Raw genomic sequence first — 55,708 nt, 5'->3', positions numbered from 1 at the left:
TGACCGGGCGGGGGCGTTGCTGGCGGGCGTGGAGGCGGCCGCGGCGTACGCGGGGATCGTCCACCCGTCGGTGGTCCACGACGTGGCGCTGGCCGGGTTGCTCGAGGCGATGGCGCACTGGTTCGCCGAGGACGGGTTGGACGAGGCCGCCGCCGCGACGGCGGGAGACGCCGTGGCCGTCTACTTCGGACTGGACGAGGCGGAGCCGGGCCGGCACGGGCCGGCGTTGGCGCGGGCGTTGTCCTTCCATTCGTCGGCGTTGTGGCGGGTCGGGGAGAAGGAGGACGCCCTTGACGCCGCGATGGAGTCGGTGGACGTGCTCTGCGACACCGACGCATCGGGCCACGCCGTCGCCAAGGCCCTGCGCGACCATGCCCGACTGGCCCGCGAGCTCGGTCGGGAGTCGGACGGCGAGACGTTTCGACGCGGAGTCCTCGACCGGCTCATCGGCGATCCCGACCGGCGCGAGGCCGTGGAACGTGCCTGGCGAGACGCCTGACCGACCATGATGTGACTCCGTTGACGGCGTGGTCGGGCATGGTCGGTGATTGGTCAGATGGACCTGCCGCGCGACGGAGCGAGCAGTCTGCCAAGCCGGCCGTCTTCCTGCGGAGGGAGCGCCTCGATCTTGACTCCGCCGCGTGCTTCGGTGTGGCCGTCGCCGCGGAGTGCGTCGTACTGGCGGAGTCGGGCGGCTAGCAAGCAACCGAAAACCTCGGTCGTGGCCGGCCGTTGGTCTCGACCTCGATCTGCCCGAGCAGATGGTTAGTGATCAGTTCAAATGAGCTGGCGTGTCGGCTTTGCCTGCACTGCGGGACGTTCCAAGATCGTGTCGTGCGTGAGGAGGTCCTGACCGACGAGCTGTGGGGACGTCTGGAGCCGCTGATCCCGGTGCATCCGAGACGCTTTCGCTATCCCGGTCGCAAGCGTGCCGATGACCGGGCCGCGTCGGAAGGCATCCTGGACGTGGTGCGCACCGGCATTGGCTGGAACCGGCTGCCCACCTCCGTGTTCGGCGCTTCGGGCGCGACCTGCTGGCGGCGGTTGACTGAGTGACAGGACGCCGGTGTCTGGCAGAAACTGCACGAGCGACTGCTCGCCGACCTGCGCAGGGCCGGGCTGCTCGACCTGTCCGCGGCCCTGGTCGACTCCACCCACCTCCGCGCCCTCAAAGGGGGGACCACACCGGCCCCAGCCCGGTCGACCGGCGCAAACTAGCCTCCAAGCACCACCTGATCACCGACGCCACCGGCATCCCCCTGGCCGTGACACTCACTGGCGGCCACCGCAACGACGTCACCCAGTTGATCCCGTTACTCGACGCCATCCCGCCGGTCCGCGGCATGGTCGGCAAGCCACTGCGCCGGCCGCGCCGGCTCTACGCTGACCGCGGCTACGACCACGACAAGTACCGACGCCTGGTCCGCGCCCAGGGCATCACACCCGTGATCGCCCGCCGCGGCGTCCAGCACGGCTCCGGCCTGGGCACCGTCCGCTGTCCAGCCGAACGCACCTTCGCCTGGCTCAAAGGCGTCGAACGACGAGCCGACGTCCACCAAGCCATCCTCAGCCTGGCCTGCTCACTCATCTGCCTACGCAAACTCATTCTGAACTGATCACTAAACAACGCCGACCAAGACTGATCTCCGCGGTCACCCCGTCGCAGCGCTTGTCAGAGTCGAATCGGACAACTGGTGCTGGCTAACCTCCTGACCGAGCCGGGGATCCTGGCCACGATTCCGGCGAGGATCGGCCAGTCCTATGAGGACCGAGGTTGATCCTCGTGTGGCACCTCCGTTGATTGCGAGCACCGGGTTTCTGACGACGTGGGGAAGGCTTCCGCGATCCGCGGTCAGGCGGCATGGAGTGTCGACCGGCTGCGGTCGGCCGCCTGCTCGTAGGCTTCGCGGAGGAGGCCGCACACCTCGTCCGGAGCGTCACGAAGGCGCGTCGGCGGCGTCTGGATCACGATGACCCCGGCCGCGGACAACCGGCTCGCGCGCAGGAGCGCGTCGTCCAGCGCCGCGGTTGCCAGCTCGAAGGCGTACGGGGTGACCTCCCATGCCAGGTTCACCTCCTCCCACCACGCGTCGGGGGTCGCGAGGTGCGCACCGGTGGGACCGGACACCGGGGATCCCCACCGTGGTGGGGGCAGCCCGGCCTTGTCCACCAGACGTCTCGCCCAGCCGGTAGCCAGCGCCGAGGCGTTGTCCTCGATCTCGGTGAGGATCCGGCCGGGTAAGGCGGTACCCCTCGAGCACGCCTGGCTCAGTTCGGCACGCAGTGCGGCAGGGGAGAGGCGACCGGTGCGGATGGCCGTGGTGAGCAGGGCGCGGACGTGGTCGGACGCCTTGGCCCGCCGGCAGGTGTCGATCACGGCTCGGGGCAGGGGGGCCACCGGGAAGCCACCTCGCAGCTCGGGGACGGGCAGCGACTGGCTGCGGTCGAAGAACACGCCGTCGACCAGGCGGGAGTGGCGGCGAGGCGGCATCAGGACGTGAACCGGACCGTCGAGCCTCGCCGTTCGCAAGCCGTGGCAGCTCAACGCGTCGATGCCGCTGATCACGGCGTCCTCGCCGGCGATGGTCAGCGCCGCCTGGATGCGGTGGGCGCGGCCCGGTGGTTCGTCACGGAGCAGCACCAGGCCCGGCTGGAGCCGGCGCCACGGTCCGTCGTCGCGACATCGTTCCTCGATGGCGGTACCGGACAGGCCGAGGGCGACCAGCTCGGTCACCGCGGCCACCTGGTGGCGGAACAGCTGGGGCAGGGCGTCGAGGTCGAGGAGTGCTCGGTTGGTCATGCCTCGAGCAAACCGGGTCGGGGCGGGGTGTGGGGGCGAGCAAGATCCAACTGTGGACAGCCGGACGAGTTGTGGACAACTCCGTCTTCGGGGCTGGTGAGGCGGGGGCGACGTCGGGGGTGGTGGGTACGATGCCGTGTTCGCCGTCCCCAGGTGCCCACCGTGGGTCGTCGAATCTGGAAGGATCGATCTCGTGACTGCCGCAACCCCGAGGCCGCGACCGTTACTGCGGTTCGTGCGCCGCCTGCTGGTCGGTGTGCTGCTCGTCGGCGCCCTGGTCGTCGGCGGAACCGGCTTCCGGGTGTGGCAGGTGGCCAGGGTGGACGACCGCGACCGCGCGGACGTCGTGCTGGTCCTCGGCGCCGCCCAGTACGGCGGGCGGCCGTCCAAGGTGCTCGAGGCGCGGCTGAGCAAGGCCAGGAACCTCTACGAGGCCGGCGTCGCCGAGCACATCGTCACGACCGGCGGTCGTCAGCCGGGCGACGAGTACACCGAGGCCCAGGCCAGTGCGATCTGGCTGACCGATCAGGGCGTTCCGGAGGACGCGGTCATCGATGTCGGTGAGGGCAACGACACGCTCGGCAGCCTGCGCGCGGCCGCCCAGGAGATCACCGAACGCGGCTGGCGCTCCGCCGTGATCGTCAGCGACCCCTGGCACTCGCTCCGTGCCCGCACCATGGCCGCCGACCTCGGACTCGACGCCTGGACCTCCCCGACCCACACCGGTCCGATCGTCCAGACCAGGCAGACCCAGATCCGCTACATCCTGCGCGAGACAGCCGCGCTGCTCTACTACCGCGCAACCAGGGCCTCCGCGGACGGCATCGGCATCTCCGAAGATGTCGCCGTCGACAAGTAACCTCCGCCCATGACCCCCGGTTACGCCGAGCACGACGCCGCGCGGCTGTACCCGGAGCCGGGCAAGAGCGCGGTCCTGCCCGGCTCGTGGCCTCCGCGGCGCAGCCCGTTCTCCCGCGACCGCGCGCGGGTGCTGCACTCCGCGGCGCTGCGCCGCCTCGCTGGCAAGACCCAGGTCGTCGGGCCCGGCGAGGGCTCCGAGGTCAGCGGCGTTCCGCGGACGCGCCTGACGCACTCGCTCGAGGTCGCCCAGATCGGCCGCGGCATCGCCGAGGAGCTCGGCTGCGACCCCGACGTGGTCGACACCGCGGGGCTTGCCCACGACATCGGTCACCCGCCGTTCGGCCACAACGGCGAGCGGGCGCTGGACTCCGTCGCCCGGTCCTGCGGGGGCTTCGAGGGCAACGCCCAGACGCTGCGCATCCTCACCCGCCTCGAACCCAAGGTGCTCGGCGAGCGCGAGCACGGCCTCAACCTGACCCGGGCCTCGCTCGACGCCGCGACCAAGTACCCGTGGCCCCGCACGGCCGGCACCAGCAAGTTCGGCGTCTACGAGGACGACCGCGCGGTGTTCGACTGGATCCGCGAGGGCGCTCCCGACCGCCGGCGGTGCCTGGAGGCCCAGGTGATGGACTGGGCCGACGACGTCGCCTACTCCGTGCACGACGTGGAGGACGGTGTCCGGTCCGGCCGGATCTCGATTCCCGCGCTCACCGACCGGAACGAGCGCACAGTGGTCGCCGAGCTCGCCGCGAAGCACTTCAGTGCCGAACCCGTCTCCGGCCTCGAGGAGGTCGCCGCCGAGCTGGTCCGGCTGCCCGTGGTCGCCGACCTCGCCGGCGCCGAGTACGACGGCTCGCTCGGCGCCCAGGTCGCGCTGAAACGCCTGACCAGCGAGCTGGTCGGCCGGTTCGCGGCGGCGGCGGTGACCGCGACCCGCGGCAGGTACGGCGGCGGCACGCTCACCCGGTACTCCGCCGAGCTCATGGTGCCGGCCCGGGTGGCCGCCGAGGTCGCGTTGCTCAAGGCGGTGGCGCTGCGCTACGTGCTGAGCGACCCGGGCCGCCTGGCGCTGCAGGCGACCCAGCGGGAGTGGCTGACGGCCCTGGTGGCGGCGCTGCTCGACCGGGGACACCACGCGCTGGAGCCGGCCTTCGTCCCGGCCTGGCAGGCCGCCCCGGACGACGGCGCCCGGCTGCGGGTCGTCGTCGACCAGGTCGCCGCGCTGACCGACGCGCAGGCCGTCCGCTGGCACGGCGTGTACGTCGGCGCCGCCGCCTCGTCGGTGTGAGGTGGCACACTCGAACCATGACCTCGAAACGTCCCCGTACCGGCCGTCGCTTCGCCTTCCCGCGGCTTGAGCGCGTGCCGGTGGGCACCCGTGACTTCGACCCCGGCGGCACGGACATCGGCGGCGACGACGGCGGCGCGGGCGTGCGCGAGCCTCGGCGCCCCATGCCGTCCGGTCCCCTCACCGATGCCGCGGAGCTGCCCGTCCCACCGCCGCCGACGACGATCGTCCTACCCGACCCGCGCCAGTAGAGGAGAGCTGTGACGGATCGCGCGCACCTCGCGTTCGCCCTTGCCCTGCACCGAGTCACCGCGCCCGATCCCGGTGCGACAGTGTGCTGGTCACCGTTCTCGGTGGCGAGCGCGCTCGGTCTGCTCACCCAGGGGGCCGCTGGCTCCACCCGCGAGGAGCTGGCGACGCTGTTGCTGGGCAGCGCCTCGGGGGATGTCGGCGCCCTCGGCAAGCTACTGGCGCAGGCGGGGGAGCTGGAGCCGGCGCGCGGCGAGGAGGACGAGCCGGTCATCGCCGTCGCCAACACCCTGTGGGCGGACGAGTCGATCGCTGTCCTGGTGTCGTTCGTCGAGGAGCTGGGCCGGTGGTCGAGCGGCAAGGTGCGCGAGGCGCCGTTCCGCACGGAGCCCGACCGTGCCCGGGGCATGATCAACCTCGACGTCGCCAAGACCACCCGTGACCTGATCCCCGAGCTGATCCCGCCCGGGGCCGTCACCGACGAGACGGTGTCGGCGCTGGTGAACGCGCTCTACCTGAAGTGTGCGTGGCGAGCGCGGTTCACCAGGGAGGCGACGCGGCTCCGCCCGTTCCACACTCCTGAGGGCGTCCGCGAGGTGCCGACGATGGAGCTGTCCGAACGGATCGGCTACGCGGCACAGGACGGCTGGCGGGTGGCCACCCTGCGCGCGGTCGGCGGCGTGGAGGCGGTGGTACTGCTGCCGGACGGCGACCTCGCCGAGGCGGAGGCGGCGCTGGACGCGGACTCCCTGGCCGAGCTGCTCGACGCACCCCGCCTGACCCAGATCGACCTCGCGTTGCCCAGGCTCCGGGTGAGCACGAAGACCAGGCTCGCGGACCGGCTGCGGCAGCTCGGCGTGCGCACGGTCTTCACCAGGCACGCCGACCTGCACGAGATCAGCCCCGCCCCGCTGGCCGTGGACGAGGTGCTGCACGAGGCGGTGCTGACGATCGACGAGGAGGGACTGGAGGGTGCGGCCGCGACAGCCGTGATGATGCGGATGGTCTCGCTGGTGACCAGCAGCGAGCAGCTGGTGGTCGACCGGCCGTTCCTGCTCCTGGTGCGCCATGCCGCCACCGGTGTCGTCTACTTCCTGGCTCGCGTCACCGACCCCAGGTAGCCGGCACGACGAGAACTGTCGGTCCCCCCGCCTACGGTTGCTTCAGTCGGGTTCTCGACCACGAACCTTGTCAACTCAACAGAGATCGGAAGTGGGCGGAGGATGGTCGTCGGCTACGGCCCTGGGGAGTTCCTGCGGTGGCTCCACCGGAGACGGGGGCCGGTGGTGTCGCTGGGGTTCGGCTCGAGCAGGTACGTCTACCTGCTCGGCGCCGAGGCGAACCGGTTCGTCTTCGCCAACGACGAGCTGTTCCGCATGCGGGAGGCGTTCGCCGCCCTGGTGCCCGTCGACGGGGAGACGTCCCTGATCGTGTCCGACGGCCCGGACCACCGGCGGCGGCGCCGGCTCGTCCAGCCGGCCATGCACCACCGGCAGGTCGACCAGTACGTGCGGGTCATGGTGGACACGGCCGACGAGACGATCGACCGGTGGCGGCCCGGCCAGGTCGTCGATGCCTACCAGGAGTTCCGCGGGGCGATCCGCCGCAGCACCATGCGTGCGCTGTTCGGAGACCGGCTGGCGAGGGACGCCGACTTCCTCGGCCGGCACCTGCAGGCGCTGCTCGACCTGGTGGACCGGTCACCTCAGCTGATCGGGGCACACCGCGCACTGCGCAGCCCGCTCTGGCGCCGCGCGATGCGTGCGCGTCAGGTCGTGGACGGGTGGGTCCACGAGGAGATCGCGCGAGTTCGCACGCTGGGGGCGGACAGCGACGACCAGGTGCTCGCGCTGCTGGTGCGCGGTCGGGACGGGGACGGGGGAGGCCTGACCGACGAGGAGGTTCGCGACCAGGCGATCACGCTCATCGCCGCCGGGTACGAGACCACGAGCGGGGCCATGGCGTGGGCGGTCCACGCCCTGCTCACCCACCCCGAGGTCGAGCGGCGGGCGGTGGCGGAGCTGCGCTCGGTGCTGGACGGAGCCCCGCCCGGTGCGGAGGACCTGGCGAGGCTGCCGTACCTGCGAGCCGTGGTCTCGGAGTCACTGCGGCTCTACCCGCCGGCGGTGGTCTCCGTGCGGTACGTGGCGCAGGACTTCGAGTTCGCCGGCGTCCGGGTCGGCGCGGGCTCGATGCTGCTCTACAGCCCTTACGTCACCCACCGCAGCGCGGCGGTCTACGAGCGGCCGCTGGAGTTCCGGCCGCAGCGGTGGCTTCCCGGCTCGCCGGAGTACCGGAAGGTGGGGCCGCACGAGTTCGCGCCGTTCGGCGGCGGCCCGCACCGCTGTGTCGGTTCGACCATGGCCACGACCGAGCTGACCGTGATGCTGGCGCGGCTGCTTGGTCGCGTCCAGCTGGACCTGGTGTCGCGCTCGGTGCGGCCGACCGGGCTCGCCGCGATGCGCCCTCGGCGAGGCCTGCGCGTGCGGGTGCGGTCGATGACCTGATCGGACTGTCACGTTCCGGCGGTCCGTCCCGTCCTCGTGGTGACCGACACGAGGAGGAGAAATGCCGAGAGTCCCCGGAGTACCCACCAAGCAGGCCGGCCCGTTGCTGCGTGTCCTGTACCGGATCGTGACCCGACGATTCGGTGCGGTGCCCGAGCCGCTCACGGTGCTCGCCCACCACCGCAAGCTGATGATGGCGAGCGGCCGCCACGAGCTCGCCGTGGAGAAGGCCAGCACCGTGCTGCCCGCCAACATCCGGGAGATCGCGGTCTACCGGGTGGCCCAGCAGATCGGCTGTTCCTGGTGTGTGGACTTCGGCACCATGTTGCAGAAGCACGAAGGGTTGGACATCGAACGGCTCCGGCAGATCGACGACTACCGCGACTCGAGCGCCTACACCCACCAGGAACGGCTCGCGATCGCCTACGCCGACGCGATGACCGCCAACCCGGTGGGCGTGACCGACGAGCAGGTCGCCGAGCTCCGTGCGGAGTTCGGCGATCGGGGTGTGCTCGAGCTGACCTACCAGATCGGCCTGGAGAACATGCGCGCACGCTCCTACAGTGCGCTGGGGATCCGGGACCAGGGCTTCACCTCGGGCGACGCCTGCCGGGTCCCGGTGCCGGCCGACGCGCCGGTCAGAAGTCCAGGTGCCTGAGCTTGTCCGGGTTGGCGATGTCGTAGATCGCCGTGATCCGGCCGTCGTGAACGGTGAAGGCCGCGATCCGCCGCGCGATCTCGGGGTAGGGGGCCTCGGCGGGGACCTCGGGCACCGCCATCCCCAGATCGCCGTTCACCAGCACCAGCTCGCCGTTGACGAGCCGGTGCTGGCCATACCGGCCAACCAGGGCGGACAGGAAGCGGATGATCTTGTCCGCGCCGTGCATGGGGCGGCGGGCGGTGCTGGTCTTGCCGTCGCTGTCGCCGATGAGCACCGCGTCCGGGTGCAGCAACCGGACCACGGAGTCGATGTCGCCGGCCACGATCGCGGTCAGCAACCGCTCGACGAGCGCGCGTTGCTCCTCGAGCGTCGCACGCGGCGGTGGGGCGGCGTCGGTGGCGGCCCGGCGTCCTCTCGAGGCGTGCTGGCGGGCTGTGGCCTCCGCGCAGCCGAGGACCCGAGCGATCTCGGCGAACGGCATGTCGAACGCGTCGTGCAGGACGAACGCGACGCGTTGCTCCGGTGTCAGCAGGTCGAGCACCACCATGGCGGCCAGACGCACCTCGTCCGACCGCACGACCGTCTCGAGTGGATCATCACTCACCGGGGTGCCGAACGGGGTGACGATCGGCTCGGGCAGCCATGGCCCCACGTACCGCTCGCGTCGGGCGGCCGCGGAACGCAGCCGGTCCAGGCACACGTGACCGACGACGGTGGTCAGCCACGCGCGCAGGTCGCGGATGTCGGCGCGCCGCTCATCGTCCAACCCGGACAGTCGGAGCCAGGCCTCCTGCACGGCGTCCTCGGCATCGGACAGCCGACCGGTCAACCGGTACGCCACCCCGACGAGGTGCCGTCGGTGCTCGGTGAACTGCTCGGCGAGAACCTCGTCGCTGACCGTCACGACGGCATCGTATGACCTCTCCGCCGGCGGGCGGGCGACCCGCCTAGACTCGGGTCCATGGCGGGGCGGATCCGGGAGAGCGACATCGCGCAGGTGCGCGAACGAAACCGGATCGACGACATCGTGGGGGAGTACGTCTCGCTGCGGCGCGCCGGCGGGGGTGCGTTGAAGGGCCTGTGTCCCTTCCACGACGAGAAGACGCCCTCGTTCAACGTGCGTTCCTCGCACGGGACGTTCCACTGCTTCGGCTGCGGCGAGGGCGGCGACGTCATCGCGTTCCTGATGAAGATCGACCACCTCAGCTTCGTCGAAGCGGTCGAGCGGCTCGCCGAGCGCACCGGTATCACGCTCACCTACGAGGGGGGCGCCCCCAGCCGACAGCGCGACCGGGGCACGCGGTTGCGGCTGGTGGAGGCCCATCGCGCGGCCGCCGAGTTCTATGCCGAGCAGCTCCGCTCGCCGGAGGCCGCCAAGGCCCGTGACTACCTCGACCAGCGGGGCTTCGACGAGGCCGCACGGACGACGTTCGGCTGCGGGTTCGCGCCCGCCGGGTGGGACCGGTTGACCAAGTACCTGCTGGGCCGGGGTTTCGAGCTCGAGGAGCTGTACCGGGCACAGCTGTCGAAGGAGGGCCGGCAGGGGCCGATCGACCGGTTCCACCGTCGGCTGCTGTGGCCGATCAAGGACCTGGGCGGTGACGTCGTCGGCTTCGGGGCGCGCCGGATCTTCGACGACGACCCCATCCAGGCCAAGTACCTCAACACCAGCGAGAGCCCCATCTACAAGAAGTCCCAGGTGCTGTTCGGACTCGATCTGGCCAAGCGGGAGATCGCCCGCCGGCACCAGGTGGTCGTGGTGGAGGGCTACACCGACGTCATGGCCATGCACCTGTCCGGTGTGCCGACGGCCGTGGCCACCTGCGGCACCGCCTTCGGCGACGACCACCTGAGCGTGCTGCGCCGGCTGCTGATGGACGACGACGCGTTCCGGGGCGAGGTGGTCTTCACCTTCGACGGTGACGAGGCCGGCCAGAAGGCCGCGATGAAGGCGTTCGAGGGTGACCAGCAGTTCGCCGGGCAGACCTACATCGCCGTGGCGCCCGACGGCATGGACCCGTGCGAGCTGCGGCAGGCGAAGAACGAGACCGCCGTGCGTGACCTGGTGGCCCGCCGGCAGCCGCTGCTCGAGTTCGCGCTGCGGACCAAGCTGCGCGACTTCGACCTCGACTCGGTGGACGGCCAGGTCAGCGCGTTGAAGGAGCTGGTCCCGCTGGTCGCCCAGATCAAGGACGAGGCCAAGCGGGACGGCTACGCGACCAAGCTCGCGTTCTGGACGGGTTGGCAGGACGAGGCGATGGTGGTGCGCCGGGTCCGGGAGAGCGCCGGTGTCGCCCCCGTCCAGCCCAAGCGCCGCGGCCGTCCCCAGCCCGCCGTCCCCGGTCAGGGCGCGCTCGCCGTGGACGTCGACGGGCCGCCGCGCCCACCCCGCAACGACCCCCGGCTCTGGGTGCAGCGCGAGGCGCTCAAGGCCGCACTGCAGGCCCCCGAGCTGGCCGGGCCCTACTACGACAGCTCCGTGCCCAAGGAGGCCTTCACCCACCCCGCGTACCGAGAGCTGCACGAGGCCCTGCTCGCGGTGGGCGGCACGTCCTCGGGCCTTTCCGGGCCGGCGCTGGTCGACGCGGCCACTCAGGCCTGCCCGCACCAGACCGTGCGGTCGCTGGTCACCGAGCTGGCCGTGGAGGCCATGCACCACAAGGCGGAGCCCGACGCGCGCTACGTCGGCAGCCTGATCGCGGCGCTGCAGGAGACCGTGGTGGCCAACCAGATCGCCGAGCTCAAGTCGCGGCTGCAGCGGCTCTCCCCGGTCGAGGACGCCGACGACTACCGCACGCTGTTCGGCGACCTGGTGGCGTTGGAGCAGTACCGCAAGGCACTGGGGGACCAGGCGGCTGGAGGACTGTCGTGACGGGACTGCTGCGGCGGTTGTTCGGCGGTGGGGTGCCGCCCGAGCTCGAGGGGGCACTGGAGCGGGACGAGCACGTCGTGGCGACGGCGGGGCTGCGTGGCGGCGGCTCCCTCTTCGCCACCTCGTACGGGCTCTGGGTGCCGGGCAGGGACGGGCCGCGGCGGGTTGGCTGGCACCTGGTCAGCAAGGTCACCTGGGGCAACGGCCAGCTGGAGCTGGTCGAGGCACAGGAGACCGGCACCGCCGGCGAGGCCGTCCTGCTCACCGACCTGCGACCGGCGCGCTATGCCCTGGAGCGGCCGAACAAGCTGCCCGACGTCGTACACGCGCGCGTGAACGGGTCGATCCGGTCCCGGCACCGGCAGGAGCTGCCCGGGGGAGGGGCGTGGTTCGTGCAGCGCAGGATTCCGGGGCGGGACGGCGTCGTGCTGCAGGTCAGGGCCGACGCGGGTGTCGACGAGCAGGCAGTGCGCCGGGTGGCGGCCGAGGTGGCCACGAAGATCCGCCAGGCACTGGACGAGTAAGTCCTGAGGCCTCGGTGCTTCTGCCGGCCGGCAAGGGCCGCCGGTGAGCCGAAGATCAGTCTTCGACACACTCGGGACTCGATCATCTAGAGTAAGCGGTACGTACGTACGGTTTGCTGGAGGTGTTCATGTGGGATCCCGGGAAGTACCTCGAGTACGCCGATCATCGCTCGCGGCCGTTCTTCGACCTGCTGGGCCGGGTGCGGGTGGAGTCACCGCGCCGGGTCGCGGACCTCGGCTGCGGTCCCGGCAACCTCACCGCCACCCTCGCGCAGCGGTGGCCCTCCGCCAAGGTCGAGGCGATGGACTCCTCGCCGGAGATGGTCGAGGCCGCCCGCGGCCGCGGGCTCGACGCCGAGGTGGGCGACGTCCGGGAGTGGGCTCCGCGCCCCGACATCGACGTGGTCGTGTCGAACGCCGTACTGCAGTGGGTGCCCGGACACCCCGAGCTGCTCGCCCGGTGGGTCGGCCGGCTCCCGACCGGGGCGTGGCTGGCCTTCCAGGTGCCGGGGAACTTCGGCGCACCCTCCCACGTCGAGGTGCGCTCGCTGGTCGCGACCCAGCGCTGGCGGGCCCGCCTGGAACCGGTGGCGCTGCGCGAGGAGGACGCCGTGCTCGACCCGGCCGGCTACGCCACCGTGCTGAGCGACGCCGGGTGCGAGGTGGACGCCTGGGAGACCACCTACCTGCAGCGGCTCACCGGCGCGGACGCGGTGCTGGAGTGGGTCACCGGCACCGCGCTGCGCCCGATCCGGTCCGCTCTCGACGAGCGGTCCTGGCAGGAGTTCCGGGGCGAACTCGCACCCCGGTTGCGCGCCGCCTACCCCGTCAGGGACGACGGCACGACCTGGTTCCCGTTCCGCCGCGTCTTCGTGGTCGCCCGGGTCCGCTGATCGGGCTCCCTGCGCCTGTGCGCGGTCAGATCTGGCGCGTCATGAACACACTGTGCGGGTCCGGTCGGTAGTCCGCGAACGGCTCGCAGTAGTCGAAACCGAACTTCTCGTACAGCTTCCTCGCCGGTAGGAAGAACTCCGCCGAGCCGGTTTCCAGGCTCAGCCGCGAGAGACCCATCCGCCGGGCCTCGTCGATGAGGTGTGCCAACAACATCGAGGCGACCCCGCCCCGGGTGCGGGCCGGGCGGGTCCGCATCGACTTGACCTCCGCGTGGCCGGCGTCCAGCCTCTTGATCGCGGCGCACCCGACGAGGACGTCCCCGTCGATCGCCGACCAGAAGGTGACCTCTGGCTTGCGAAGCTCGTCCAGGTCGAGTGCGTGCTTGCTCTCAAGTGGAGTGATGGCCCGCATCTGCTCGAGATGCTCGGCGAGGAGCTCGGCGATCTCGGGCCCCGACAGGTCGTCCACCACCACGCGCAGACCCGCTCGTGGGGTCTCGGCACCAGCTGTCTCCTCAAGCACTCCGAGACGGTAACGCGCGCGGGGCCGGAGCGTCGCCGTGACGAGGTCCACCCGTTCGAGTGGAGGCCGGCTGTAACAACGCGAGGGCGACGGACGATCTCGCGGTTGACCCTGCGGTGCTGCCGGACCCCCGACCTGGCAGCACCGCAGGGTTTCGTTCACGCGGAGCCGACGTCCGCCGTGTCCCGCTGGTTCACCGCCGGGGTCTGCGGGCGGTCGCCGTGGCCGGGCCACCACGCCTTGTGCCCGAGCAGCGCGGTGATCCCCGGCACGAGGAACATCGACATCACGAACGCCGCGATCAGAATGCCGAGCGACACCGCGAAGCCCATCTCCACGAGGAACGAGACCCCGGCGAGGATCATCGAGGCGAACGTGCCGGCCAGGATGAGCCCTGCCGCCCCGACGGACGGGCCGCCGTGCTCGACGGCCAGGGTTGCCGCCTTGCGGGGGTCGTTGCCGAGCTTCGCCTCCTCCCGTAGGCGGGCGATCATCAGGATGTTGTAGTCCGTTCCGATCGCCACCACGAACAGGTAGACCAGCATCGGCAGCATGAACGACACGCCCGGCCGGTCACCGATGCCCTGGAAGGCCAACACTGTCGCGCCCATCGTGCTGAAGAAGCCGAGGACGACGGCCACCATCAGGTAGAGCGGCGCGACCAGGCTGCGCAGCAGCAGCCCCAGCACGATGGCGATGAACAGGCCGGCCACCGGGAAGATCACCCACAGGTCGCGGGTGTTCGCGCTCCTGATGTCGGCGAAGGCCGACGTGATCCCGCCGACGTAGGCCTTCGTGCCCTCCGGCGCCTCGCTCTTGGCGAAGTCCCGCAGCTCGCCCTCCACCAGGTCGAGCGACGCGTTGGCGTACGGGCTGCTGTCCAACATCAGGTCGATCTGGCCGATCGTCCCGTCCTCGCTGAACGTCACGGGACCGGTCGGGCCCGGCCGCACCGCGCCAACGCCCGGGACCTCGGCCAGCTCGCCGGCGTAGGCGTTCATCGCGGCCTGGTCGAGCGCGCCGTTCTCGGACTCGACGAGCACCGAGGTCGGGTTCAACGCCCCGGGCGGGAACCCGGACTCCATGTACTCCAGCCCGCGCGCGGACTCGGTGTCGGCAGGCAGCTGCCCGGTCTGGTCGTAGTCGGTGTTGAAGCCGATCATTCCCAGTGCCAGCACGACCATCAGGCCGCCGGAGACCAGCGCCACGACGCCGGGGCGACGCCCGGTGAACGCGCCGAGCCGCTGGAACGTGGTGCCCTTCGGCGTGCGCTGCCAGGACTTCGACGGCCAGAACACCTTCGTGCCGAGCAGCGACACCACCGCCGGGATCAGCGTCACCGACGCCAGTGCCATCAGCGCGACGGCGATCGAGAGGCTGGGGCCGAAGCTGCGGAACCCACCGAACACAGCCAGCAGCAGGGCGCTGAACGCGATGATGATCGCCGCGGCGGCGGAGGCGATGACCTCACCCACCCGGGCCACCGACTTGACCAGTGCCTGCTTCGGGTCCTCGCCCGCCCGCAGCTGCTCCCGGAAGCGGAACAGCAGGAACACGATGTAGTCGGTGCCCACGCCGTAGAGCACGATCGTCATCACGATCTGCACGGACTGGTCGACCTGGAAGTTGAACGCCTGCGCGAGCCAGGCGATGAGGCCGGGCGCGATCGCGCTCACCACGCCGACCGTCACGATCGGCAGCAGCGCTGCCACCGGGCTGCGGTAGATCAGCAGCAGCAGACCGATGATCAGCACGATCGTGGCCGCACCGACGATCACGAACGCGGTGTCGAAGGCGTCGGCGTTGTCGGCGAACATCGCGACGTCACCGGTCACCGCGTACTCCAGGCCGGTGTCCTCGAGCGCGGGTGCCGTGGTGTCCCGGATCTTGCCGATCGCCTCGACCAGGACGGGGTCGTCGCCGATGCCCTTGAGCCCGACGCTGACCAGCTGCACCTTCTTGTTCGGCGAGACGGCCTGCTCCCCGGTCACCACCTGCGTGACGCGCTCGATGTCCGCGCCCTGCAGCTCCTGCGCGAGATCCCCGATCGCACCGGTGTCCTGCTGGCTGAGCTCGGCACCGTCCTCGCGCCGCACCACGATCGTGGCGCTCGAGTCGTTCTGCTCCCCGAACGCTCGCGTGGCGAGCTCGCCGGCCTGGACCGACTCGTAGTCCGAAGGCAGGAAGTTGGACTGGTCGCTGGTCACCACGTCGCCCAGCGCCGGGGCGAAGGAGACCACGGCGACCGTGATCAGCACCCACCCGGCGATCACTTTCCACGGGTTGTGGACGACGAATCGCCCCAATCGTTCGAACATCAGACCTCCCCTTGAATGACGCCCAACTGGCGCGGAACGCAGTCTACCTGCCGCCCGGTAGGTAAGATCCACTGCGGTGGCCAGACGCGCGGAACGCTAACGTTGACCGACTGAGAAAGTCCTGAGGGAAGGTGGCGTGGATGGACGGGGACACTCGCGACAAGATTCGTGAGGTAGCCCTCGAGCTGTTCTCCACGCGCGGCTTCGACCAGACCAGCCTGCGGGAGATCGCCGAACGGGTCGGGCTGACGAAGGCGTCCCTGTACTACCACTACTCCTCGAAACAGGCCCTGCTCAGCGCGATCGTCGCCCCGCTGGTCGACGGCTGGCAGGAGGTCCTGGACTTCGCCTCCAACCAACCGCACACGCCGGCCGCCGTCCGCGATGTCCTCGCCCGCATCCTCGACGTGATGCTCGACAACCGTTCCCTGGTCGGGATCTTCATGCGCGATCCGGCCGGGGTGGTCGCCGCTGCGGAGTCGATCTGGCAGGACATGATCGACATGGGGAACCAGCTCGCGACGTGGCTGGCCGGCCCGGCACCCACGACCGCCGAGCAGCTGCGCGCGATCGCGGCGATGGAGGTCCTCGGTGCCGCGCTGAGCGCGAGTGCCTACCTCAAGGAGGAGGTCTCGGACGAGGAGATGCGCGAGGTGCTGCTCGACTCCGCGCTGGGTGCCATGCGGCTCTGAGCCCTTCCCGCGCCGCGTGCGTAGGTTGGAGATGTCCCATGCCCCCAACGAAGGATGCCGTGATGCTCCGACGCGTTGGACTCTCCCTGCTCGTCGCCGCCCTGGCGTTGTTCGGCCTCGCGCCCGCCGCCTCGGCCGGCTCCCTGTTTCCCGCGACGATCCCCCTGCCCAACGGGTTCCAGCCCGAGGGCATCGCGATCGGCCCCGGCCCGGTCGCGTACCTCGGCTCGCTCGCCGACGGGTCGATCTACAAGGTCGACCTTGTGACGGGGCGCGGCCGCATCGTCAGCACCGGGCCGGGCACCCCGTCGGTCGGGATGAAGACCGACGCCCGCGGTCGCCTGTTCGTCGCCGGTGGTGCCGCCGGCAACGCGCGGGTGGTCGACACCCGCTCCGGCCGTGTCCTGGCGAGCTACCAGCTCGCGTCCGGTACCGCGTTCGTCAACGACGTGGTGCTGACCCCGACCGCCGCGTGGTTCACCGACTCGCTCAACCCGGTGCTGTACCGCCTGCCGCTGTCCGGTGGTCGCCTGCCCGCCCGCGCCGAGGTCGTCCCGCTGACCGGCGATCTGGTCTACCAGCAGGGCTTCAACGCCAACGGGATCGCGCGGACCCCGGACGGTCGGGACCTCCTGGTCGTGCAGTCGAACACGGGCTCGCTGTTCCGGGTGGAGCGCAACGGCGTCACCCACCGGGTCGCCGTGCCGATCACGCTCACCAACGGCGACGGCCTGCTGCTCCGCGGCCGCACGCTGTACGTGGTGCAGAACCGGCTGAACACCGTGACCGCCCTGCGCGTACGCGGTGACTCGACGACGGTGGTCGACCAGATCACCGACCCGCGCTTCGACGTCCCGACGACCGTCGGCTACTTCGCCGGCCGGCTCTACCTGCCCAACGCTCGCTTCGGCACCCCGCCCGGCCCGACCACCGAGTACCAGGTCGTGGCCGTGCGCCCGTGAGCCCGGGCCCGGCGTTCAGCCGGGGGAGTCCCGGCTCCACCGGTCGACCGCGGCCAGGAGGTCCCGCCTGACCGCCTCGGGGGCGGCGGAGCCGTGAATGCTCCCCGCGGCCAGCGCGGCGAGCTGGTGGTCGTCGAGGCCGAGGACCTCGCGGCAGATCGTGTACTGGCCGACGAGTCCGGTACCGAACAGCAGCGGGTCGTCGGTCGCGACGGCCACCGGGACGCCCGCGTCCACCAGGGTGCGCAGCGGGATAGTCGCCAGCTCGTGCACGCCGAACGGCGGGTAGGAGGTGGGGCAGAGCTCGAGCACCACCTGCCGCCGGGCGAGGAGCTCGAGTGCCGCCGGGTCGGCCGCGGCGGCCGTGCCGTGGCCGATGCGGTTGGCGCCGAGGTAGCGCACGCAGTCCAGCACGTGCTCGGCGCCGGTGTAGAACCCGGAGTGCGGGGTGGCCACCAGGCCGGCGTCCCGCGCCACACGGAACGCGGGCGCGAAGTCGGCCACGGTGGCGTTGCGCTCGTCGTTGGACAGGCCGAACCCGACCACCCCCTGGCCGGCGTACTCGGCCGCGAGCCGCGCGAGCCGTTCGGCGTGCTCGGGTGGGCGCGTCCAGCTGGACGCGACGATCACGCCGGTGGGAATGGGCGCCTCCCGGGCACCCGCGAGCACGGCCTCAACGGCCGCGCGAAGCCCGCCGAGTGCGGGGGCGTAGGAGGTGGGGTCGACCTGGAGTTCCAGCCATCCGCAGCCGTCGCGGGCGTCGTCCTCGGCGGCCTCGACGACGACCCGGCGAACGTCCTCCGGAGTGCCGATGGCCTGCCGCGCCGCGTCGTACCGGCCCTGGAAGTCGGCCCAGGTGCCGACGGCGCGGGGGAGCGGCGGTGGGACGGCGACGCCGCGGCGGGCCGCGAGCTCGGCCAGCGTGGCCGGCCGCATGGCGCCGGTGAGGTGCAGGTGGAGGTTGGCCTTGGCGAGCCCCCGCACGTCACGTGCGGGGGCCCGAGCCGGATCAGGGCTGGTGGTAGGCCGGTTCACTCACGTTCCGCCGGCCGTTGGTGTTCTGCGCGGTCGCGGACTTGCTCCGGCCGCCCAGCCCGACCTTCTCGCCGACCTTGGCCCGCGCGACGCCGGCAGCGCCCTGCACCGCGGGGTGATCGGCGACCTTGCGGTACGTGCGCACGATCTGGTCGTAACGCCCGCGGCCGGCCTTGGCCCCGAGCACGTACCCAACCGCGGCGCCCAGCACGAACGCCTTCATCTCATCACCCTCCAAGGCTCGCCTGCTGTGTAGTGCCATCTTCCCCCAGTCCGGCACGACTTGCCGGCCGGCGGAGAACCTCCTCGCGCCATGCGCTAGAGTTGGGTCCCGCCGGCACGAACCGGTGAGCGATCCTCCATAGCTCAATTGGCAGAGCATTCGGCTGTTAACCGAAGGGTTGTTGGTTCGAGTCCAACTGGAGGAGCTTAAGGGCCTGGTCACAGGCCCTTTTTTGTGTCATCTGACCGGGCTGAGGGTCACGTCCAGTCCGTCCTCGGGGTGGTGGGTCCACGAGGCGGAGACCGTTCCCCACGTGGCTTCCCGCGCGCGAGAACCCCGCACCCGGCAGTGCCCCTGCCGAAGCGGAGCCGCGACGAGGAGAACCGCCGATGGGGGAGTGCGCCGTGTGGTGGCGACGGGGTGTGAGGTGATCTCGACGTGGCGCCCTGTAACCTTGGAGCGCGGACACGGTCGTGGTCGCTAGGAGCTCCTGGAACTGAGCTCGGCCCAGCGTTCTTCGGTCCCAGGGGCGGTAGCTCAGTCGGTTAGAGCAGAGGACTCATAATCCTTTGGCCGTGGGTTCGAGCCCCACCCGCCCCACCAGGCAAGACCCGTCGACGCCGCATCGTGCCGAGAAAAAGCCACGAGAACGGCGAAACCTCGGAAACCACCCCGAAAACACGGGCACGCCGCGACCGCTTCCCGCAGTACCAGGCAGATCGCTCGATTCCATGTGGACGTTCCTCGTGCGGCGCTACCACCACTTGCCGGTGGTCGCGTCGCTCGTGCGGGTGCGGCTCACGATCGTGCCCACGTCGTGGTTGGCGTCGGTGAGGCGGGCGCCTCGTAGGTCCGCGCCGCGCAGGTTGGTGTCGCGGAGGTTGGCGCCGCTGAGGTTCGCGTCGCGGAGGTTGGCGCCGCTCAGGTCGGCGCCGCTGAGGTTCGCGCCGTCGAGGTTGGCTCTGCTCAGGTTCGCATTGTGGAGGGTCGCCCTGCTCAGCCTGGCACCGCTCAGGTCGGCGCCGGTCAGGTTCGCTTCGCGCAGGCGTGCCTGGGAGAGCTCGACCTCCCCGAGTTTCGCGAGCGACAGGTTCGCCTCGGTGAGGTCGGCACGAAGGAAGCTGGCGTCATAGAGGTCGCGACGGACAGGTCCGCTTCGCGCAGGCTTGCCGACGAGAGGTTCGCCCGCGTCAGGTCACCGCTGAACAGAACCGCGCGGTCCAGGCGGGCGCCGTCCAGGCGAGCGCCCCGCAGGTTCGTGTAGATCACGCTCGCCGCGCTCAGGTCCGCCCGTCGCAGGTCCGCGGAGTCGAGGTCGGCATTGCCCAGATCCGCCCTGGCGATCGCCGCCTCGCTCAGGTCCGCGCGGGCGAGGCACGTGCCGGCGAGATCGACCGCGGCATCGTCGTCATGGCCGGTGTCGCGGCGGCCGAGGACGGTGAGGGCCGCCTGGATGTCCACCTCGAGACGGTCCGGCCTGGCCGCCGGGCACCGGAACCGCGAGTCGTTCAGCTCGGCCGGCGCCGTGCTGCGGACGAAGGCCGAGACCATCTCGAGGATGGTGGGCTGGTCGCGCGGCGAGTCGCGGCTGAGGCGTTCCAGCGCGTAGATCCCACCGAGCCGGACCTGGAGCTTCTCCGGTCCGTGTTGGCCGAGTTGTTCGACGGCGCGGCTGTAACGATCCGTGTACTGGCCCTGCTCCGCGATCAGGATCTGTTCGCGGGTCGCGTCGAGCGAACCCGAGGTGAAGATCAGCGCGCCGATCGCGGCAGCCGCCGTACCGATGGAGCCGAGGGGAGCCAGAGCCGCCAGGGCCGCCAGCACCGCCGAGCGGTTCTCCCGCGGTCGCCGCGGCCGTGCCGGCGAGACGCGGCGGGCGAACCCCCGCCGTCGAACCTCCTGACGAACGCCAGGGGCATTCCGACGGGATAATCCGGGCACGTGTGCAGTATGCGCACTCGTGCCCGGAGTTCCGTCGAGATCATTCGATCGGGTGGCCGGCGCTGGGACGGCGCGCGGCCGGAGCGGCTACGAGCCGCGGGCCGCCAGGTGCAGGCCCACCCCGACCGAGATCAGCAGTGTGCCGAGGACGACCAGGACACCGGCGGCCGCCAGGGCGCCGATCACGAACATGAGCCCGCCGACCACGTCCACGGCGACGCGGGCCGCCCTTCGCTGGTGGAGCTGGGGAGGCGGCTGGTGTGTGCGCAGCATGCGGGCCAGGGCAGGGTCGTCGGTCTCGAACCACTGCTCGATCGCTCGGAGGTGACGGTCTTCGTCATGACTGAGCATGGCGACTCCATGCGTCCGTGGCCGGGCAACCCCTCCCGGGCCGGTTCCCTGCTGGTACCCCCGGCCGCCGGGTGGGAAACGTCATCCGTGAAAATCGCCTCAGGAGACTGCCGCGGGTTGCTGGTCCGGCTCGTCCCGCGGGGCTTCGAGGGTCGGCCGCCGGCCGGCGACGGTGAGGCCGAGCAGGGCGAGCGCGGCGATCCCCAGGCCGGCCACGCCCAGCAGCAGGATGTCGGGCGGTTGTGCCCGGGCGTCGGCCTGGAGCTCCCAGCGCAGGGTGATCACGGCGAGCGCCAGGAGCGCGAACGGGGTCGCGAGGCCGGCGAGCGCGGCCGGGGTGGCCGACCGGTCGGCGAGCGCGGTTCCGGCGGCCCCCGCGACGGTCACGGCGGCCACGATGGCGAGCGGGAACAGCACCGGCGTCAGCCAGGCCACCATCGTCTCGGTGGGGGTGGCGAACGCGCCCACCACGTCGACCTGGAAGAACAGCACGGTCAGGCCGGCCGCGACCAGGACCAGGGCGGCGAGGCCGACCGCCGCGCGCCGGGCCGGCAGTGCCAGCAGGACGCCCGCGGCCACGCCGACCACCAGGACCAGTGCCGCCAGGGCGGGCGTCTGGAACACCACGATGAGGGCGAACAGGAAAGCCAGGCCGAAGATCCCCAGTGACAGCCCCACGGCCGTGGCGGCGAGCAGTACCCGCCGGCCGGCGATCACGCCGGCGACGAGCCCGAGTGCGGCAAACGTGAGCGACCGGTAGAGGATCGCGTCCTCCGGCAGCCTCGTCGGCGGCAGCGGCTCCCAGATGCGGGTGACCAGGGGAGCGGCTGCCGCCAGACACCCCGCCAGCGTCACCCGCCAGGCCGGCGACGGGCACTCCGGCGGGGTCCGCACGAACACGGCGACCGCGGCGGCCACCGAGGCCAGCAGGCCGACCCCGGTACACACCGCGACCAGAAGCGGCTGGAGGTCGACGGAGAACCACGGCGAATAGCTGTGCAGCAGCGCCGCCGGCAGCAGGGGAAGCGCCGCGGCCATACCCACGAGTGCGGCGGCGGCCCCGCGGTGCCCCGCCCGCCAGCCGAGCGTGGCGGCGCCGAGGATGCCGATCAGCGTCAACACCGGGGCGGCGGCGTCGAACCACTGCTCGATGCCGACCCGCAGCGGCACCGACCCGCCCTCGAGGCGACGCAGCGCCCTGGGCACGGCGCAGAGTGCGCCGGCGAGCAGCAACCAGGACCACGAGCGCCGTGGCGCCAACTGCCAGGCGAGCAGTCCGACGACCGCCGCGAACACCGGCGCGTACCGGGCGTGTACGACGGTCGAGCCGCCCCGCAGCACCGCCGCCACCTGGGAGAGGTTCTCGTCGGCGACGAACAGGAGGCCGAGGTTCGCCGCGGCCAACCCGACCAGGATGCGACCGTTCATGTTCTCCCCCACCGAGCACGTACGTCGATCACATCCTGGCAGCGGGCCGCCCGGGTGGGTAGGCCGAACGCCAGGACGTACGTCCTGGTCCGACCTACCATGTGCTGGACAGGAGTCGACGAGGAAGTCGGGACGGTGCGGTGACGATCAGTGTGTTCGACCTCTTCAGCATCGGGATCGGACCCTCGAGCTCGCACACGGTCGGCCCGATGCGTGCCGCCCGCACCTTCGTCGAGGGGTTGGCCGCCGACGGGCTGCTGCCCGCGGTGACCGAGCTGCGTGCCGAGCTGTTCGGCTCGCTCGGTGCCACCGGCCACGGCCACGGCAGTGACCGGGCCGTGCTCCTCGGGCTTGCGGGTGAGGCGCCGGAGACGGTCGACACCGACACGGTGGCCGAGCGGGTGGAACAGGTGCGCGCGACCCGCCGGCTCGCCCTGCTCGGCCGGCACGAGATCGCCTTCGACCCCGACACGCACCTCGTGCTGCACCGCCGCCGCAGCCTTCCCTTCCACCCCAACGGCATGCGGTTCCTCGCGACCGGGCGGGACTGGTCGAAGGAACGCACCTACTACTCGGTCGGCGGCGGTTTCGTGGTCGACGAGCAGGCCAGCGGCGCCGACCGGATCAAGTCGGACGACACCGAGGTCGCGTACCCGTTCCGCACCGGCGCCGAGCTGCTGGCTCACTGCCGGCTCACCGGGATGGCCGTCAGCGAGGTGATGCTGGCGAACGAGTGCGCGTGGCGCTCGGCCGACGAGGTCCGCGACGGCCTGCTCGGGATCTGGGACGTCATGCAGGAGTGCGTCCGCAGCGGCTTCACCCGCGGCGGCGTGCTCCCGGGCGGGCTCAAGGTCCGGCGCCGGGCCCAGGAGATGTACGCCCGCCTGTCCACCGACCCCTACTCCACCGACCCGCTGCGGGTGATGGACTGGGTGAACCTGTTCGCGCTGGCGGTCAACGAGGAGAACGCCTCCGGCGGCCGCGTGGTCACCGCGCCGACCAACGGCGCCGCCGGCATCATCCCCTCCGTCCTGCACTACTACGCGAGGTTCGTGCCCGGCGCCTCGCCCGAGGGCGTCGTGCGTTTCCTGCTCACCGCGGGGGCGATCGGCGTGATCTACAAGGAGACCGCGTCGATCTCCGGCGCCGAGGTGGGGTGCCAGGGCGAGGTCGGCTCGGCCTGCTCGATGGCCGCGGCCGGCCTGTGCGAGGTGCTCGGCGGCACCCCGGAGCAGGTCGAGAACGCCGCCGAGATCGGCATGGAGCACAACCTGGGACTCACCTGCGACCCGGTCGGCGGGCTGGTGCAGATCCCGTGCATCGAACGCAACGCGATGGCCTCGGTGAAGGCCATCAACGCCGCGCGGATGGCCCTGCACGGCGACGGCAACCAGGTGGTCTCCCTGGACAAGGTCATCAAGACCATGCGGGAGACCGGCCGGGACATGAAGGTCAAGTACAAGGAGACGGCCCGCGGCGGCCTGGCCGTGAACGTGATCGAGTGCTGACCGCCGTGGGCAGGCCTGCTCAGCGGCGGGCGAACGCCGGTGCGTGCTCGGGTCGCGGCCCGATCGCCACGATGTAGGCCGGGATCTTCCGCAGCGCCGGGAACCGGCGGGTGAGCACCATCGGCGGCTTCGGGAACGTCTCGCGTTCGCCGCTGAGCACCGGGCCGATGACCGCGCCCTGCAGGAACCGCTGCATGCCCTGGGTGATGACCGTGGGCAGCCAGCGGCGGCGCCGGACCCTGGCCAGTTCGGCCGAGCTGACCCGGCCGCGCGCCAGCGGTTCGGCCAGCAGGGTGGCGGTGGCGACGGCGTCCTGTACGGCGAGGTTGACGCCGACACCGCCGAGCGGGGACATGGCATGGGCGGCGTCGCCGATCAGCAGGAGCCCTTCGGTGTGCCAGCGCCGGAGCCGGTTCACCCGGACGTCGAGCATCCGGACCTCGTCCATCGAGGCGATCGACCGCACGCGGTCGGCCATCTCGGGCGCCAGCGTGGCCACCCGCTCCCGGAAGCGCTCCACCCCCGCCGCACGCAGGGCGGCCTCCTCGCCCTTCTTGACCAGGTACGCCGCCTGGTAGTAGTCGCCCCGGTTGATGAGCAGCAGGACGTCGTGGCCCTCGATGTGGGCCTGCACGCCGCTCACCGCGCCGCCCTCCTCCGGACGGGGGAGGCGGAACCACCCCACGTCGAACGAGACCGGGAACTCCCGGGGCACCAGCCCGGCCTGCTCGCGCAGGACCGAGGTACGCCCGTCGCAGCCCACCGTGAGCGCCGCCCTGATCTCGCCCTCGGTGCCGTCGGCCGTTCGGTAGCGCACGCCCGCTACCCGGCCGCCCTCCCGCACCAGCGAGGTGACCGCGGTGTTCATCCGGAGCGTGAACGTCGGCTCGTTCTTCCCCGCGTCGGCGAGCAGGTCGAGGAAGTCCCACTGGGGCACCATCGCCACATAGTTGTAGGGCGGGCGCAGTCGGGTGAACTCCCCGATGACGGCCGCGCCGCCGGCCGGGTCCGGGAACGCGATGCGCTCCAGCCTGCTCTGCGGCAGCGCACGGAACTCCTCGCCCAGCCCCAGCTCGTCCATCAGCCGGATCGTCGAGGCGTGCACGGTGTCGCCCCGGAAGTCACGCAGGAAGTCCGCGTGCTTCTCCAGGACCTGCACCTCCACTCCCGCCCGTGCCAGCAGCAGTCCCAGCACCATGCCCGCCGGGCCGCCGCCCGCGATGACACATGTCGTCCTCTCCATGACCCCTCCAGTTATTCATCTTGTGTTGAATAAGTTCAGGATGCCGCCGCGTGCGGTGCGCGTCAAGGCGAATACGCTGATCGGGCCATGAGTAACGCAACACACCCCGGGGAAGTCCGGGCCCGCTTCTCGCCCTCGCCCACCGGCACGCCGCACGTCGGGCTGATCCGCACAGTGCTGTTCAACTGGGCCTTCGCCCGGCACCACGGGGGCAAGCTCGTCTTCCGCATCGAGGACACCGACGCCGCGCGGGACTCCGAGGACAGCTACCGCGCCCTGCTGGACGCCCTGCGTTGGCTGCGCCTGGACTGGGACGAGGGCCCGGAGGTCGGCGGCCCGCACGCCCCGTACCGGCAGAGCGAGCGCTCGGAGACCTACCGGGAGATCGCCCGCCGGCTGCTGGAGGCGGGGGAGCTCTACGAGTCCTTCTCCACCAGCGAGGAGGTCGAGGCCCGGCGTCGTGCGGCGGGGCAGGACCCCAAGCTCGGCTACGACAACGCCGACCGCGAGCTCACCGAGCAGCAGAGGTCCCAGCTCCGCGCGGAGGGTCGTGAGCCCGTGCTGCGGCTGCGCATGCCCGACGAGGACATCGCGTTCACCGACCTCGTGCGCGGGGAGGTCGTGTTCCGGGCGGGCAGCGTGCCCGACCCGGTCCTCGTCCGAGCCAACGGCGCCCCGCTCTACCCCTTCACCAACCCGGTCGACGACGCCCTGATGGGCATCACCCACGTCCTGCGCGGCGAGGACCTGCTGCCGTCCACCCCGCGCCAGATCGCCCTCTACGGCGCCCTGCGCCGGATCGGCGTCACCACGTTCACCCCCCTGTTCGGCCACCTGCCGCTGGTGCGCGGGGAGGGGAACAAGAAGCTGTCCAAGCGCGACCCCGAGTCCAACCTGTTCCACCACCGCGAGCGCGGCTTCCTGCCCGAGGGGATGCTCAACTACCTCGCGCTGCTCGGCTGGGCGATCGCCGAGGACCGGGACGTCTTCACGATGGAGGAGATGGTCGCCGCCTTCGACATCTCCCGGGTGAGCGCGAATCCGGCGCGGTTCGACCAGAAAAAGGCCGAGGCAATCAACGCCGAACACATCCGGCGCCTTTCCGAGTCCGATTTCGTCGACCGGCTCGTGCCATACCTGATTTCCGCCAAACTCTTTCCGGAGACTCCGTCGGACGAGCAGATGGCGCTTCTTGCCGGAATTGGCCCTCTTGTTCGTGAACGAGTGACCGTACTGTCCGACGCGGTGGAGATGGTCCGGTTCCTGTTCGTCCGCGAGGAGGAGTTCGCGCCCGAGCCCGCCGCCGCCGGCAAGGCCCTCGGCGCTGACGCCGAGCCGGTCCTGGACGCGGCGATCGTGGCGCTGGACGGCGTCGCCGAGTGGACCGCGGCCTCGATCGAGGAGGCGCTGCGAGTCGCGCTGATCGAGGGCCTCGGGCTCAAGCCCCGCAAGGCGTTCGCGGCGGTTCGCGTCGCCACGAGCGGTCGCACTGTCTCGCCGCCGCTGTACGAGTCCCTGGAGTTGCTTGGCCGGGAGCGGTCACTGAGCCGGTTGCGGCGTGCGCGGAGCTGACAGACGGGTAACGGACCGCTGACAAGAAGCGATACAGCCTAGTCAACGGACGCGGGCATGGTGTCAACTTAATCGTGTCAGTTGGCCAGAAATCACCTCCTTAGCCGAATCGGCGGAGGCCGGCCAAGGCCTAGCCTCGCCTGATGACCTTTGGGCTTGTGCCATTCCCCGCCGGGGCCTCCTCGGTTGCCCGCAGGTTGACGCGCGGGGAGGGTCCGGAGCACCGGCCCGCCACAGTTCACGCCGTCTGCCTGGACATCGACGACACGTTGGTGGACTTCACCGCGACCGCGCGCAGGGCGCTGTCGGACATGATCGGCCGAGACGACATGTGGTTGCGCTGGCAGCGCACCACCGACGAGCACGTGGCCAAGGTCGTCGCCGGGGACCTCGCCTACGAGGACATGCACCAGGCGCGGACCCAGGCGTTCTTCGCCGACCTCGGTGCCCTGCTGGACGACGAGCTGGTCGCCGACCTCGAGCGGCGGCGCAGCTCCCGGCTGCGGGCCAGCTGGCGGCTGTTCGAGGACGCGCTGCCGTGCCTGGACTGGTTACGTGCCGCCGGGCTCAAGCTGGCGGCTGTGACAAACGCCTCGGGCGCGCACCAGCGGGCGAAGCTGGAGAAGCTGGGCATCGCCCGCTTCTTCGACGCGGTCGTCATCGCCGGCGAGCTGGGCGCCGCGAAGCCCGATCCAGTGATCTTCCACACGGCATGTGCGCGGATGGAGGTTCCGGTCGCCCATGTCATGCACGTCGGCGACCTGTTGGAGGCCGACGCGCTGGGCGCCAGGAACGCGGGCCTGCACGGCGTCTGGCTCAACCGCTCGCACGACGACGCCCGGCCGGCCACCGGGATCGCGGTCATCGAGACGCTCGCCGACCTGCCGGAGCTGCTGGTCACCGAGTACCGGACACCCGATCTGGCCGGCGCGTACGCCCGGCACGGGGATCCGATTTCCGGTCCCCGGGAGGTGTGGTCTAACATCTCTTCCCGGCACTACGGCGAGTGAGTCGACGGCGACGACGACCCAGGATCCGCGGTGCTGGTGGGGTATGGTGTAATTGGCAGCACGACTGATTCTGGTTCAGTTAGTCTAGGTTCGAGTCCTGGTACCCCAGCAGAGAGAACAAAATCAGATACTGATAAGGTTCCCTCTGATCCTGGCCCCGTCGTCTAGCGGCCTAGGACGCCGCCCTCTCAAGGCGGTAGCGCGGGTTCAAATCCCGTCGGGGCTACAGATACCGCACGGCGGCGTCGACTTCGGTCGGCGCCGCCGTGTTGTTACTCGGGTTTACCCCTTCCGCCGGACGCGTGCGGGCGAACGTCCGGTGGCGCCGGAGCGCGCGGCGGCGCACGATAGGGGGAACGGAGTTCGTCCATCCTGGAGCGGTGGTGAGTCGAGCTCTGGACTCGGCGCTCCAACCGGGCGGCGTCGTCAGCCATTTCGTCGTCGTACGGCCAAACAGTGCGCCGACTACGACCCCGTTCGCGGCGTCCGAGCCTCACCCCTGGGCACGACGGCCGCCCTGCCACCACCCGGAGGCAGCAGCATGATCGATCTTGATCCCGTCATCCCCCCGCAGCGGAACGACCAGGACGCGCCGACGCTGGGCGTCGAGGAGGAGTTCCTGGTGGTCGACCCGGCCACCGGCGCCCCGCTGCCCGCGGCCGCCGCCGTCGTCGGAGCGGCGGGGCAGATGGGGGTGGAGCTGCACTACGAGCTCACGACCGCCCAGGTGGAGGTCAACACCCCGGTCTGCCACGACATGCGGGAGGTGGGTGCGCAGCTCCGCGCGGCCCGCGCGGTCGCCGCCGCGGCCGCCCTGCAGAACGGGGGCCAGCTCCTGCCGGTCGGGGTGCCGCTGACCGGACCCCTGCGCCAGCAGGTCACCGACGCCGACCGCTACCGGCGGATGGTCGAGGAGTTCGGGTTGCTCGCCGTCGAGCACGGCGTGTGCGGGTGCCACGTGCACGTCGGCGTCCCCGACCGGGAGACGGCTGTTCAGGTCGGCAACCACCTCCGGCCGTGGCTGCCGGTGCTCCTGGCGTTGTCGGCGAACTCGCCGATCTACGACGGCGTGGACACCGGCTACGCCAGCTGGCGGTCGGTGCTGTGCGCGCGGTGGCCCTGCTGGGGTGCGCCGCCGTACTTCCGCTCGCTCGACGAGTACGCCGCGACGACCGCCATGCTGATCGACAGCGGCGTCGCGCTCGACGCGGGAATGATCTACTGGGACGTGCGGCCGTCCTGGCACCTGCCGACGGTCGAGGTGCGGGTGAGCGACGTCCCGGCGACGGTCGACGGGACTGTCCTGCTGGCCGTCCTGGTGCGTGGGCTGGTCACCACCGCGGTCCGCGCGGTACGCGCCGGGGTACCGGCGCCGCTCGTCGGCGCCGAGGCCCTGCGCGCGGCGTACTGGCGAGCGGCCCGCGACGGCGTCACCGGTTCCGCCCTCGACGTGGTCAGCGGGCGCCTGGTGCCCGCGACCGAGATGCTCAACCAGCTCCTGCGCCACGTCAGACCCGTGCTCGCGGACACCGGCGAGCTGCGCGCGACGCGCACCCTGCTGACCCGGGTGCTGCGCAACGGAAACGGGGCCGTGCTGCAACGGGCGGCCTTCGGTGTCCGGGGTTCGCTCCTCGACGTGGTGTCGACGCTGGCCCGGCACGCCCTCCAGGACCGGGCGCCGGACACGGCGGCCTGATTGTCGAAGCCGGTACACCCCGTGCTGTCTGGGCCTTCTTACGCCGTCCCGGGCCCGTTCCGGGCGATTGTCGTTGTCGCGTAGGCTGAACGCGCCGTCACTGGCGGTGACCAGTTTGGCCGACAACTGCAACAGCGAGGTCCGAATGGCTGACAACGCCTCTTCGTACAGTCCTCCTTCCGCCGCGATCGACACGACTCGGCCCAGCGTGGCTCGGGCCTACGACGCGGCGCTGGGGGGCAAGGACAACTACGAGGTGGACCGCCAGTTGCTGGCGCAGCTGAACGCGGCCGTGCCCGAGGTGAACATCATCGCGGTGAGCAACCGCGCGTTCCTGGTGCGGGCCGTCCGGTATCTGGCCCGCGAGGCTGGCATCGACCAGTTCCTCGACTGCGGTTCTGGTCTGCCCACCGCCGAGAACACCCACCAGATCGCCCAGCGGGTCAACCCCGGCGCGCGCGTGGTGTACATCGACAACGACCCGGTCGTGCTGGCCCACGGGCGGGCGCTGCTCGAGGACAACGAGCTCACGCACCTGGTCGACGCGAACATCTTCGACCCGGCCGCGGTGCTGGAGAACACGTTCGTGCGCGAGCACCTGGACTTCACCCGTCCGCTGGGGCTGCTGCAGGTCGCCACCCTGCACCACCACAGCGCCGCCGAGGGCCTTCCGCCGGCCGAGGTGATGCGGGCCTACATCGACGCCGTCCCCTCCGGCTCGTACGTGGTGTTCTCGCACTTCATCAACCCGGAGAACGAGTACAGCGAGATCGCCGAGCGGGTGCAGGGGATTCTCGAGAACAGCATCAGCCGGGGCTTCTTCCGCACCCGCGCCGAGATCATGGAGATGCTCAGCGGCCTGGAGCTCCTCGAGCCAGGGCTGGTCGTCAACGAGGACTGGTGGCCGCTCGGCCCGCGCAGTGCCCCGCTCCCCGCCGCCGCGAACCTCATCGTCGGCGCGGTCGGCCGCAAGCCCTGACCCTGGCACCCACCGTCTCCGGTAGACGGCGCCGTTTCCTCCGAACGCCCATCCCCGCACGCGGGGGTGGGCGTTCTCGTGTCCAGATAAAGATCATCGACCCCGCTTACATCGCCGAAAGTTTCGGGCACTCCTGCTGACCTTATATATTGTCCGGGTGCGATTACCGCTCTGGATTCCGACGATCCGGACAGCTATCGTGTACGAGTTACGGAAGAGATTCGAAACTTTCGGTATCGGCACGTACCTGCGGTCAACGGAGATCGACATGAGAATTCCCGTCCAGCTGCTGATCGCCATCCTCGTGGCCGGCGCCGTGGTGCCCCCGGCTTCGGCATCCACCCGGGGCCGGGGCACGTTGCGCACCGACCCCGGGTCCTATGTAGTCACCTCCCCGCGTCCTGGCGCTTTCCCTCTGGTGGCACGGGGAAAGGGCGCGCCGATCGTGGTCAGCGGGGACGACTACGTCGGTGTCGTACGGGTGGCGGGCGACCTGCGTGACGACGTCGAGCGGGTGACCGGGGTGCGCCCGGTCGTCTCGGTGGACCAGGTGCCCGTGGGGCAGGAACCGGTGATCGTGGGCACGATCGGTCGCAGCCCGCTGATCAACGGGCTTGTCCGGGCGGGCAAGCTCGACGTCACCGGGATCGCCGGCAAGTGGGAGACCTCGCTCCAGCAGGTCGTGTACAACCCGATGCCCGGCGTGCGGAAGGCACTGGTGATCGCGGGCAGCGACCAGCGCGGAACGATCTTCGGCGTCTACGACGTGTCCCAGCGCATCGGCGTCTCACCCTGGTACTGGTGGGACGACGTGCCCGCCCGGACCGCCGAGGAGCTGTACGTCCTGCCCGGCCGGCACACCCAGGGCACGCCCGCGGTCAAGTACCGCGGCTTCTTCATCAACGACGAGAACCCGGCGCTGGGCACCTGGGCGCCCCGGCACTTCGGGCCCGGGCAGGCGCCCGGGTACCCCAACGGGTTCAACAGCCGGTTCTACGGCCAGGTGTTCGAGACCATGCTGCGGCTCAAGGCCAACTACCTGTGGCCGGCGGTGTGGGGCCGGGCGTTCGCCGAGGACGACCTAGCCAACCACGCGACGGCGACCGCGTACGGGGTGGTCATGGGAACCTCCCACGAGGCCCCGATGATGCGGGGGATCGAGGAGTGGAACCGCCATGCGGTACCGGCCGTGCGCGATCCCGAGGGGAACATCGTCACCCCGGGCCACGATCCCTACGGTGGCACGGGGGAGTGGAGCTTCCGCCGCAACCCCGAGGCCATCAAGGCCTACTGGCGCGACGGCGTTCAGCGGATGGTGGACGAGGAGTTCGAGGGCGTGGTCACGCTCGGAATGCGCGGCAACGGAGACGTGAGCCTGCCCGACGGCGACGGCATCGAGCTGATGCGGGAGATCATCGCGACCGAGCGCCGGATCATCGAGGAGACGACCGGTCGGGACCCGGCGCAGACCCCGCAGGTGTGGACGCTCTACAAGGAGGTCCAGCGCTATTGGGACCAGGGCCTGCGCGCCCCGGACGACGTGACCGTCGTGTTCACCGACGACAACTGGGGCAACATGCGCAAGCTGCCCGACCCGGCGCTCTCGCCGCGTGCGGGCGGGTACGGGATGTACTACCACTTCGACTACGTCGGCGGCGGCCGCAACTACAAGTGGGTCGACACGATCAACCTCGCCAACACCTGGGAGCAGCTGCACACGACCTACGAGTACGGCGTCGACAGGCTGTGGGTGGTCAACGTCGGTGACCTCAAGAACGAGGAGCTGCCGACCCAGTTCTTCCTCGACTACGCGTGGAACCCGGACGCCTGGCCGCTGGAACGCCTGCCGGAGTGGGAGAAGCGGTACGCGGCGCAGAACTTCGGCCAGGAGCACGCGGCGACGATCGCCGAGGTGCTGCACACCTACGGCGTGCTCCAGTCACGCCGCAAGCCCGAACTGCTCAACCGGCGGATCACCACCGCCGCGGACGGCACGGTCACCTACGACGACGAGCAGACCCCCTTCTTCCTGGAGCACTACCGCGAGCTGGACCGGGTCACCGCGCAGTGGCAGGACCTCGCCGAGGAGGCGGAACGGATCGGCCGCAAGCTGTCACCGGCCAAACAGGATGCCTACTTCCAGCTCGTGCTGTACGCGGTGAAGGCCACGGCCAACCTGTACGCCCTGCGCCAAGCGGAGTTCACCAACATCCGCTACGCCGAGCAGGGACGGGCAGCCACCAACGACCTCGCCGACCGGACCGACGCCAGGTTCGCCGAGGACCAGGCGCTGTCGGACTACTACAACACCGAGCTCGCCGACGGGAAGTGGGACGGTTTCCAGACCCAGCCCAAGATCGGGTACGGCGACGTCGACCGCTACGGCCCGGACGCACCGTGGCAGCAGCCGCAGACCCCCGACCACGTCGCGCTGCCGGACGAGGTCTTCCCGGCCGTGCGGCGGATCGAGGTGCCGGCGGGCGCGGACCTGGGGGTGGCGATCGACGGGTCGGCGCAGTGGTGGCCGGCGGCGGCCGAGCCCGCGGTGCTGCCCACCTTCAGCCCGCACCAGAGCCAGCCGGCGCAGTACGTCGAGGTGTTCAACCGCGGCCGCGACCCGTTCGCCTACCGGATCGAGTCGCCCGAGCCGTGGCTGCTGGTGACACCGAGCCGGGGCGTCGTGGACAAGGAGGTCCGAGCCGCGGTGCGGGTCGACTGGCGGCACGCGCCGAAGGGGACGACCCGGGTACCGCTCACCGTGCGCGGTCCGAACGGGACGGCGGTCGAGGTCACGGCCGTCGTCGAGAACCCGCGCAACGCTCCGCGCCGCGGTTTCGTCGAGGCCAACGGGTACGTGTCGATGCTGGCCGACCACGCGAGCCGGGTCGTCGGCGCCGGAGGTGTGGACTGGCTGCGCATCCCGGGGATCGGCCGCGACGGGGCCGGCATGCAGCCGACGCCGGTGACCGCGCCGAGGCAGACCCCGGGCGGAGCGAGCCCGCGGTTGGAGTACTCGGTCAACCTCCGCACCACCGGCCCGGTCAAGGTCTGGGTGTACCTGTCCCCGAGGAACAACGTGCACCCCACCGACGGCCTGAGCTATGCGGTTTCGCTCGACGGCCAGTCACCGCAACGGGTGAATGTGACAACGGCCACGGGTGCCGACGACACGAGGATGAACCGCCAGTGGGAGCGGAACACCTCGGACAACGTCAACCGCACCGTCACCACGCACGTCGTGGACCGTCCCGGCGAACACGTGGTCAAGGTGTGGATGGTGGACCCGACGGTGGTCGTGCAGAAGATCGTCGTGGACACCGGCGGTCTGGCGCCGAGCTACCTCGGACCGCCGGAGAGCCGGCACGTCGGCCGGCTGCCGCAGGTTTCACCGGGCCACTGACGGGAAGGCCTGCGTGCGTGACCGAACGCGAGAAGCCAGAACGACACCTCGAGCCCATCGGCGACGCCGACCCCGACTTCGCCGATGAGCACAGCCAGCCGACCTTCGCCGACCAGCCGCCCTCGGAGGAGCCGGACGAGTCGGTGCCAGAGGGACGGGCCGGTATGGACTAGGACGTGGCATAGGTCGGGTCAGCTGGAGGAGCCTCCCTCGCGCATGGCGCGGCGGATCTCCTCCAGCTTGTCCCGCCCCGCCTTGTCCCGCTCGGCCAGCTGCTGGTCGATCGTGCGGCCCTGCTGGGACTCCGCCGCGAGCTCTTCGGCACCGGTCGAGGTGGCGGCGCGCCGCTCGATCTGGTCGCGCACGTAGTCGAAGGTCGGCACGCCGCCCTCGGTGTAGCCGGTCGCCGTCTCGGGCGCCGCCGGCGGCGGCTCCTCGACGATCTCGGCGTCAATGGGTTCCGGCTCGTTGCGCTCGGTCACATCTGCTCCAACTGCGTCGTCGTGCATCTACCGTGCCCATTGTGCGCAAGAGAAGGGGCCTGGGGGTCGCCGTCCTGCTGCTGTGGGTGGGGTGGCTGGCCGTCTCGTTCGTCTACCGGCCGGGCGAGGACAGGACGGTCGAACCGGACCAGGTCCCCGCGGTGGAGGTCGAGGAGCCGAACGGATCGTTGAGCTGGACGGTGGCCGAGGCGGAGGCGGCGCTGGCCAGGAGCCCGGTCGCGCGGCTGCCCGGTTCACCCGCGGTGGTCGACGAGGCGCGGGTTCGGGCGGCACTCGCCGGTACCGGTCGCAAGGTACTGCTGCTGCCCTACTCCGGTGTGGACACGCGGAACCAGCACGACGCGCGGGTGCGCGAGGTGCGTGCCGCGGTCGGCCGCAACACACTGGTGGTGGCCAGTGGGCTCAACGTGTCCGCGCCGGTTGGCTCGGTCGTCCCGAGCTCGATGGACGAGGCGCGACAGGTGTTGGCCACCGGCGACCTCACCACGTTCCTGCTGACCGCGATCAAGGAACGCTCGCACGACCTGGAGAGCCTGCCGCCGACCGCGCCCGCCGACCCGGCGGAGGTCGACGCGGTAACCAGGGACCTCGCCGCGAACCGCGTCCACACCGCCCCCGGCATCGAACCGGTGACCGACACCGACAGGTGGGACGACATCGTTCCCGGTGCCGTCGTGCGGATCGCGGTGCTCCCGCCCGCGGCGCCCGAGACGCCGAGAACGGACCTGACGGCGGCGCTCGGCGAGCGCTTCCCCGGCGATCTGGTGGTCGTGGTGCGCGGGCTGTGGGTGGAGTTCTCCGCCCCGGACCCGGAACTGTCGCGCATCACGCTCAGCGGGTACTACGGCGCGCACTTCGGCCAGCTCGCCAAGTGGGGGCCGCGCCAGGTGAACCTCGGGCTCGCGCTCGCCCGGGAGTACGCGACCCTGCTCGCCAACCGGGCGGCCGTGCTCGCGCCGCGGCGGGCCGCCGACCCGGTGCCGTTCGTGTTGACCGGGCTGCCCTGGGTCTTCGCCGGCACGGTCGCCGTGGTGGGTGGGTCGGTCCTTGCGGTACGCCGGCGGGCGGCCCGGCGCCGGCGGGGCGCCGAGGAGGCCCGGCGGGTGGAGCGGGAGCGGCTGTCCGCGGCGTTGGCCGGCATCGCGGCGGGGATCACCGATCTCGACGGCCTGGCACGGGACGGTCGCGCCGGGAGGCTCGTCGACCACGCGAGCGAGCGGTACGGCGTGGCACGTGAGCTGCTCGCCCGGGACGGCGACGTGCCGACCGCACGCGCTGCCGTCGACGAGGCGCGGACGGCACTCGAGTCGGCCGCCCAGGCACTGGAGGTGGCCCGGTGAGCCCCCGGCGTCGGCCGCCCGTCGCTGCGCGCACCTCCCCGCGCCGGCGGCGGTGGCGACTGCCGGTCGCGCTGCTCGCGCTCGGGCTGCTCGGGGCGTTCCTGTGGCCGAGCCTTACGCTGCTGTTCTCGCCGGTGCGGCCGGTGGTGGCGGCCCTGGACCAGGACGTCGTCTACGTCGAGCCGGGAGCGGGTGCGGTGGACGTCGAGGGGGTCCGCCGGGAGATCGACGAGCGACCGCTGGTGATGGTGGTGCTGCGGGCCGACTCGCCGCTGGCCGAGGACCCCGGGGAGACCTGTACCGGGGTGAGCGACCGGATCGAGGGCGTGCTGGTCGCCGTCGTCGCCGGCGCCGAGTTCGAGTACGGCTGCGAGAACGACATCCCGTTGAACGTGGACGAGTTCGGCTGGGACTACGCGCAGTGGTCGACCTACGGCCAGGCGACCGGCTTCCTCGACGGGGACGTCGTGGCCCAGGCCGCCCAGCTGGCCGCGCGCTACGACGCCGAGGTCGTGCGCGGCAGGCTCGACCACGAGCCGAGGACGCTGGCCGCCCCGGTCTCCCGGTACGTGCTCGCCGCCAGCCTGGTCGTGCTCGTGGTCGGCGGCGTCCTGTTCGTCTACAAGGGACTTGACCGGGTGGTCCAGGGCGTCGCCCGCCGGCGGGCCGAACGCGGGCGCTGGCGGGCCCGTCGCGACGAGCTGGACGCCGCGCTGGGCGAGGTCGCCCTGATCATGCTGGACCTCGCGCCGGGCGGAAGCCGGGCGCGGGCGGCGAAACTGGCGAAACTCTCCGAGGACTACCTGCTCGCGCTCGCCGACTGGACCCAGGCCCGGCCGGGAACCGAGCTGGACGGGCTGGACACGCGCGTCGCGGCGCTGCGCCGGCGGGCACTGGCACTGGAGGACGCGTGACAGCGGCGTTGTGGATCGGCGGCTCGCTAGCCCTGCTGGCGCTTGCCCTGGCGCCCCTGCTGACCGCCCGGCGGCGGGCCGGCGAGGCGGCCCGGGTGGGGGAGGACCGCGCCCTGGCCCTGATCTCCCGCCTGGACCACGCGCTGGAGCGCACCGACCTCAGCCCGGTCCGCCGTGCCGAGGCGGAACGCTGCCGCCTGCTCGCCGGTTCCGCCCTCGCCGGCCCCGTCACCCCGGCCGCGGCCGCCCGCGCCCGCCGCTGGGCCGTCGCGGGCCTGAAGGCCGTCGGCGAACCGCCGAGTCCCTGACCCCAGCGGGGTCCGGAATGGAGTGAGTCAGAGCCGGGTCTGGAGGGCGTCGGCGGCGGCCAGGAGATCCGCCGCCCAGCGGGCGCCCGGACGGCGCCCCATGCGGTCGACGGGGCCGGAGACCGAGACGGCGGCCACGACGGCGCCGTTCGCGTCGCGGACGGGCGCGGAGACGCTCGCCACGCCGGGTTCGCGTTCGCCCACGCTCTGCGCCCAGCCGCGCCGGCGAACCTCGACCAGCGCGCGCTCGCCGTAGACGGCCTCGGCCAGCAGGGTCCGTTGCGTGGCCGGATCGGTCCACGCCGCAAGGACCTTCGCGCCGGAGCCGGCGGTCATCGGCAGGCGGGCGCCAACCGGAACGGTGTCGCGCAGGCCGGAAGGTGGCTCCGCGGTGGAGATGCAGACGCGGTGTGAGCCGTCCCGCCGGTACAGCTGCACGCTCTCGCCGGTCCGGTCGCGCAGCCGGGGGAGCACCGAGCCCGCCGCGTCCAGCAACGGGTCCACCGCGCCGCCGGCCAACTCGGAGAGCGCGGCCCCCGGCCGCCAACGGCCGTCCGGTCCCCGGCGCAGCAGGCGATGCACCTCCAGACCCACGGCGAGCCGGTGGGCGGTCGCCCGGGGAAGTCCCGTTCTGGTGCAGAGCTCCGCGAGGCCGCACGGCTCCTTCGCCACCGCTTCGAGCACCGCCATTGCCTTGTCCAGAACGCCGATGCCGCTATGCTGTCCCACGTCTCGATATTATGTTCCCGCTATCTGGGAAGTCCAGTTTTCCGCATCGTGGGAACGCATCCTGTGGAAGCCGATGGTGAAACCGATGGGAAAGACTCTCGCCGAGAAGGTGTGGGACCAGCACGTCGTTCGTCCGGGTAGCGGCGCCGAGCCGGATCTCCTCTACATCGATCTGCACCTCGTGCACGAGGTGACCAGCCCCCAGGCGTTCGACGGGCTCCGCCTGTCCAACCGCCGCGTCCGCCGCCCGGACCTCACCATCGCCACCGAGGACCACAACGTCCCCACGATCGGCATCGAGCTCCCCATCGCGGACCCGGTCTCCAAGACCCAGGTGGACACGCTGCGCAAGAACTGCGCCGAGTTCGGCATACGGCTGTATCCCATGGGCGACGTGGAGCAGGGCATCGTGCACGTCGTCGGCCCGCAGCTCGGCCTCACCCAGCCCGGGATGACCGTGGTGTGCGGCGACAGCCACACCTCGACCCACGGGGCGTTCGGGGCGCTGGCCTTCGGGATCGGCACCTCCGAGGTCGAGCACGTGCTCGCCACCCAGACCCTGCCGCTGCGCCCGTTCCGGACGATGGCGATCACTGTGGACGGCGAGCTCCGCCCGGGTGTCACGGCCAAGGACGTGATCCTCGCCGTGATCGCGAAGATCGGCACCAACGGCGGCCAGGGCCACGTCCTGGAGTACCGGGGTCGCGCCATCGAGCAGCTGTCGATGGAGGCCCGCATGACCATCTGCAACATGTCCATCGAGGCCGGCGCCCGGGCGGGCATGATCGCCCCGGACGACACCACGTTCGCGTACCTGAAGGGCCGTCCGCACGCCCCGACCGGTGCGGACTGGGACGACGCGGTGGCCGCGTGGCGGGAGCTGCGTACCGACGACGACGCCCGGTTCGACGCCGAGGTGCACATCGACGCGAGCACGCTGACCCCCTTCGTCACCTGGGGCACCAACCCCGGGCAGGGTTTGCCCCTGTCCGAACGAGTTCCCGACCCCGCCGACATCCCGGACGAGAACGAGCGGCACTCGGCGGAGAAGGCGCTCTCATACATGGACCTCACACCGGGAACGCCGCTGCGGGACATCCACGTCGACACGGTCTTCCTGGGCTCCTGCACCAACGGGAGGATCGAGGACCTGCGAGCCGCGGCGGAGGTGCTGCGCGGGCACCAGGTCGCCGACGGGGTCCGGATGCTCGTCGTGCCCGGCTCGATGCGGGTGCGCGAGGTCGCCGAGTCCGAGGGCCTGCACCAGGTCTTCCTCGAGGCCGGCGCCGAATGGCGGGCGGCCGGTTGCTCCATGTGCCTCGGGATGAACCCCGACCAGCTGCGACCGGGCGAGCGCAGCGCGTCCACATCGAACCGCAACTTCGAGGGCCGGCAGGGCAAGGGCGGCCGGACCCACCTGGTCTCGCCTTTGGTTGCGGCCGCAACGGCCGTCCGGGGCACGCTGTCCTCCCCCGAGGACCTGAGCTGAGAGGGGTACGACCCATGGAACCGTTCACCACCCACACCGGGGTCGGGGTGCCCCTGCGCAGGTCCAACGTGGACACGGACCAGATCATCCCCGCCGTGTACCTCAAGCGGGTGAGCCGCTCGGGCTTCGAGGACGGTCTGTTCTCGGCCTGGCGCTCCGACCCGCACTTCGTGCTGAACCTGGAGCCCTTCCGGGCAGGGAGCGTCCTGGTGGCGGGCCCCGACTTCGGTACCGGCTCCTCCCGCGAGCACGCCGTCTGGGCCTTGTCCAACTACGGGTTCCGGGTGGTGATCTCCGCGCGGTTCGCGGACATCTTCCGGGGCAACGCGGGCAAGCAGGGCCTGCTCGCCGCCCAGTGCGAGCAGGCCGACATCGAGCTGTTGTGGAAGCTCCTGGAGACCGAGCCGGGCACCGAGGTGACCGTGGACCTGCGGGACAAGACAGTGCGGGCCAAGGACTTCACCGCGCCGTTCCACATCGACGACTACACCCGCTGGCGGCTGCTGGAAGGGCTCGACGACATTGCCCTGACCCTTCGTCACGAGGACGCCATCGGCGCCTTCGAGGGGGGTCGCCAGAGGTGGAAGCCGACCACCACCTCTACACTTCGTTCCTAGGGCCGCCGAATGGCAGCCACGCAACGGAATCTGACCCCCTTAGCGGGGAAATTGGGCGAGTCGCGTGGAAATTGTGCGCAGATAGGCATACGGTGGCCAGAAGTCGGCCGGTTTGGCCGAGAACGCTAGTTGGTCAACACGGAGGACTGAAGGGTGAACAAGGCCCAACTCATCGAGGCGCTCTCGGATCGCCTTGGCGACAAGAAGGCTGCCGGCGCCGCGGTGGACGGTCTCGTCGACGTGATCGTCCGCACGGTCAACAAGGGCGAGAAGGTGAACATCACCGGCTTCGGTGTGTTCGAGAAGCGCGCCCGTGCCGCCCGTACCGCGCGCAACCCGCGCACCGGTGAGACGGTGAAGGTGAAGAAGACCAACGTGCCCGCCTTCCGGGCCGGCACGACCTTCAAGGACGTGGTGAGCGGCGCGAAGAAGCTGCCCAAGGTCGCCGCGACGCGCTCGGCCGCCAGCCGTGGCACGTCCTCGACCCGCGCCACCGCCTCGTCGACCACGCGCACCGCCGCCGCCCGTCCGGCGGCCTCGCGCTCGACCGGCACGGCCACCACCACGAGCCGCAGCACGCGGACCGCGGCGGCGAAGCCGGCGACCCGCCCCACGGCGGCGAAGAGCACGGCCGCGAAGTCGACCGCCACCAAGGCGACCACGACCAAGAAGGCCACGGCGGCCAAGGCGGCGACCCCGGCCAAGACGACCGCGGCGAAGTCGACGACCACCGCCAAGAAGGCCACCCCGGCCAAGGCCACGGCGAAGGCGGCGGCGAAGAGCACGGCGACCAAGGCCACCGCCAAGGCCCGTCCGGCTGCCAAGAAGGCCACCCCGGCGGCCCGCAAGAAGTGACGTAACAGAGCTCGACCCGTGAAGGCCATCCGCCGCTACCGGCGGATGGCCTTCACGGTTTGCGCACGTAGTCCGCGGCGACGAGCCGGGCCGACCGGCCCTCGCCGTCGGCTTCAACCACGAAGAACAGCGCCCAGACGCTCCCCTTCTTGCTCTCCAGACGACGCATCGGCATGGGCAGGCCATCGGCCACTCGGGACAGCAGGTCGGGGATGACGCCGCCCTGGCTGCACAGCACCGGGGTGCCTCCCCCGGCAGCGAGCTCCAGCAGTCGCCTCGTCGCGTTCTCCTCGCCGCCGCCCTGATAGCCCTTTTCGGACAGCAGCGGCTCCTCGACAACCGTTACGCCCGCGTCCTGGGCGGCAGGAGCGACGGTGTCCACGCACCGGACCAACGGAGCCGAGTACACCCGGTCGGCCCCGTAGAGGCGCGCCAGGACCCGGATCGGGCCCACCTGGCGGTTGCCGTTCTCCGACAGCGGCCGCTCCTCGTCCGGTCCCTCCCACTGGCTGCGGCTGCCCGCCTTGGCGTGGCGCACCAGGAGCAGGGTGGTGAGCTCGGCCGGTAACGCGGTGAACGACGACACGACCCGCCGGTCGTGCGCGTAGGACAGGGTCTTCCGCGCCTCGTCCGGACCGCACCAGCGCAGCTCGTCGACCTCGTCGCCGGCCTCGAAAACGCCCCCGGTGTGGCGTGCCGCGTAGTACTCGACGACCTTCGTCGCCCGCTGCGGCCGGGTGACCTGGTAGCGCACCTGGCCCAGATGCCGGCCCAGTACGACCGTGGAACCGGTCTCCTCGCCGACCTCCCGCACCGCGGCCACCCGGGAGGACTCCCCGCGCTCCAGCTTTCCCTTGGGCAGGCTCCAGTCGTCGTACCGCGGCCGGTGCACGAGCGCCACCTGGAGCGATCCGCTGTGCTCCGGGTCAGGCCGCCACACCACCGCGCCGGCGGCGTCGATCAGTCCCGGCACCGCTACCCCTGCGCGAGGTGTTCGAGGAGCTGTGCCTGGTGGTCCTGCACCGAGGAACCGTCCGCCGGGAACGGGATCCAGTCCCCGCTCGGCTCGAGCACCCAGCACCGGGTGGCCGGGTCGAGCGCGGAGGTGAACATCGCGTCGAGCTGGGCGGTGAGCCGCGGGTCGGTGATCGGCACCTGCACCTCCACCCGGCGGTCGAGGTTGCGGTGCATGAGGTCCGCGCTGCCGATCCAGTGCTCGTTCGCACCGACGAAGTGGAACACCCGCGAGTGCTCCAGGAACCGGCCCAGGATGGATCGGACCCGGATGTTGTCCGAAAGCCCCTCGATCCCCGGTTTCAGCGCGCAGATTCCGCGAACGACGACGTCGACGTCGACCCCGGCCTGGGAGGCGCGGTACAGCGCGTCGATGACCTGTTCGTCGACGAGCGAGTTTATTTTTATCCGCACGCCGGCCGGCCGGCCCGCCCGCAGGTGCTCGATCTCCCGCTCGATGAGCTCCACGATGCCGCGCCGGATCCCGTACGGGGCCACCATGAGGCTGCGGTATTCGTCCTGACGTGCGTAGCCGGTGAGCACGTTGAACAGGTCGGTGAGGTCGGCGCCGATGGACGGTTCGGCGGTGAGCAGGCCGACGTCCTCGTAGAGCCGCGCGGTCTTGGGGTTGTAGTTCCCGGTGCCGATATGGCAGTAGCGCCGGATGACCGAGCCTTCCTGGCGCACCACGAGCGCGGTCTTGCAGTGGGTCTTGAGACCGACCATGCCGTAGACGACGTGCACCCCGGCCTTCTCCAGCTTGCGCGCCCACTTGATGTTGGCCTGCTCGTCGAAGCGGGCCTTGATCTCGACCAGCGCGACGACCTGCTTGCCCGCCTCGGCCGCGTCGATGAGCGCGTCGACGATCGGCGAGTCGCCGGAGGTGCGGTAGAGGGTCTGCTTGATGGCGAGCACCTTCGAGTCCGCGGCCGCCTGCTCGATGAACCGCTGCACGCTCGTGGAGAACGAGTGGTACGGGTGGTGGACCAGGACGTCGCCCTCCTCGCGAAGGGTGGCGAACACGCTCTTGGGCGTCTCCCGCTCGCCGAAGGCGGGGTGGGTCGCCGGCACGAACGGGCTGTCCTTGAGCTCGGTGCGGTCCACCCCGTGCAGCTGCCACAGGCAGGACAGGTCCAGCAACCCCGGCACCACGACCACGTCGTGCGGGTCGACTTCCAGCTCGCGCAGCAGCAGCTCGAGCATGTGCTCGCTCATGTCGCCGGCGACCTCGAGGCGCACGGGCGGACCGAAACGCCGCTGGGCGAGCTCGCGCTCCAGCGCCTTCAACAGGTCCTCGTCCTGGTCCTCCTCGACCTCGAGGTCTGCGTTGCGGGTGACCCGGAACGCGTGCACCTCGGTGAGCTGCATGCCGGTGAACAGGGCCCCGAGGTGAGCGGCGATCAGCTCCTCCAGCGGCAGGAACGTCGCGTCCGGGTCGTCGCGGTGGTGGTCGATCGGAACCAGCCGGGAGACGTTGTCCGGCACCTTGACCCTGGCGAACCGCTCGCCCCCGCCGGCCGGGTCGCGCACGGTCACGGCGAGGTTCAGCGAGAGGCCGGAGATGTAGGGGAAGGGATGTGCGGGGTCGACCGCGAGCGGGGTCAGCACCGGGAAGATCTGCTCGCGGAAGTACCGGGTGAGCCGGACGTGCTGCTCCTCGGTCAGGTCGGCCCAGCGCGCGATCCGGATCCCGCGCTCGGCGAGCTCGGGGCGCACCCGCTTCTCCCACGCGTCCGCGTGCTGCCCGACGAGCTCCTGGTTGCGCTTGGAGATGAAGGCGAGCTGCTCGCGCGGGGTCAGGCCGTCGGCGCTGCGCACGCTGAGCCCGGTCTCCGCTCGGCGCTTCAGGCCGGCGACCCGGACCATGTAGAACTCGTCCAGGTTGGACGCGAAGATCGCGAGGAACTTGGCCCGCTCGAGGAGCGGCTGCGAGGCGTCCTCGGCGAGCGCCAGCACCCGGGCGTTGAAGTCCAACCAGGACAGTTCACGGTTGAGGTAGCGGTCGTCCGGGAGGTCGGTCTGGGCGATCCGCGGGGTGACCGCCGGCGGCGCGGACGGCACCGCGGCTCTCGGCTCCGGAGCTGTCGTGGCGGGCTCGGTGTCCGGGCCTTCGGCACTGGTCAGGGCCCCAGGTTGCTCGATGCTGTCGGTGCTCACACCGCCATTGTCCAGCAATTACGACCTGGTCGCGCATCCCTGGCCGAACGGAAGGGTGAACTCTGCCCCGGCGGTGTCGAACCCGGCCGTCCGCGGCCCGAGCCCGAGCGCCGCGGCCACCGCGAGGTCCTCTGCGGTGTCCACATCGCAGCGCAGCGTGGCGAGGCCGGCTCCGACCTGGACCGCCCCGCTCGCCTGGTGTGCGTCCGCCGAGCCGGGGCCGAACCGGGGGTCGAGCGGTCCGCCCGGCGTCGACAGCAGCAGGGTCGTTCCGGTGCCCGGGCGGTCGGCGCAGAACGCCCTGCCGAGTCCGGCCGCCGCGATGGCCGCCGCCAGGTCGCCGGGACGCAGTGCGGGCAGGTCGGCCTGCAGCGCGCCGACCACGCCGTCGGGGTCGTCGGCGCGCAGCAGGCCCGCGCCGTGGTCCAGCGCCGCGTTCAGCCCCGGGAGGCCGCGCTCGTCGACGCACTCCACGCCGGTGCCGGCGAGCGCCCCGGCGACGCGGTCGTCCTCGCACACGACCAGCACCCGGCGTACACCCCGGGCCGCCACCGCGGCGGTGACCGTGTCCAGCAGCAGCGCGAGGACCAGCTCGGCGTGCGGACCGTCCACCGCGCCGCGCAGCCGCGACTTCGCCCGGTCCAGCCGCTTGATCGGCACCACCAGGTCCACTTCGTGCTCCACGGCGCCCATCGTGGCGCAGGTGCGAACGCCCCCTCGCCACCGGGGCATACTCACCTCGACCCACTCACCCGTCCAGCGACGAGGAGGACCACCAGGTGCCGGCACGAATCGAGAAGAGCGGTTTCTGGGTGACCGTGACCGCGCTCATCTTCTACCCGCTCTCCTGGATGGGGAAGACCGTGCTGCACAACGGCGACCGGATCCGCCGCGAGGGCGGTGTCCTGCTGGTGATGAACCACATCTCGCATTTGGACCCGCCGGTCGACGCCGTGTTCGTGCACCGGCAGGGTCGGGTCCCGCGCTTCCTGGCCAAGGAGAGCCTGTTCCGGGTGCCACTGTTCAAGTACCTGATCGGCGGGGCCGGCAGCATCCCGGTGACCCGCCGGTCCAGCGGCGCGGCGGACAGCCTCCACGCGGCCGGTGCGGCCCTGCGCGAGGGCAAGCTCGTGGTGATCTACCCGGAGGGGACGATCACCAGGGACCCCGACGGCTGGCCGATGCGGGCCAGGACCGGCGTGGCGCGCCTGGCGCTGGAGACCGAGGCCCCGGTCATCCCCGCCGCCAGGTGGGGCACCAAGCAGATCTTCGACGGCTACACGAAGAAGTTCCGCCCGTTCCCGCGCAAGCGGGTGGACATCCGCGTGGGGGAGCCGGTCGACCTGTCCGCCTACCGCGGCCGCCCGGTGACCAACGAGCTGCTGCGCGAGGTGACCGACGTGCTGATGACCCGGGTACGCGACCTGCTGGTCGAGATCCGCCAGGAGCCGGCGCCAGCGGAGTTCTACGCCCCCCGCCGTGCGCCGGCCGACTGAGATGGGACCGTTCGCCGTCTTCGGTGCCGGATCGTGGGGCACCACGTTCGCGAAGGTGCTCGCCGACGCGGGCAGCGAGGTGACCCTGTGGTCGCGGCGCGCCTCGGTGGCGGAGTCGGTCGAACGCGACCGGACCAACCCGGACTACCTGCCCGGAGTGGTGCTGCCCGAGTCGCTGCGGGCGACGTCGGACCCGCGCGTGGCGCTGGACGGCGCCGAGGCCGTGGTGCTCGCGGTCCCGAGCCAGAGCCTGCGGCACAACCTGACCGCCTGGCGAGGGCTGATCGACCCGTCGGCGACGCTGGTCTCGCTCGCGAAGGGGGTGGAGCTGGGCACGCTGCGGCGCATGTCCGAGGTTGTCGTCGAGGTGCTCGGCGTGCCGGAGAACCAGGTCGCCGTGGTCTCCGGACCCAACCTGGCCAAGGAGATCGCCGACGAGCAGCCGACCGCCTCGGTGATCGCCTGCACCGAGCACGACCGCGCGGTCGCCCTCCAGGAGGCCTGTACGACCGGCTACTTCCGCCCCTACACGATCACCGACGTGGTGGGCTGCGAGCTGGGTGGCGCGTGCAAGAACGTGATCGCCCTGTCCTGCGGCATGGCCGGCGGCCTCGGCTACGGCGACAACACGGTCGCCACACTGATCACCCGCGGCCTGGCCGAGACCGCCCGCCTCGGGGTCGCGCTCGGCGCGGACCCGATGACCTTCGCCGGCCTGGCCGGCCTGGGTGACCTCGTCGCGACGTGCTCGTCCCCGCTGTCGCGCAACCGCACCTTCGGCGAGCGGCTCGGCCGGGGGGAGACCGTGCAGCAGGCGCAGGCCGCCGCGCAGGGCCAGGTCGCGGAGGGCGTGAAGTCGTGCTCGGCCATCCGCGAGCTGGCCCGGCGTCACGGCGTGGAGATGCCGATCACCGAGGTCGTGCACCGGGTCTGCCACGACGGCTTCGACCCCCGGGAGATGGCCGCGGACCTCATCGGCCGCAAGACCAAGCCGGAGCGGTGAGGCCGGTCAGGCCAGGTCGAACTCCATGATGGGCGCCGTGCTGGGTTCGGCCGAGCCGCCGTCCGGCTCGATCGTGATCCCCACCATCCTCGCCCCGCCGAGGTCGTCGACCTCCAGCACGGCGTCGCCGCCCTCGGGCAGCAGGCCGGCCGGGTGGGCGGCCTGGTCGTCGATCGTCCACGCCTGGTAGTCGTGGCCGGCCGGCGGCGCGGGCAGGTTGTCGGCCAGCAGCAGGGCGCGGTCGACGGAACGGGAGGACAGCACGGTCATCTGACCGCCCTCCTCGTCACCCTGGTTGGAGATCCGCGCGTCATCGGCACTGAGGATCGTGGCGATCGCCGCGGCCCTCGCCTCGGCGTCGTCCACCGAGCCACGGGCCTGGACCAGCAGCACGCCGAGCACCGACGCGACGACCAGCAGCACCGCGGCCGCGGCACCGGTGACCCTGGTGGCCCAGGCGGTGTTTCGGCGGCGCAGCGGAACGACCGCGGCCTGCGGGGGATCCTGGCGGACCTGGCCGACGCGCTCCAGTACCGCGGCCCTCAGCTCGGGAGGGGGGACGACGGCCGCGGCGCGGCCCAGCCGGGTCGCGGTCTCCCGAAGCTCACGTACCTCCTGTGCGCAGGCCTCGCACTCCCGCAGGTGGCGCTCGAACTCCGCGCGCTCGGCGTCGGACACGGCGTCGAGGACGTAGGCGCCGGTCAGCGCGTGCACGTCGGCGTTCATGACGCCACCCCCAGGCAGTCGCGCAGCCGGATCAGGCCGTCGCGCAACCGCGTCTTGATGGTGCCGAGCGGGGTGTCGAGCAGCTCACCGACCTCCCGGTAGCTCCGCCCGCCGTAGTACGCGAGCACGACCGACTCGCGCTGGAGCTCGGTGAGGGTGCCGAGGCAACGCCGGACCTGCTCCTGTTCCAGCCGGGTCGCGACCTGCTCGGACACCTCGTCGAACGGCCGGGACAGCTGGCGGCGACCGACGTTCTCCTCCCGGTCGGCGGCGGCCTGCGCCGAGCGCACCCGGTCCACCGCCCGCCGGTGCGCGACGGTCATCGCCCACGTCATCGCGCTGCCGCGCTCGGGGGAGTAGCGCGCGGCGGAGCGCCACAGCTCGACCATGACCTCCTGGGCGACCTCCTCCGACTGCGCGGGATCGCGAACGACCCGCCGGATGACCCCGAACAGCGGGCCGATCAGCAGGTCGTAGAGCTCGACGAAGGCGGCCTCGTCACCCCTGGCCACCCGTTGCAGCAGCTCCGCGCCGTCAGGCTCCGGTTCCTGCGCCTCCCGCCCGGCGTCCCGCGGCCGTCGCACCCGATCACCCATGTCCCACCCTGTTCTCCTCGCCCGCGGCCCGTCACCTTGTTGTTCGGAGAGCTCCCGGCCGAGGATTGGCCGCGTCGGCCTCCCACATTCTGAACCGCCTTGACCCGGCGGAACGCGGATGGTGTCCTGGTGGCGTGTCCGCGAGCGTGCGCTTCTGCCGAGTCGCCAGCGCGCTGTGTCCTTCCTGGTGATCGAGCCGCACCCCAGTAGGTTCTCCCGAGAAGGTTCCCATGTTCGCCGTGCCAGAGAACACCGTCGCGGGCGCCGACACGCCGCCCACCGTGCACCCCGCCCTGATCGCCCGGCAGTACGCCGAGGACCGGTCCCGCTGGGCGCACCTGCTCCGCTACGACCCGGACGAGCGTTACGCCGTACTGGTGCACCACACCGCCGACCAGGAGGTGTGGCTGATGAGCTGGCTGCCGGGCCAGCGCACCGACCCGCACGACCACGGCCCGGCCACCGGAGCCTTCACCGTGGTCTCCGGTGAGCTGACCGAGCACGTGCTGCGCGACGGCAGGACCCACACCCTGGTCGCCGGCCAGTCCCGGGTGTTCGCCCCCGGCTACGGGCACGAGGTTCGCAACGAGGGACGCGACCCCGCGGTGAGCCTGCACGTCTACCGGGGTGTGCGGACCATGAACTCCTACCCGCGGACGGATCCCGCCCACCTGCGCCGGGCCTCCTGAGCCGCCTCAGCCACGCCCAGGGCCCACCGGGTCCGGTCTGGTCTCGACGTGGCTCGGCACCGCGGTCCCGGGCCGCAGCTCGGGACACGGGACGGGGGAACCCCAGGACCGGTGCAGCGGCAGCACCCCGGCCCACGTCGGGCGGGTCAGGTCCGCCGGTTCCTCCCCGGGCGGGCCGGTGCGGATCTTGACCGCTGCCTCGGTGAGGTCGAGGGCCAGGACCGCGGTCGCGGCCAGCTCCCGCCTGCTCGGCTCGCGGGCGTATCCCCAGGTGCCGGGGGCGAGGTGGTCGGTGATCACCCGCAGGGCCGCGAGCTTCTCGTCCCGGTCGGTGAGCGTCGCCCCGCGACCGTGCAGGACCGCCGAGCGGTAGTTGACCGAGCAGTGGAAGACCGCGCGGCTGTACACGATCCCGTCGAGCAGGGTCACCGTCACGCACACCTCCCCTCCGTCGGCCGCTCGCAGGCTCGCGGCGCCGGTGGAGCCGTGCACGTAGAGCGTGTCGCCGTCGCGTCCGTAACCGGTGGGGACGACCACGGGTGCCCCGTGCTCGGCGACGAACCCGAGATGGCAGATGAGGCCGGCGTCCAGGACGGCGTGCAGGGCGGCGCGGTCACTGGTCGAGCGCGTCTTCCCGCGGCGGACCGTACTGCGCTCGGTCGGGGAGAGTGGGTGCATGGCTCCAGCCTCGCCACCCGAGTGGCATGCTTGAATAGCCACGACTACTCGATTTCGAAAGGCCACTTGGATGCCGGAGACGCCCGCCCTGCCGGTCACGCTCGACCGGACCGCGGCCACCCCGCTGGCCGTCCAGCTGGCCGAGCAGCTCCGGGCGGCCGCCGGCGAGGGCCGGTTGCGCAGCGGTGACCGGCTGCCCTCGACCCGCGCGCTCGCCGGTGAGCTCGGGGTGAGCCGGACGGTCACCGCGGCCGCCTACGAGCAGCTGCACGCCGAGGGGTGGATCGCCGGGCGGCACGGGTCCGGCACGTACGTGACCACCCAGCCGCCGGGCTCGCCGGGCACCGCGCCCGGTCCCGCCCGGCGCGGCGGGTCCGACGAGACCGCCGTGGACCTGACCCCGGGTTCGCCGTGGGCCGGCGGAATAGACCGGGCCGCGTGGCGCCGAGCCTGGCGGGCCGCCGCGCACATCGCCCCGATGGTCCGTCCCAACCGGGCAGGTCTGCCCGACTATCGCGCGACCGTTGCCGAACACCTCCTGCGCCACAGGGGTTTGCGCGTGGGAGGTATGTCCGCACAGGACAGTCAGGAGACCGTTCTCGCGACCTCCGGGACCAGTACGGCGGTCGCGGAGCTCGCGGCGGCCGTACTGCGCCCCGGTGACGTCGTCGCGGTCGAGGAACCCGGCTACCAGCGGGCCGTCGGCGCCCTGCGGGCAGCGGGTCTGCGGGTCGTGCCGGCGCCGGTGGACGCCGACGGTCTGGTGACCGCCACCGTGCCGGGGCAGGCGCGCGCGGTGTACTGCTCGCCCGCCCACCAGTACCCGCTCGGCGGCCGGATGGCCGCCGCCCGCCGGGTCGCGCTCGTGGAGACCGCGCGACAGCGGGGATGGCTGGTGATCGAGGACGACTACGACGGCGAGCTTCGCTACGACGTGGCCCCGCTGCCCCTGCTGGCCGCGCTGGCGCCGGACGTCGTGGTGCACCTCGGAACCACGAGCAAGATCCTCACCCCGACGCTCGGCGTCGGCTGGATGGTGGCACCGCCGCCAGTGGTGTCCGCGGTGCTGGCCCACCGCGACCGCACCGGCTCGGGACCCGCGCCGGCGGGGCAGTTGGTCGTCGTCGAGTTCGCCCGCAACGGCGACCTCGGCCGGCACCTGCGCAGGCTGCGCCGCGAGCTGTCCGAGCGCCGGTCGCTGGTCGTGGACGCGCTGGTGCGCGGCGGGGTGCACGTCCTGGGCGACGAGGCAGGGGCACACGTGGTGGTACCGCTGCCTTCCGCCGAGGCGGAGCGTGAGCTGGTGCGACAGGCACTGGAGGTCGGTCTGCTGCTCGACGGTCTGGCCAGGCACCACGTGGGCCGGGCGCGGTGGTTCGGTATCGCGCTCGGCTACGCCGCGTGCTCGCGCGAACAGCTGCGCGACGCGTTGCCGGTGCTGGTGGAGCTGGTGCGGGGCGGCCGGGGGTAGGGTCGGGCGCCATGGCCAGCCAAGAGCGTATCCGCGTGGCAGTCGTGTTCGGTGGGCAGAGCAGCGAGCACGCGGTGTCCTGCGTGTCGGCGGCGAGCGTGCTCGCCAACCTGGACCCCGACCGCTTCGAGGTCGTGCCGGTGGGCATCACCCCCCAGGGCTCCTGGGTGTTGGGCCCCGCCGATCCGGCGGAGCTGCGGATCGAGGGGCGGACGATGCCGACGATCACGGCGGGGACAGCGCTCACGCTCCCGGCCGACCCGTCCTCGGCGAGCCTCGTCGTGCTCGAACGGGGCCGGGAGGGCGAGGTTCTGTCCAAGGTGGACGTCGTGTTCCCCGTGCTGCACGGGGCCTACGGCGAGGACGGGACGATCCAGGGGCTGCTCGAGATGGTCGGCCTGCCCTACGTCGGCGCGGGCGTGCTCGCGAGCTCCGTGGCCATGGACAAGGAGTTCACCAAGAAGCTGCTGATCGCGGAGGGACTTCCCGTCGGGCCGTACGAGGTCTTATCCCGCCACCGCCCCACGCTCTCGGACGCGCAGCGGGACCGGCTGGGGCTGCCGGTGTTCGTGAAGCCGGCGCGAGCGGGTTCCTCCACGGGGATCACCCGGGTCACCGACTGGTCGCAGCTCGACGACGCGGTGGCCGCGGCGCGTGAGATCGACCCCAAGGTGCTCGTGGAGGCGGCGATCGTGGGCCGTGAGGTCGAGTGCGGGGTGCTGGAGCTGCCCGACGGGCGGGTGGAGGCGTCGCTGCCCGCCGAGATCAGGATCACCTCGGACGGTCCCGAGTGGTACGACTTCGAAGCCAAGTACCTCGACGACGTCTGCGAGCTCGACATCCCGGCCAAACTCGACGACGAGGTCGTCGAGCGGCTGCGGGCGATGGCGGTCACGGCGTTCCGCGCACTGGACTGCCAGGGGTTGGCCCGGGTCGACTTCTTCGTCGGCGCGGACGGGGCGCTCACGATCAACGAGCTGAACACGATGCCCGGCTTCACCCCGACCTCGGCCTACCCGAAGATGTGGGCGGTCACCGGCATCGACTACCCGAGCCTGCTGTCCACCCTGGTCGACACGGCGATCGCACGGGGGACCGGCCTCCGGTAGGGCCCTCAGCCCGCCCGGACCGGTCGCACCGCCAGCGCCGCCCGGACCGCGGCGGAGACGTCCTGCAGTACTCCCGTTCCGCTGCCCTCGGGCACCGTGAGCGCGACGTAGACGGCGCGGTCCACCACGAACCAGGTCACCGCGCCGTCGCCGGGGACCATGAGCCAGCGCACCCCGGAGATCTCGCGCAGGTCCGAGATCGGCGTCAGGTCGGCCGGACGGGGCATACCGCAGCGCAGCACCACCGGCTCGCCCCCGCCCTCGCCCCAGGCCGCGGCGGCGGGCGGGGCCGGGTCGGCGAGCGGGAGGCGGCGCAGGGTCCGGTCACCGCTCGGCAGCTCCCGGGGCAGCCGTCCGACGAGCGCCGCGCACTCCGCGGAGGCCGCGGCCGGAGCGTCGACGGCGCTCAGCGCCAGCGGACCGGTGTCGGTCGCGCCGGACGTGGCGGCGGGTGTCGAGGTCGGAACGGCGGCGTCGGTGGCGGGATCCGACCTCGCGGTCAGACCGAGTACGGCGACGCCGACCACGAGCAGGGCGACCAGTGCGACGGAGACGCGGAGGGCGACCGGTGACAGCTGCTGTTCCGACACGCCCCCACTAGAGCACAGCTCAGAGATGGACCACCGGACAGGTCAGCGTCCGGGTGATGCCCTGGACCCCCTGGACGCGGGCGACGACCAGCTGCCCGAGCAGGTCCACGTTCTCCGCCTCGGCGCGCACGATCACGTCATACGGGCCCGTGACATCCTCGGCCGTGGTCACGCCGGCGATCTTCGCTATCTCCGCGGCGACCGCGGCGGCCTGACCGACTTCCGTTTGGATCAGGATGTATGCGTGGACCACGGCGCGCCCCTTCGTGTCAATCGGTCCTGTGGAGGGTAGGAACGTGAGCAGCAAAAGGTACCGCAGTTCTCGATCGTTTGGGGATCCGACTATCGGAGGTGGGCGTGCCGGGCAGCGATGAACGGCAGGAGACGGTGGCCGACATCGGCGAGTTCGGTCTGATCGGCCGCGTCACCGCCGGCCGCCGGCAACCTGCGACCACCCTGCTCGGCCCCGGCGACGACGCGGCCATCGTGGCCGCGAGCGACGGCCGGGTGGTCACCAGTACCGACGTGTTGGTCGAGGGCGTGCACTTCCGGATGGACTGGTCGACACCGGAACACGTTGGGCGCAAAGCGGTCGCGGTGAACATCGCCGACATCGCGGCGATGGGTGGGGTGCCCACCGGGCTGCTGGTCGGGCTCGCCTGTCCGAGGACCACCCCCACGGCCGTCGCCGAAGGGCTGGCGGCCGGCATGTGGGAGGAGGCCACCCGGGCCGGAGCCGGGCTCGTCGGTGGGGACGTCGTCGCCGCGGACCAGATCGTGATCTCGGTCACCGCGCTCGGTGACCTCCAGGGTCGGGCGCCGGTCACCCGGGGCGGTGCGATGCCCGGCGACGTGGTCGCGGTGAGCGGCCGGCTCGGCTGGTCGGCAGCGGGGCTCGCGGTGCTCGGCCGCGGTTTCCGCTCGCCGGTCACCGTGGTGAGCGCCTACCGCGCCCCGGAGCCCCCGTACGCCGCGGGCCCGCAGGCCGCCCTGGCCGGGGCCACCGCCATGATCGACGTCTCCGACGGGCTGCTCGCCGACCTCGCCCACGTCGCCGAGGCGTCCAGTGTGGCCATCGACGTGCGGACCTCCCTGGTGCCGGTGCCCCAGCGGCTGGTGGAGGTCGCCTCCGCGCTGGGCGCCGACGCGCTGCACTGGGTGCTGACCGGCGGCGAGGACCACGCCCTGGCGGCGACGTTCCCCGACCCGGCCGGCGTGCCGCAGGGTTGGGTCGCGGTCGGCACCGTGGGCCGGGGCGCCGGGGTGACCGTGGACGGTCGCCAGTACGAGAAGCCGCCGGGGTGGCAGCACTGGCGGTGACCGACACCCCATGGCGTCCGCGCCGGTGCCCATGCAGGATCGGGTTGTGCGGATCGATGCGTTGCCCTATGACCACCCGGACTCGCTCGCGCTGATCGAGGAGGTCCAGCAGGAGTACGTCGTGCGCTACGGCTCGCCGGACGACACTCCGGTGGAGCCGGCGCAGTTCGCGCCGCCGGAGGGCCTGTTCCTGGTCGCCTACCTCGACGACGGTTCGCCGGCCGCCTGCGGCGGATGGCGGGTGCACGGAGCCGACGCGGTCGAGCTGAAGCGGATGTACGTGAGCCCGCGGGCACGGGGACGAGGGCTGGCCCGCGCCGTGCTCGCCGAGCTCGAGCGGCGGGCGCTGGCCGCCGGGTACGGGCGCGTCGTGCTGGAGAGCGGGCTGCGCCAGCCGGAGGCCCTCGCGCTCTACGCCTCCGCCGGGTACACCGCCGTACCGAAGTTCGGGTACTACGCGGAGGCGCCGGAGAGCGTGCACCTCGGAAAGGTCCTCGACCACGAGCCCACCCCCGCGCACGCCGAGTAAGGAGGCCGCATGCCCGTCTACGCGCTGGACGAGCACGAGCCGAGCGTCCACCCGGACGCCTACGTCCATCCGGACGCGGTGCTGATCGGCAACGTCCACCTCGCGGCGCAGGCCTCGGTCTGGCCGGGTGCGGTGCTGCGCGGAGACTCCGGCGGCATCTGGGTCGGCGAGCGGACCAACGTCCAGGACGGCACGATCGTGCACTGCACCGAGTGGCATCCCACGCGGATCGGTCCCGACTCCGCGGTCGGCCACAACGCGCACATCGAGGGCGCGACGATCGGCACCGGGTGCCTCGTCGCGTCGGGTTCGGTGTTGCTGAACGGTTCGGTGCTCGAGGACGGCGCGGTTCTCGGCGCGGGCGCGGTGATGTCGTTCAACGGCCACCTGCCGGCCCGGCGGATGGCGCTCGGCGTGCCGGCCAGGGTGCGGGAGGGCTACGAGGTGCCCCCGGACATGGTCGCCGGCATCGTGGCGAACTACGTCGAGCGCATCGGGCGGTACCGGACGGGCCTGCGTCGGCTGTCCTGACCGACCCGCTAGGGTTTCCGCCCGTGACGGCACGACCCCTGTCCGAGATCGTTGAAGCAGGTTGGGCGGAGGCGCTCGCGCCGGTGGCCGACCGCATCGCCGCGATGGGCGAGTTCCTGCGCGCCGAGATCGCCGCGGGGCGCACGTACCTGCCCGCGGGTGAGCACGTGCTCCGCGCGTTCCAGCAGCCCTTCGCCGACGTGCGGGTGCTGATCGTCGGCCAGGACCCGTATCCGACGCCGGGTCATCCCATCGGTCTGTGCTTCTCCGTTGCGCCCGACGTTCGCCCGCTGCCCAAGAGCCTGGTGAACATCTACCAGGAGTACTGCGAGGACCTGGGGCACCCGCCGCCGTCCAACGGCGACCTGACCCGGTGGACCGAGAACGGCGTGCTCCTGCTCAACAGGGCGCTGACCGTCGAACCCGGACGCCCGAACTCCCACCAGGGCAAGGGGTGGGAGGAGGTCACCGAGCAGGCGATCCGCGCGTTGGCCGCCCGCGGCGGCCCGCTCGTGGCCATCCTCTGGGGCCGCAACGCGCGGAACCTGCGGCCGCTGCTCGGCGACGTCCCCTGCATCGAGTCGGCGCACCCGAGCCCGCTGTCGGCGAGGAGCGGGTTCTTCGGCTCGCGGCCGTTCAGCCGGGCCAACGCCCTGCTCGAGGAGCAGGGCGCGTCGCCTGTGGACTGGAAGCTGCCCTGAGACGGATGCCCGGGCCGCTGGCCCGGGCCACACAAAGAACCGGGCCCGGCGTTGCCGTGGCCCGGTTCGCTGTCTGTGCGCTCGGACTCAGCCGCGCGTGACCTTGCCCGCCTTCAGGCAGGAGGTGCACACGTTCAGACGCTTGCGCTGCGAGACACCGATCTTCGCGTGCACGGTCTGAATGTTCGGGTTCCACCGACGGCTGGTGCGCCGGTGCGAGTGCGAGACCGACTTGCCGAAGCCTGGCCCCTTGCCACAGACGTCGCAGACGGCAGCCACGTCAGGCACTCCTTTCTCGGGAAACCGACCGATGTGGTCAGCAAAGCGATCCCCACCCCGCGTTCTCGCCGGGCAGGCGAATCCAGGGTAACGGCTCCCGTCCGCGGGCTTCAAACCGGCCCACTAGTCTCCGCGTGAGGGACGCCGCTGGCCGGGCTGCGGGAGGGCTGATGTTGCAGGCGCTGGACGCCGCGCACGTGCGGCGCTGGGCGGTGGCCTGCGTGCAGTCGCTCGACGCCCACCGCGAGGGGATCGACCGGATCAACGTCTTCCCGGTGGCCGACGGCGACACCGGGGCCAACCTGCTGCACACGGCGCGAGCGGCCCTCGAGGCGTTGCTGCGCGCGCCGGCCAGGGCCCGTGCCGAGGCAGGGGCGGCGCTCACCGCGCTGGCCAGGGGCGCCCTGGCCGGGGCACGCGGGAACTCCGGCGTGATCGCCTCGCAGCTGCTGCGCGGCTTCGCCGACGCGCTGGCGGGGCGGGCCTCGATCGGCGGGCCCGAGCTGCGCGAGGCGCTCGGCGCGGCCG

Annotated in this window: 56 protein-coding genes, 4 tRNA genes and 2 pseudogenes (1 of these 62 cut by a window edge); 40 read left to right on the top strand and 22 right to left on the bottom strand. The window is 71.7% G+C overall.

All coding sequences use genetic code 11. The features are described 5' to 3' along the window. Window positions 1–499: the 3' portion of a hypothetical protein gene (locus BU204_RS04490; protein WP_075124248.1), read on the top strand. 128 nt of this gene lie to the left of the window's left edge; 499 of the gene's 627 nt are visible here — the last part of the coding sequence; the start codon falls outside the window, past its left edge; the stop codon is at window positions 497–499. Between the two features lie 335 nt (window positions 500–834). Further along, a pseudogene (locus BU204_RS04480) lies at window positions 835–1,616 on the top strand (IS5 family transposase). Window positions 1,617–1,852: 236 nt separating this feature from the next. Here BU204_RS04480 and BU204_RS04475 read toward each other — a convergent pair. Further along, window positions 1,853–2,800 carry a hypothetical protein gene (locus tag BU204_RS04475; RefSeq protein WP_075124246.1) on the bottom strand — a complete coding sequence of 316 codons (948 nt, stop codon included), beginning with the start codon at window positions 2,798–2,800 and terminating at the stop codon, window positions 1,853–1,855. Window positions 2,801–2,993: 193 nt separating this feature from the next. On the opposite strand from BU204_RS04475, the gene BU204_RS04470 reads away from it, so the two are divergent. The 6 genes from BU204_RS04470 (at window position 2,994) to BU204_RS04445 (ending at window position 8,363) form a co-directional block, all read left to right on the top strand. Further along, window positions 2,994–3,659, top strand: coding sequence for a YdcF family protein (locus BU204_RS04470; RefSeq protein WP_075124245.1), 666 nt, complete (start codon window positions 2,994–2,996; stop codon window positions 3,657–3,659). Window positions 3,660–3,668: 9 nt separating this feature from the next. Beyond that, on the top strand, window positions 3,669–4,949 hold the full coding sequence (locus BU204_RS04465; RefSeq protein ID WP_075124244.1) for a deoxyguanosinetriphosphate triphosphohydrolase: 1,281 nt from the start codon (window positions 3,669–3,671) through the stop codon (window positions 4,947–4,949). Between the two features lie 17 nt (window positions 4,950–4,966). Then, window positions 4,967–5,200, top strand: coding sequence for a hypothetical protein (locus tag BU204_RS04460; RefSeq protein WP_075124243.1), 234 nt, complete (start codon window positions 4,967–4,969; stop codon window positions 5,198–5,200). A gap of 9 nt (window positions 5,201–5,209) precedes the next feature. After that, entirely contained in the window at window positions 5,210–6,319 is a 1,110-nt protein-coding gene (locus BU204_RS04455; protein WP_075124242.1) for a serpin family protein, read from the top strand. 102 nt (window positions 6,320–6,421) lie between these two features. After that, a complete protein-coding gene (locus BU204_RS04450; protein ID WP_075124241.1) occupies window positions 6,422–7,705 on the top strand; it encodes a cytochrome P450 in 1,284 nt (427 codons plus the stop codon). A gap of 61 nt (window positions 7,706–7,766) precedes the next feature. Then, window positions 7,767–8,363 carry a carboxymuconolactone decarboxylase family protein gene (locus BU204_RS04445; RefSeq protein WP_075124240.1) on the top strand — a complete coding sequence of 199 codons (597 nt, stop codon included), beginning with the start codon at window positions 7,767–7,769 and terminating at the stop codon, window positions 8,361–8,363. Here the strand turns inward: BU204_RS04445 and BU204_RS04440 are convergent. After that, on the bottom strand, window positions 8,344–9,270 hold the full coding sequence (locus tag BU204_RS04440) for a sigma-70 family RNA polymerase sigma factor (protein WP_075124239.1): 927 nt from the start codon (window positions 9,268–9,270) through the stop codon (window positions 8,344–8,346). The two genes, BU204_RS04445 and BU204_RS04440, sit on opposite strands and share 20 nt — an antisense overlap. A 57-nt stretch (window positions 9,271–9,327) precedes the next feature. Between BU204_RS04440 and dnaG the strand changes: the two genes are divergently transcribed. The 3 genes from dnaG to BU204_RS04425 all read left to right on the top strand — a co-directional run bounded on the left by dnaG (window position 9,328) and on the right by BU204_RS04425 (window position 12,655). After that, window positions 9,328–11,238, top strand: coding sequence for a DNA primase (dnaG, locus tag BU204_RS04435; RefSeq protein WP_075124238.1), 1,911 nt, complete (start codon window positions 9,328–9,330; stop codon window positions 11,236–11,238). Next, complete coding sequence (locus BU204_RS04430; protein ID WP_143229305.1) at window positions 11,235–11,762, top strand: hypothetical protein; 528 nt, start codon at window positions 11,235–11,237, stop codon at window positions 11,760–11,762. Before dnaG ends, BU204_RS04430 begins: the two co-directional genes overlap by 4 nt. A gap of 128 nt (window positions 11,763–11,890) precedes the next feature. Next, a complete protein-coding gene (locus tag BU204_RS04425) occupies window positions 11,891–12,655 on the top strand; it encodes a trans-aconitate 2-methyltransferase (protein ID WP_075124330.1) in 765 nt (254 codons plus the stop codon). Window positions 12,656–12,680: 25 nt separating this feature from the next. Here BU204_RS04425 and BU204_RS04420 read toward each other — a convergent pair whose 3' ends face one another. Both BU204_RS04420 and BU204_RS04415 read right to left on the bottom strand, forming a co-directional pair. After that, entirely contained in the window at window positions 12,681–13,178 is a 498-nt protein-coding gene (locus BU204_RS04420) for a GNAT family N-acetyltransferase (RefSeq protein WP_233159271.1), read from the bottom strand. A gap of 158 nt (window positions 13,179–13,336) precedes the next feature. Then, window positions 13,337–15,496 carry an MMPL family transporter gene (locus BU204_RS04415; RefSeq protein WP_075124237.1) on the bottom strand — a complete coding sequence of 720 codons (2,160 nt, stop codon included), beginning with the start codon at window positions 15,494–15,496 and terminating at the stop codon, window positions 13,337–13,339. 140 nt (window positions 15,497–15,636) lie between these two features. Between BU204_RS04415 and BU204_RS04410 the strand changes: the two genes are divergently transcribed. Beyond that, the gene (locus BU204_RS04410; RefSeq protein ID WP_075124236.1) at window positions 15,637–16,188 is read left to right on the top strand and encodes a TetR/AcrR family transcriptional regulator; all 552 of its coding nucleotides are present in this window, start codon (window positions 15,637–15,639) and stop codon (window positions 16,186–16,188) included. 62 nt (window positions 16,189–16,250) lie between these two features. Beyond that, window positions 16,251–17,150 carry an SMP-30/gluconolactonase/LRE family protein gene (locus BU204_RS04405; RefSeq protein WP_075124235.1) on the top strand — a complete coding sequence of 300 codons (900 nt, stop codon included), beginning with the start codon at window positions 16,251–16,253 and terminating at the stop codon, window positions 17,148–17,150. Between the two features lie 15 nt (window positions 17,151–17,165). On the opposite strand, the gene add is transcribed toward BU204_RS04405, so the two are convergent. Both add and BU204_RS04395 read right to left on the bottom strand, forming a co-directional pair. Continuing rightward, on the bottom strand, window positions 17,166–18,185 hold the full coding sequence (add, locus tag BU204_RS04400; protein WP_075124234.1) for an adenosine deaminase: 1,020 nt from the start codon (window positions 18,183–18,185) through the stop codon (window positions 17,166–17,168). Further along, window positions 18,160–18,408: a hypothetical protein gene (locus tag BU204_RS04395; RefSeq protein WP_075124233.1), complete on the bottom strand. Its 249-nt coding sequence runs from the start codon at window positions 18,406–18,408 to the stop codon at window positions 18,160–18,162. The genes add and BU204_RS04395 overlap by 26 nt, the downstream gene beginning before the upstream one ends. A 132-nt stretch (window positions 18,409–18,540) precedes the next feature. Here BU204_RS04395 and BU204_RS04390 point away from each other — a divergent pair. Beyond that, window positions 18,541–18,613 (top strand) — tRNA-Asn (locus BU204_RS04390). 321 nt (window positions 18,614–18,934) lie between these two features. Then, window positions 18,935–19,011 (top strand) — tRNA-Ile (locus tag BU204_RS04385). A 151-nt stretch (window positions 19,012–19,162) separates the two neighbouring features. Here BU204_RS04385 and BU204_RS04380 read toward each other — a convergent pair. From BU204_RS04380 to BU204_RS04365, 4 genes and pseudogenes are all read right to left on the bottom strand, one after another. Next, window positions 19,163–19,507 (bottom strand): annotated as a pseudogene (locus tag BU204_RS04380) (pentapeptide repeat-containing protein); the annotation flags it as partial. Further along, complete coding sequence (locus BU204_RS04375; RefSeq protein ID WP_233159296.1) at window positions 19,435–19,959, bottom strand: pentapeptide repeat-containing protein; 525 nt, start codon at window positions 19,957–19,959, stop codon at window positions 19,435–19,437. The pseudogene BU204_RS04380 and the gene BU204_RS04375, both read right to left, overlap by 73 nt. Window positions 19,960–20,436: 477 nt before the next feature. Further along, window positions 20,437–20,700, bottom strand: coding sequence for a DUF3040 domain-containing protein (locus BU204_RS04370; protein WP_075124231.1), 264 nt, complete (start codon window positions 20,698–20,700; stop codon window positions 20,437–20,439). 99 nt (window positions 20,701–20,799) lie between these two features. Further along, a complete protein-coding gene (locus BU204_RS04365) occupies window positions 20,800–22,128 on the bottom strand; it encodes a hypothetical protein (RefSeq protein ID WP_075124230.1) in 1,329 nt (442 codons plus the stop codon). Between the two features lie 140 nt (window positions 22,129–22,268). Here BU204_RS04365 and BU204_RS04360 point away from each other — a divergent pair, with 140 nt between their 5' ends. Then, window positions 22,269–23,636 carry an L-serine ammonia-lyase gene (locus BU204_RS04360; RefSeq protein WP_075124229.1) on the top strand — a complete coding sequence of 456 codons (1,368 nt, stop codon included), beginning with the start codon at window positions 22,269–22,271 and terminating at the stop codon, window positions 23,634–23,636. A gap of 19 nt (window positions 23,637–23,655) precedes the next feature. Here BU204_RS04360 and BU204_RS04355 read toward each other — a convergent pair whose 3' ends face one another. Next, window positions 23,656–24,879 (bottom strand): FAD-dependent oxidoreductase, encoded by a 1,224-nt coding sequence (locus BU204_RS04355; RefSeq protein ID WP_075124228.1) that lies wholly within the window; start codon window positions 24,877–24,879, stop codon window positions 23,656–23,658. An 87-nt stretch (window positions 24,880–24,966) separates the two neighbouring features. Between BU204_RS04355 and gltX the strand changes: the two genes are divergently transcribed. From gltX to BU204_RS39880, 8 genes are all read left to right on the top strand, one after another. Then, window positions 24,967–26,451, top strand: a complete 1,485-nt coding sequence (gltX, locus tag BU204_RS04350) for a glutamate--tRNA ligase (protein ID WP_075124227.1) — start codon at window positions 24,967–24,969, stop codon at window positions 26,449–26,451. Window positions 26,452–26,594: 143 nt separating this feature from the next. Further along, window positions 26,595–27,461, top strand: a complete 867-nt coding sequence (locus BU204_RS04345; protein ID WP_083660986.1) for an HAD family hydrolase — start codon at window positions 26,595–26,597, stop codon at window positions 27,459–27,461. Between the two features lie 37 nt (window positions 27,462–27,498). Then, window positions 27,499–27,570: transfer RNA gene (locus tag BU204_RS04340), tRNA-Gln, on the top strand. A gap of 44 nt (window positions 27,571–27,614) precedes the next feature. After that, a tRNA-Glu gene (locus BU204_RS04335) sits at window positions 27,615–27,687 on the top strand. Between the two features lie 315 nt (window positions 27,688–28,002). Beyond that, entirely contained in the window at window positions 28,003–29,157 is a 1,155-nt protein-coding gene (locus tag BU204_RS04330; RefSeq protein WP_075124225.1) for a carboxylate-amine ligase, read from the top strand. A 145-nt stretch (window positions 29,158–29,302) separates the two neighbouring features. Continuing rightward, window positions 29,303–30,136 carry an SAM-dependent methyltransferase gene (locus BU204_RS04325; RefSeq protein ID WP_075124328.1) on the top strand — a complete coding sequence of 278 codons (834 nt, stop codon included), beginning with the start codon at window positions 29,303–29,305 and terminating at the stop codon, window positions 30,134–30,136. A 268-nt stretch (window positions 30,137–30,404) separates the two neighbouring features. Next, window positions 30,405–33,536 (top strand): glycosyl hydrolase 115 family protein, encoded by a 3,132-nt coding sequence (locus BU204_RS04320; protein ID WP_083660997.1) that lies wholly within the window; start codon window positions 30,405–30,407, stop codon window positions 33,534–33,536. Window positions 33,537–33,553: 17 nt separating this feature from the next. Next, window positions 33,554–33,709, top strand: coding sequence for a hypothetical protein (locus tag BU204_RS39880; protein ID WP_158073395.1), 156 nt, complete (start codon window positions 33,554–33,556; stop codon window positions 33,707–33,709). Between the two features lie 18 nt (window positions 33,710–33,727). Here BU204_RS39880 and BU204_RS04315 read toward each other — a convergent pair whose 3' ends face one another. Then, on the bottom strand, window positions 33,728–34,018 hold the full coding sequence (locus BU204_RS04315; RefSeq protein ID WP_075124224.1) for a hypothetical protein: 291 nt from the start codon (window positions 34,016–34,018) through the stop codon (window positions 33,728–33,730). 41 nt (window positions 34,019–34,059) lie between these two features. Between BU204_RS04315 and BU204_RS04310 the strand changes: the two genes are divergently transcribed. From BU204_RS04310 to BU204_RS04300, 3 genes are read left to right on the top strand one after another with little or no spacing between them, the layout of a single operon-like run. Continuing rightward, window positions 34,060–35,379 carry a hypothetical protein gene (locus tag BU204_RS04310; protein ID WP_075124223.1) on the top strand — a complete coding sequence of 440 codons (1,320 nt, stop codon included), beginning with the start codon at window positions 34,060–34,062 and terminating at the stop codon, window positions 35,377–35,379. Then, the gene (locus BU204_RS04305; RefSeq protein WP_075124222.1) at window positions 35,376–36,293 is read left to right on the top strand and encodes a hypothetical protein; all 918 of its coding nucleotides are present in this window, start codon (window positions 35,376–35,378) and stop codon (window positions 36,291–36,293) included. The genes BU204_RS04310 and BU204_RS04305 overlap by 4 nt, the downstream gene beginning before the upstream one ends. Further along, complete coding sequence (locus tag BU204_RS04300) at window positions 36,290–36,601, top strand: GlyGly-CTERM sorting domain-containing protein (RefSeq protein ID WP_075124221.1); 312 nt, start codon at window positions 36,290–36,292, stop codon at window positions 36,599–36,601. Before BU204_RS04305 ends, BU204_RS04300 begins: the two co-directional genes overlap by 4 nt. Before the next feature lie 27 nt (window positions 36,602–36,628). On the opposite strand, the gene BU204_RS04295 is transcribed toward BU204_RS04300, so the two are convergent. After that, window positions 36,629–37,330, bottom strand: coding sequence for an IclR family transcriptional regulator (locus BU204_RS04295; RefSeq protein ID WP_198942765.1), 702 nt, complete (start codon window positions 37,328–37,330; stop codon window positions 36,629–36,631). 85 nt (window positions 37,331–37,415) lie between these two features. On the opposite strand from BU204_RS04295, the gene leuC reads away from it, so the two are divergent. The 3 genes from leuC to BU204_RS04280 all read left to right on the top strand — a co-directional run bounded on the left by leuC (window position 37,416) and on the right by BU204_RS04280 (window position 40,291). Further along, window positions 37,416–38,819 carry a 3-isopropylmalate dehydratase large subunit gene (leuC, locus tag BU204_RS04290; RefSeq protein ID WP_408607983.1) on the top strand — a complete coding sequence of 468 codons (1,404 nt, stop codon included), beginning with the start codon at window positions 37,416–37,418 and terminating at the stop codon, window positions 38,817–38,819. Window positions 38,820–38,833: 14 nt separating this feature from the next. Beyond that, window positions 38,834–39,436, top strand: a complete 603-nt coding sequence (gene leuD / locus BU204_RS04285) for a 3-isopropylmalate dehydratase small subunit (protein WP_075124218.1) — start codon at window positions 38,834–38,836, stop codon at window positions 39,434–39,436. Window positions 39,437–39,589: 153 nt separating this feature from the next. After that, window positions 39,590–40,291 carry an HU family DNA-binding protein gene (locus BU204_RS04280; RefSeq protein WP_075124217.1) on the top strand — a complete coding sequence of 234 codons (702 nt, stop codon included), beginning with the start codon at window positions 39,590–39,592 and terminating at the stop codon, window positions 40,289–40,291. Window positions 40,292–40,343: 52 nt separating this feature from the next. On the opposite strand, the gene BU204_RS04275 is transcribed toward BU204_RS04280, so the two are convergent. The 3 genes from BU204_RS04275 to cofC are packed head-to-tail and all read right to left on the bottom strand — an operon-like array spanning window position 40,344 to window position 44,146. Further along, entirely contained in the window at window positions 40,344–41,264 is a 921-nt protein-coding gene (locus BU204_RS04275; RefSeq protein WP_233159269.1) for an NUDIX hydrolase, read from the bottom strand. Between the two features lie 2 nt (window positions 41,265–41,266). After that, window positions 41,267–43,462, bottom strand: coding sequence for an RNA degradosome polyphosphate kinase (locus tag BU204_RS04270; RefSeq protein ID WP_408607982.1), 2,196 nt, complete (start codon window positions 43,460–43,462; stop codon window positions 41,267–41,269). An 18-nt stretch (window positions 43,463–43,480) separates the two neighbouring features. Next, the gene (gene cofC, locus BU204_RS04265) at window positions 43,481–44,146 is read right to left on the bottom strand and encodes a 2-phospho-L-lactate guanylyltransferase (RefSeq protein ID WP_233159267.1); all 666 of its coding nucleotides are present in this window, start codon (window positions 44,144–44,146) and stop codon (window positions 43,481–43,483) included. A 95-nt stretch (window positions 44,147–44,241) separates the two neighbouring features. Between cofC and BU204_RS04260 the strand changes: the two genes are divergently transcribed. Together BU204_RS04260 and BU204_RS04255 are read left to right on the top strand one after the other, a co-directional pair. Beyond that, window positions 44,242–44,958 (top strand): lysophospholipid acyltransferase family protein, encoded by a 717-nt coding sequence (locus tag BU204_RS04260; protein ID WP_233159258.1) that lies wholly within the window; start codon window positions 44,242–44,244, stop codon window positions 44,956–44,958. A gap of 1 nt (window position 44,959) precedes the next feature. Continuing rightward, window positions 44,960–45,961 (top strand): NAD(P)H-dependent glycerol-3-phosphate dehydrogenase, encoded by a 1,002-nt coding sequence (locus BU204_RS04255; RefSeq protein WP_075124216.1) that lies wholly within the window; start codon window positions 44,960–44,962, stop codon window positions 45,959–45,961. A gap of 6 nt (window positions 45,962–45,967) precedes the next feature. On the opposite strand, the gene BU204_RS04250 is transcribed toward BU204_RS04255, so the two are convergent. Next, complete coding sequence (locus BU204_RS04250; protein WP_075124215.1) at window positions 45,968–46,687, bottom strand: anti-sigma factor; 720 nt, start codon at window positions 46,685–46,687, stop codon at window positions 45,968–45,970. Further along, window positions 46,684–47,283, bottom strand: a complete 600-nt coding sequence (gene sigK / locus BU204_RS04245) for an ECF RNA polymerase sigma factor SigK (RefSeq protein ID WP_075124214.1) — start codon at window positions 47,281–47,283, stop codon at window positions 46,684–46,686. Before sigK ends, BU204_RS04250 begins: the two co-directional genes overlap by 4 nt. A gap of 230 nt (window positions 47,284–47,513) precedes the next feature. On the opposite strand from sigK, the gene BU204_RS04240 reads away from it, so the two are divergent. Beyond that, a complete protein-coding gene (locus BU204_RS04240) occupies window positions 47,514–47,972 on the top strand; it encodes a cysteine dioxygenase (protein ID WP_075124213.1) in 459 nt (152 codons plus the stop codon). Between the two features lie 6 nt (window positions 47,973–47,978). On the opposite strand, the gene BU204_RS04235 is transcribed toward BU204_RS04240, so the two are convergent. Further along, window positions 47,979–48,650 carry a pyridoxamine 5'-phosphate oxidase family protein gene (locus tag BU204_RS04235; protein WP_075124212.1) on the bottom strand — a complete coding sequence of 224 codons (672 nt, stop codon included), beginning with the start codon at window positions 48,648–48,650 and terminating at the stop codon, window positions 47,979–47,981. A gap of 70 nt (window positions 48,651–48,720) precedes the next feature. Between BU204_RS04235 and pdxR the strand changes: the two genes are divergently transcribed. Both pdxR and BU204_RS04225 read left to right on the top strand, forming a co-directional pair. Next, entirely contained in the window at window positions 48,721–50,121 is a 1,401-nt protein-coding gene (pdxR, locus tag BU204_RS04230) for a MocR-like pyridoxine biosynthesis transcription factor PdxR (protein WP_075124211.1), read from the top strand. Window positions 50,122–50,132: 11 nt separating this feature from the next. Then, window positions 50,133–51,230: a D-alanine--D-alanine ligase family protein gene (locus tag BU204_RS04225; protein ID WP_075124210.1), complete on the top strand. Its 1,098-nt coding sequence runs from the start codon at window positions 50,133–50,135 to the stop codon at window positions 51,228–51,230. 5 nt (window positions 51,231–51,235) lie between these two features. On the opposite strand, the gene BU204_RS04220 is transcribed toward BU204_RS04225, so the two are convergent. Further along, complete coding sequence (locus BU204_RS04220; protein WP_075124209.1) at window positions 51,236–51,820, bottom strand: DUF3515 domain-containing protein; 585 nt, start codon at window positions 51,818–51,820, stop codon at window positions 51,236–51,238. 19 nt (window positions 51,821–51,839) lie between these two features. After that, window positions 51,840–52,073 (bottom strand): Lrp/AsnC ligand binding domain-containing protein, encoded by a 234-nt coding sequence (locus tag BU204_RS04215; RefSeq protein WP_075124208.1) that lies wholly within the window; start codon window positions 52,071–52,073, stop codon window positions 51,840–51,842. A gap of 104 nt (window positions 52,074–52,177) precedes the next feature. Here BU204_RS04215 and BU204_RS04210 point away from each other — a divergent pair, with 104 nt between their 5' ends. The 4 genes from BU204_RS04210 to BU204_RS04195 are packed head-to-tail and all read left to right on the top strand — an operon-like array spanning window position 52,178 to window position 54,901. Then, window positions 52,178–53,140 (top strand): thiamine-phosphate kinase, encoded by a 963-nt coding sequence (locus tag BU204_RS04210; RefSeq protein WP_143229304.1) that lies wholly within the window; start codon window positions 52,178–52,180, stop codon window positions 53,138–53,140. Window positions 53,141–53,186: 46 nt separating this feature from the next. Beyond that, window positions 53,187–53,669, top strand: a complete 483-nt coding sequence (locus tag BU204_RS04205; RefSeq protein WP_075124206.1) for a GNAT family N-acetyltransferase — start codon at window positions 53,187–53,189, stop codon at window positions 53,667–53,669. A 9-nt stretch (window positions 53,670–53,678) separates the two neighbouring features. Beyond that, window positions 53,679–54,200 carry a gamma carbonic anhydrase family protein gene (locus tag BU204_RS04200; RefSeq protein ID WP_075124205.1) on the top strand — a complete coding sequence of 174 codons (522 nt, stop codon included), beginning with the start codon at window positions 53,679–53,681 and terminating at the stop codon, window positions 54,198–54,200. Window positions 54,201–54,223: 23 nt separating this feature from the next. Next, window positions 54,224–54,901 carry a uracil-DNA glycosylase gene (locus BU204_RS04195; RefSeq protein ID WP_075124204.1) on the top strand — a complete coding sequence of 226 codons (678 nt, stop codon included), beginning with the start codon at window positions 54,224–54,226 and terminating at the stop codon, window positions 54,899–54,901. 87 nt (window positions 54,902–54,988) lie between these two features. Here the strand turns inward: BU204_RS04195 and rpmB are convergent, their stop codons facing one another. Further along, window positions 54,989–55,180 (bottom strand): 50S ribosomal protein L28, encoded by a 192-nt coding sequence (rpmB, locus tag BU204_RS04190; protein WP_075124203.1) that lies wholly within the window; start codon window positions 55,178–55,180, stop codon window positions 54,989–54,991. Between the two features lie 170 nt (window positions 55,181–55,350). On the opposite strand from rpmB, the gene BU204_RS04185 reads away from it, so the two are divergent. Then, window positions 55,351–55,708, top strand: a 358-nt coding sequence (locus tag BU204_RS04185) for a DAK2 domain-containing protein (RefSeq protein WP_143229303.1), incomplete at its 3' end; no start/stop codon positions are given.

Origin of the sequence: Actinophytocola xanthii (assembly GCF_001921205.1) — a bacterium.
In the GTDB taxonomy this organism is placed as follows: Bacteria; Actinomycetota; Actinomycetes; order Mycobacteriales; family Pseudonocardiaceae; genus Actinophytocola; species Actinophytocola xanthii.
Note: the sequence above shows the minus strand (reverse complement) of the source record. Positions and strands in the feature narration are given on the sequence as shown.

Bases quoted from the DNA above. Each gene is read 5' to 3' on its own strand.
- BU204_RS04225 (WP_075124210.1), top strand. From the start codon at position 50,133: ATGGCCAGCCAAGAGCGTATCCGCGTGGCAGTCGTGTTCGGTGGGCAG.
- BU204_RS04370 (WP_075124231.1), bottom strand. From the start codon at position 20,700: ATGCTCAGTCATGACGAAGACCGTCACCTCCGAGCGATCGAGCAGTGG.
- BU204_RS04475 (WP_075124246.1), bottom strand. From the start codon at position 2,800: ATGACCAACCGAGCACTCCTCGACCTCGACGCCCTGCCCCAGCTGTTC.
- BU204_RS04375 (WP_233159296.1), bottom strand. From the start codon at position 19,959: ATGGTCTCGGCCTTCGTCCGCAGCACGGCGCCGGCCGAGCTGAACGAC.
- BU204_RS04445 (WP_075124240.1), top strand. From the start codon at position 7,767: ATGCCGAGAGTCCCCGGAGTACCCACCAAGCAGGCCGGCCCGTTGCTG.
- BU204_RS04465 (WP_075124244.1), top strand. From the start codon at position 3,669: ATGACCCCCGGTTACGCCGAGCACGACGCCGCGCGGCTGTACCCGGAG.
- BU204_RS04235 (WP_075124212.1), bottom strand. From the start codon at position 48,650: ATGCACCCACTCTCCCCGACCGAGCGCAGTACGGTCCGCCGCGGGAAG.
- BU204_RS04240 (WP_075124213.1), top strand. From the start codon at position 47,514: ATGTTCGCCGTGCCAGAGAACACCGTCGCGGGCGCCGACACGCCGCCC.
- gltX (WP_075124227.1), top strand. From the start codon at position 24,967: ATGAGTAACGCAACACACCCCGGGGAAGTCCGGGCCCGCTTCTCGCCC.
- BU204_RS04325 (WP_075124328.1), top strand. From the start codon at position 29,303: ATGGCTGACAACGCCTCTTCGTACAGTCCTCCTTCCGCCGCGATCGAC.
- pdxR (WP_075124211.1), top strand. From the start codon at position 48,721: ATGCCGGAGACGCCCGCCCTGCCGGTCACGCTCGACCGGACCGCGGCC.
- BU204_RS04460 (WP_075124243.1), top strand. From the start codon at position 4,967: ATGACCTCGAAACGTCCCCGTACCGGCCGTCGCTTCGCCTTCCCGCGG.
- BU204_RS04415 (WP_075124237.1), bottom strand. From the start codon at position 15,496: ATGTTCGAACGATTGGGGCGATTCGTCGTCCACAACCCGTGGAAAGTG.
- BU204_RS04200 (WP_075124205.1), top strand. From the start codon at position 53,679: ATGCCCGTCTACGCGCTGGACGAGCACGAGCCGAGCGTCCACCCGGAC.
- leuD (WP_075124218.1), top strand. From the start codon at position 38,834: ATGGAACCGTTCACCACCCACACCGGGGTCGGGGTGCCCCTGCGCAGG.
- BU204_RS04355 (WP_075124228.1), bottom strand. From the start codon at position 24,879: ATGGAGAGGACGACATGTGTCATCGCGGGCGGCGGCCCGGCGGGCATG.
- BU204_RS04345 (WP_083660986.1), top strand. From the start codon at position 26,595: ATGACCTTTGGGCTTGTGCCATTCCCCGCCGGGGCCTCCTCGGTTGCC.
- BU204_RS04405 (WP_075124235.1), top strand. From the start codon at position 16,251: ATGCTCCGACGCGTTGGACTCTCCCTGCTCGTCGCCGCCCTGGCGTTG.
- BU204_RS04395 (WP_075124233.1), bottom strand. From the start codon at position 18,408: ATGAAGGCGTTCGTGCTGGGCGCCGCGGTTGGGTACGTGCTCGGGGCC.
- BU204_RS04320 (WP_083660997.1), top strand. From the start codon at position 30,405: ATGAGAATTCCCGTCCAGCTGCTGATCGCCATCCTCGTGGCCGGCGCC.
- sigK (WP_075124214.1), bottom strand. From the start codon at position 47,283: ATGGGTGATCGGGTGCGACGGCCGCGGGACGCCGGGCGGGAGGCGCAG.
- BU204_RS04410 (WP_075124236.1), top strand. From the start codon at position 15,637: ATGGACGGGGACACTCGCGACAAGATTCGTGAGGTAGCCCTCGAGCTG.
- BU204_RS04330 (WP_075124225.1), top strand. From the start codon at position 28,003: ATGATCGATCTTGATCCCGTCATCCCCCCGCAGCGGAACGACCAGGAC.
- leuC (WP_408607983.1), top strand. From the start codon at position 37,416: ATGGGAAAGACTCTCGCCGAGAAGGTGTGGGACCAGCACGTCGTTCGT.
- BU204_RS04255 (WP_075124216.1), top strand. From the start codon at position 44,960: ATGGGACCGTTCGCCGTCTTCGGTGCCGGATCGTGGGGCACCACGTTC.
- dnaG (WP_075124238.1), top strand. From the start codon at position 9,328: ATGGCGGGGCGGATCCGGGAGAGCGACATCGCGCAGGTGCGCGAACGA.
- BU204_RS04450 (WP_075124241.1), top strand. From the start codon at position 6,422: ATGGTCGTCGGCTACGGCCCTGGGGAGTTCCTGCGGTGGCTCCACCGG.
- BU204_RS04365 (WP_075124230.1), bottom strand. From the start codon at position 22,128: ATGAACGGTCGCATCCTGGTCGGGTTGGCCGCGGCGAACCTCGGCCTC.
- BU204_RS04425 (WP_075124330.1), top strand. From the start codon at position 11,891: ATGTGGGATCCCGGGAAGTACCTCGAGTACGCCGATCATCGCTCGCGG.
- BU204_RS04250 (WP_075124215.1), bottom strand. From the start codon at position 46,687: ATGAACGCCGACGTGCACGCGCTGACCGGCGCCTACGTCCTCGACGCC.